Raw genomic sequence first — 57,671 nt, 5'->3', positions numbered from 1 at the left:
GAGCATCACTATGACTGATATTGCGCAGTTGCTTGGCAAAGACGCCGACAGCCTTTTACAGCATCGTTGTATGACCATTCCAGCCGACCATCTCTATCTGCCCGGCCACGACTATGTCGACCGCGTGATGATAGACAACAACCGCCCGCCAGCCGTACTGCGAAACATGCAGACGCTCTACAATACCGGGCGTCTGGGTGGAACCGGGTATCTCTCCATTCTGCCGGTTGACCAGGGCGTAGAGCACTCTGCGGGGGCATCCTTCGCGGCTAATCCGCTCTATTTCGATCCGAAGAACATTGTCGAGCTGGCGATTGAAGCGGGCTGTAACTGTGTAGCGTCGACTTACGGCGTGCTGGCCTCGGTGTCCCGCCGCTATGCGCACCGCATTCCTTTCCTGGTCAAGTTGAACCACAACGAAACCCTGAGCTACCCAACCGAATATGACCAGACGCTGTACGCCAGCGTCGAGCAGGCCTTCAACATGGGCGCTGTGGCGGTAGGGGCGACCATCTATTTTGGCTCTGAGCAGTCTCGTCGTCAGATTGAAGAGATTTCTGCCGCCTTTGAGCGTGCGCATGAGCTGGGCATGGTGACCGTGCTGTGGGCCTATCTGCGAAACAACGCGTTCAAGAAAGACGGTGTGGATTACCACGTTTCCGCTGACTTGACCGGCCAGGCAAACCATCTGGCGGCAACCATTGGTGCGGATATCGTGAAGCAGAAAATGGCCGAGAATAACGGCGGCTATAAGGCGGTGAATTTCGGTTATACCGATGACCGTGTGTACAGCAAACTGACCACCGATAATCCGATCGATCTGGTGCGCTACCAGCTGGCAAACTGCTATATGGGCCGCGCGGGGTTGATTAACTCCGGCGGTGCGGCAGGTGGTGAAACGGATCTGTCAGATGCGGTGCGCACGGCGGTGATCAATAAACGTGCGGGCGGCATGGGGTTGATCCTCGGCCGTAAGGCCTTTAAGAAATCGATGGCCGATGGCGTGAAGTTGATTAATGCGGTTCAGGATGTGTATCTGGATAGCAAAGTGACCATAGCGTAACTTCTGTACTTCTCCCTCTCCCTTTTGGGGAGAGGGTTGGGGTGAGGGGGAACATACGGCTGAGGTGGTCATTCCGTTCACTTTATGTTCCTTGCTACTCTGTCACCACATTACCGGTGAACGTGCCAGGGTGGCTCACCGCCACCACCCTGGCGACCCGGGCTCCCGGCAAGAAAATCGTCGCTACGCGATACCCTCAGCTTATTCCTTTCGGCTTTCGGGTCGGGCGCGATGCAGCGTCCATGCAAGTCGCGCCCTCGCGGCGCATCCATGCGCCTCGCCCCGGCCTACAGGAAACGCTTCGGCGATTTTCAGCCGGACCATGGAGCCGCTAGTAGTCTTTTATTTCAATGGCGTAATGTCATCGCTGAATAAAGACAAACATTACTGGGGATCCCTCTCTGTGGGAGAGGGTTGGAGTGAGGCAATCAGACAGCATCTGATTCAACTTGAAATAACATTTCATTTCATTCAAACACCCGTCCCGATCGACATCACATTTCAGATCCCTTTTGTGAAAACTGTCACTCCCTTCCGTGCATATGCACAAAAAATGGCCGATGCTTAGCGGAATTTGTCTAAGGCAGCGGACGAATTTTGCGCTTAAAGTTAGTTTCGAAACAGCTTTTCAAATTACAAAGTCGCTCTGAACCTCTGTAGTGTTAAGGACTGATAATGAAAATAGAATCTGTAAACGTCACCGTCTTCCAGTACCCGACGCGTCGTGTTTCCGACAGCGCCGGGCATTCGCATCCAGGGCCGGAAAGCATGGCCAAAATGGCGATGCTGACCATCACGGCAGACGATGGCACCAAAGGGTACTCCTTCGCGCCGCCGGAAGTGGTGCGTCCCTTTGTGGTCAACACCTTCTTTCGCAAAGTGCTGGTCGGCCAGGACGCGTTTAACCGCGAACGCATCTGGCAGGATCTGGCGCACTGGCAGCGCGGCAGCGCGCATCAACTGACCGAGCGTGCGCTGGGCTTCGTTGAACAGGCGCTGTGGGATCTCATTGGCCGCAAACTCAACGTGCCGGTCTGGAAATTACTGGGCGGCTACCGCGACAAAGTCCCGGCTTACGGCAGCACCATGTGCGGCGACGATCTGCCCGGCGGGTTGTCGACTCCGGAAGAGTACGCCAGTTTTGCCGAAAAGCTGGTGGCACGCGGGTATAAGGCCATCAAACTGCATACCTGGATGCCGCCGGTGTCCTTCGCCCCAAACCCGAAAATGGATGTCAAAGCCTGTGCCGCCGTCCGTGAAGCTGTCGGCCCGGATATTGACCTGATGATCGATGGCTACCACTGGTACAGCCGTACGGAAGCGCTCTACATCGGTAAAGAGCTGGAAAAACTCAACTTCGCCTGGTTTGAAGAACCAATGGAAGAAGAGAGCATGGCCTCCTACGTGTGGCTGGCGGAAAACCTGTCGATCCCGATTATCGGGCCGGAAAGTCTGGGCGGAAAACACCACAGCCGTGCGGACTGGGTCAAAGCCGGGGCGTGCGACATTCTGCGTGCCGGGGCAAACGGCGTGGGCGGTATCTCCCCAACGCTGAAAGTGGCGCATCTGGCCGAGTCGTTCGGGATGGATTGCGAAGTTCACGGTAACGGCGCGGCAAGCCTGGCGGTGATCGGCGCAATCAAAAACTGCCGCTGGTACGAGCGTGGTCTGTTGCACCCGTTCCTCGACTACGACGAACCGGCGGCGTATCTCAACAGCCTGGTCGACCCGATGGATGAACACGGCATGGTCAGCCTGCCGACCCGCCCGGGACTGGGCGAAGACATTAATTTTGCATATATCGAAGCCAATACCGTCAGCCACGACTGACAGATAAAAACGTACCCTACAGGCGATATATACATGAAACGAACTCCCTTGGCCGGAGCGTGTTTACTCGCGCTCGCGCTGATGATGGGGAGCGGTGCGGCGTACGCAAAAACGCCGCCCGACCAGCTCATCATCGGCATGAATATGAACAACCTGCTGACGCTCGACCCGGCGGCAATGACCGGTAACGAAGTGGTCGGCATTGTGGTTAACCTCTACGATTCCCTGGTAGAGCTTGATCCGAACGAACTCACCAACGTCAGGCCCGCGCTGGCGAAGTCCTGGGATATTGCCCCGGACGGTAAAACCCTGACTTTCCACCTGCGTGATGACGTGAAATTTCACTCCGGCAATCCGCTGACGGCGGAAGATGTGGTCTGGTCGATGCGCCGCCTGCTGCACCTTAACCTTGCCCAGGCATCGGTGTGGAAGTCCTACGGTTTCAGCAAGAAAAACATCGATAAACAGGTTAGCGCCCCGGATGATTACACCGTACAAATCGTCCTGCCTAAAGCCAATGACCCGCAGCTGGTGATCTACTCCCTGGGTGCGCTGGGTAACCTGGGTGTGCTCGACAGCAAAACCGTGCAGCAGCACGCAGCCAACAATGACTGGGGCAACCGCTGGCTCACCACCAACGAAGCAGGCTCGGGCCCGTTTATGCTGGAAACCTGGCAGGCGAAAGATGTGCTGCGGATGCAGCGTAATCCGCACTACTGGCGTGATGAGCCGAAGATGAGCCGCGTGGTATTGCGCCATTTTCAGGAGTCGCAAACTTTGCGCCTGATGATTGAAAAAGGCGACCTCGACATTGCCAACAACATGGCGGTGGCCGACATCAATGCCCTGCGTAAAGACCCACAGCTTACCGTTGAAGCGGTACAGAAAGGCACGGTCTACTACGTGGCCATGAGCATGAAAGAGGCCCATTTCGCCAACGCCAAAGTGCGCGAGGCGGTGCGCTATCTGATTGATTATCAGGGCATCAACAAAGCGCTGATGCCGGGTTACGGCGTGCTGCATCAGCGTCCGATCAAAGCGGGAATGCCGTCCACGCTGCCGGACCCTGGCTACAGGCTGGATATTCCGCGCGCCAAAAAGCTGCTGGCAGAGGCGGGTTACCCGAACGGATTCGATACCACCCTGCGCGTGCTGGCGGATCAACCGTTCCTCAATATTGCCATCGCTGTGCAGTCGACCCTGATGCAGGCGGGGATCAACGCCAAAATTATCACCGGCACCGGCAACCAGATTTACGGTGCCATGCGCGAGCGTAAGTTCGACATGCTGGTGGGGCGTGGCGGCAGTGGCGTAGAGCCGCATCCACACTCCAGCCTGCGGGCGCTGGTCTACAACCCGGACAACAGCGATGAAGCCCGGCTGACTAACTTCCAGGGCTGGCGAACCAGTTTCTACGATAAACCGCTCAACGAGATGATCGATAAAGCTTTGCTGGAGCGCGATCCGCAAAAACAGGTAGCCGATTACCAGCAGATCCAGGTGCGTTACGACGAGCTGATCCCGGCGATGATCCCGCTCTCGCAAATGGTCGATTCCGTGGTGGTGCGCAACGAGGTGAAAAACTTCCAGTCGCATCCGTCGGCCACCACCTTCCTGCGTGAAGTCTACAAAACCGGAGGTGAACAATGAGTGTGGCGATCCTCGCGCCCGGCTCCCGTACCCGGCGCTTCTCAAAACGGCTGACGCAGGTTGTCATTACGCTGTTTGGCCTGCTGTTGCTGACCTTTTTCATCGGCCGTGTGATGCCTGTCGATCCGGTGCTGGCGATAGTCGGCCCGGATGCCGACCACAGCACCTATCAGCAGGTGTATCACCAGCTGGGGTTTGATAAATCATTGCTGACCCAGTTTGGCATTTACCTGAATAACCTGCTGCACGGTGATTTGGGCAATGCGCTGCTGACCGGCAAACCGGTGACGGCAGATATCCTGCGCGTCTTCCCGGCCACGCTGGAGCTGGCGACGATGGCGATTATCGTCGGCGCAGGCCTCGGCATTCCGCTGGGTGTACTGGCGGCGGCGCGTCGCAACAGCATTTCCGATTACGTGGTGCGTATCATCAGCCTGGCAGGTTACTCCACGCCTATTTTCTGGGTGGGGATGATGGGCTTGCTGCTGTTCTACGCCTGGCTTGGCTGGGTGGGCGGTGCAGGGCGTCTGGATCTGGGTCTGGACGGTTTAGTTCCGCGTCGTACCGGGCTGATGACCGTCGATGCATTGCTGGCCGGAAATAGTGCGGTGTTCTGGAACGCCATTAACCACCTGGTGCTGCCGGCTTCGCTGCTCGGTTTTCACTCGCTGGCCTACATCAGCCGTATGACCCGCAGCTTTATGCTGGCGCAGCTGTCGCAGGAGTTCATCATCACCGCGCGGGTAAAAGGCTTAACCGAGCGCCAGGTCATCTGGAACCACGCGTTTCGCAACATCCTCGTACAGCTTCTGACGGTCGTCGCGCTGGCCTACGGCTCGCTGCTGGAAGGGGCGGTGCTGATTGAAACCGTCTTCTCCTGGCCAGGCTTTGGCTCGTATCTCACCGGCAGCCTGCTGCTCGGCGATATGAATGCGGTCATGGGCTGCGTGCTGCTGGTGGGCATTATCTTTGTGATGCTCAACCTGCTCTCAGACATGCTGTATCAACTCTTTGACCCGAGGACGAAATCATGACCGTTTCTCTGGATTCGCCGCTGGGGGCCGGACAATCTGAAAGCCGCCAGCGTATCAAACGTGCTTTCGGGCGCGCCACAGGCTTCATTGGCAAAATGGCGCGTAATCCACTCACCGCCATTGGTGGCGGCATTATTCTGCTGCTGTTGATTGTTGCAGCCTTCGCGCCGGTGATTGCGCCCTATAACCCGCAGGTGCAAGACCTGAACAACGCGCTGGTCGCACCGAATGCGCAGCACTGGTTCGGCACCGATGAGTTTGGCCGCGATATCTTCAGCCGCCTGGTGTACGGCTCGCGCATCACGCTCTATATCGTGCTGCTGGTCTCCGTGACCGTGGGGCCGCTTGGGCTGTTGCTGGGTGTGAGCGCAGGCTATTTTGGCGGCAAGGTGGATGCGGTACTGATGCGCGTCACCGATATTTTTATCTCCTTCCCAAGCCTGGTGCTGGCCCTGGCGTTTGTGGCGGCGCTCGGCCCGGGGCTGGAACACGTCGTTATCGCCATTACGTTGACCGCCTGGCCGCCGATTGCCCGCCTGGCGCGTGCCGAAACGCTTTCTCTGAGGCAGGCCGATTTTATCTCCGCCGTGCGTTTGCAGGGGGCGTCATCTGTCCGTGTACTGTGGCGCCACATTGTGCCGCTGTGCCTGCCGTCGGTAATTATCCGCATCACCATGAACATGGCGGGGATCATCCTGACCGCTGCCGGGCTGGGCTTCCTCGGCCTTGGTGCACAGCCGCCAGAGCCGGAGTGGGGGGCGATGATTTCAAGCGGTCGTACCTACATGATGGAGTGCTGGTGGGTGGTGACCATTCCGGGGCTGGCAATTCTGATCAACAGTCTGGCGTTTAACTTCTTAGGAGATGGCTTACGTGACATCCTCGATCCTCGCAGCGAATAACCCTTTGCTCGACGTGCGCGATCTCCACGTCGATTTTATCAACGGCGGCGCAGTGACTCACGCCGTGCGCGGCGTCTCTTTCCAGCTCGGGCGCGAAAAGCTGGCGATTGTCGGTGAATCCGGCTCCGGGAAATCTACCGTCGGGCGAGCGCTGCTGCGCCTGCATCCGGCGAAAGCGCAAATCAGCGCCACCCGGATGCAGTTTGGCGATGTGGATTTACGTACCGTCAGTGAAGCGCAGATGCGTGCCATTCGAGGTAAGCGTATCTCGATGATCATGCAAGACCCGAAATACTCGCTCAACCCGGTGGTGTGTGTGGGCGACCAGATTGCCGAAGCCTGGCTGACCCATCATCCGGGGCGTAAAGCGGAGGCGAAAGCCAAAGTGCTGGAGATGCTCGACGTGGTGCGAATTCGCCAGCCGGAGCGTGTGTATCACCTCTATCCGCATGAGATTTCCGGCGGGCAGGGGCAGCGCATCATGATTGCGATGATGCTGATAACCGACCCGGAGCTGGTCATTGCCGACGAACCGACCTCGGCGCTGGACGTATCGGTGCGCTTGCAGGTGCTGGGTTTACTGGATGACCTGGTGCAGTCGCGTGGTCTGGGGCTGATTTTTATCAGCCACGATATTAACCTGGTGCGCAGCTTCTGCGACCGGGTGCTGGTGATGTACGCCGGGCGCGTGGTGGAGTCTATTGCGGCGAAAGATTTGCACAACGCGCAGCACCCTTATACGCAGGGCTTAATCAGCGCACTGCCGGAAATCAACCATCGCCGCCCGACGCTGCCGGTCTTGCAGCGTCAGGCCAGCTGGCTCACCGAGTAAGGAGCAGAGATGATCGAGATTAACCACCTCAACCTGGCGTTTGGCGAGGGTGAAAAGCGCAATCAGGTGCTGGATGACGTGAATATCAGCGTGAAAGCGGGCGAAATTTATGGGCTGGTGGGGGAGTCCGGTTCGGGTAAAACCACGGTACTCAAATGCCTGGCCGGGCTGTTTACCCACTGGGACGGCGAGCTGGCGATTGACGGCAAGCCGCTGGAAAAACGTATCAGCCAGGAACGCTGCCGTCGGGTGCAGATGGTGTTTCAGGATCCGTACGGTTCGCTCCATCCGCGTCATACCATCGGCGATATTCTGGAAGAACCGCTGCAAATCCACGGTTTCAAAGAGCGGGACCGGCGCATTCATGCGTTGCTGGATAAAGTCGGGCTGAACCGGGCGTTTCGCGACCGTTATCCGCATCAGCTTTCTGGCGGGCAGCGTCAACGAGTGGCGATTGCCCGGGCGTTAATTCTGGAGCCGCAGGTGCTATTGCTGGACGAACCCACCTCGGCGCTGGATGTGTCGGTACAGGCGGAGATCCTGAATCTGCTGGCGGAATTGCAGCGGGAGTCGAATTTGACCTACCTGATGGTTACGCACGATTTAGGCGTTATCGCGCATTTGTGCCAGAAAGTGGCGGTGATGCAGTACGGTAAAATCCTCGAAAGCCTGACCGTTGACGAACTGGTGGCCGGGCAAGCCAAAACCGACTATACGCGGATGCTGGTGAATGCCAGCCAGCAGTACTCACGTGAGATGGCGCGAGAGGTGGCGGTGTATTAGGTTTGTGCGGTCTTTAGCCGGGTGGCGCTTCGCTTACCCGGCAAAACATCAGCGCAAAAGCACACAGTCCGGCGGCAACCGGCACTGTAGCGCGCCAGGCAAAACCTCGATGCGGAATCGCTCCCCACTCAACGGCTCGCCATCGAGATTAAACGTCATCCCGTGCGGGGCACTGACCTCAAACCACGCTGATCGACCGTCGATAATATTTGGGCTTTCCTGTGGCTGAGTAAGGGTAGTGAACAGAGCAGGCAAAAGCCCGTCTCCGGTGAAAATACGCAGTTCTAACAGACCATCGTTGATCAGCGCCCCTGGGCACAACTGCTGCCCGCCGCCAGCCTGACGCCCGTTGCCGATGCCGATCACCAGCGCATCCCCTTGCCAGTGAAAATCATCTCCGGTGATTTCGCAGCGATCCGGTTTCAGGGTGTCCATCCGCATCAGGCCGTGGATCAGATAAGAGACACCACCAAGCGCCGCTTTCAGCTTTTCCGGCGTTTCACTGGTGATCCGCGTACCAAATCCGCCCGTCGCCATATTGATAAAGCAGGTTTTATCATTCACCAGAGCGATATCCACAGCAGTGGTTTTTCCAAGAATGGCCAGCTGGAGCGCTTTCGCCAAATCCTCCGGGATCCCCGCGCTGGTGGCAAAATCGTTCGCCGTCCCGAGTGGCAAAATGCCCATTGCTGGTCGCTGGGCCGTCTCCAGGTGAATCAGCGCAGCGGCAATCTCGTTAATGGTCCCGTCGCCACCGCCGGATATCACGGTGTCCACGCCAAGCTCGCACGCCTCGGCAATATACCGGGCAGCATCGCCTTTTTCCCACGTGACACGAACGTGAATACAGGCGCCGTCGTTTCGCAGGTTAACAACGGCCTGACGCAGGATATCGTTACCGGCACTCTTGCCGTTCAGAATTAATAAACTGGCTGGATAGGTTGCCATCCGCATTGCTCCCTTTTATTGCTTTATCAAAAGTGTATCTCAGGGAGGAGAAAAGCGGGTAAGAACAGGACGAAAGGGGAAAAATAAGAATAAACAAGCGTGACGCGCCATAATACGCTTCAGATGAAATGTGGATACGCCGTGGTGTTACAATCACAGATAACGTCAACGACATTCCTGGGAAATGATGATCAATAAAATTCTGGTGAGCGCTTGTCTGATGGGCTTTAAGGTCCGTTATAACGGAAGTGCAAAAGCACATTTGAGTGCTCAACTTTCCCGTTGGCAGCAGGAGCAACGGCTGGTTATCCATTGCCCTGAACTGGCTGCGGGGTTGCCTGTTCCTCGTTCCCCGGCGGAGATCATGTTGGCTGATGGCAAAGACGTAATTCACGGGCAAGCCAGAATCATCGAAAATAGCGGGCAGGATGTCACTGAGCAGTATCTACTTGCAGCCTGGCTCGCGCTGCGTACCGCTCAAACGTCAGGTTGTAGCGCTGCGTTGTTAACTGAGGGCAGTCCAACCTGCGGCAGCCAGTTTATATACGATGGATCTTTTAGCGGTGTCCGTAAAGCGGGTATGGGAGTAGCGGCTTCTCTGCTCTCAGATAACGGGATTGCGGTGTTTTCAGAGAATCAGATAGCCGAACTTATTGCCTGGATTGAGGAGAGAGAAGGGCAAAAAATAAGCCCGCGTAAGGGAGATTACGCAGGCTAAGGAGGTGGTTCCTGGTACAGCTAGCATTTATGGGTTATGTTTTTCAGCGCTGTGGATAATACCCGTATTGAACGAAGCGGTATGTGATCCGATTCTAAGAATCATCCCAACCTGAAAAAATACCCATTATTAACTATTTGTTGTGCGGATTACGGGTACTTTCTCCGTCGAAATTACGCATCAGCAGCGCAAACTCCAGATCCACTTCTTCCGGGACAGGCAGCCAGACAACGTGACCGTCACCCGGAGCCACTTCAATCGCTTCGCCTTTCTTGTTTTCCAGATGCTCCAGGCGGAAGTTCATGTTGCCCTGCGGGGTCATCAGCTCCAGGCTGTCGCCTTTGGTGAATTTGTTTTTCACCGCAACCGCTGCCAGCGGGCCTTTACGCTCGCCGGTGAAATCACCGACAAACTGCTGGCGCTCAGAGATCGAATAGCCGTGCTCGTAGTTCTGGTAGTCGTCGTGGGTATGACGACGCAGGAAGCCTTCCGTATAACCGCGGTGCGCCAGGCCTTCCAGCGTTTCCAGCAGGGACGTGTCGAACGGTTTACCGGCTGCGGCATCGTCGATGGCTTTGCGGTATACCTGAGCGGTGCGGGCGCAGTAGTAATAGGACTTGGTACGGCCTTCAATTTTCAGTGAATGCACGCCCATCTGGGTCAGGCGTTCAACGTGAGCGATGGCGCGCAGATCTTTGGAGTTCATGATGTAAGTGCCGTGTTCGTCTTCAAAGGCGGTCATGTACTCGCCCGGACGCTTGGCCTCTTCAATCATAAACACGCTGTCGGTGGGTGCGCCGATACCGAGCGTTGGTTCGACGTTGGTGACCGGGATAGGCTCGTGCTTGTGTACGATATTCCCGATGTCATCCTCTTTGCCTTCCTGGACGTTGTATTCCCAGCGGCAGGCATTGGTGCAGGTGCCCTGGTTCGGGTCACGCTTGTTGATATAGCCAGAGAGCAGGCAGCGGCCAGAGTAAGCCATGCACAGCGCGCCGTGAACGAAAATCTCGATTTCCATATCCGGCACCTGGGTGCGGATCTCTTCAATTTCTTCCAGCGAAAGCTCACGAGACAGAATGACGCGGGTCAGCCCCATCTGTTTCCAGAATTTCACCGTTGCCCAGTTGACGGCGTTAGCCTGCACCGAGAGGTGAATATCCATTTCCGGGAAGTTCTCCCGAACCAGCATGATTAAACCCGGGTCTGACATAATCAGCGCGTCTGGCCCCATATCCACTACCGGCTTAAGGTCACGGATGAACGTTTTCAGCTTGGCGTTGTGCGGCGCGATGTTCACCACCACGTAGAATTTTTTGCCCAGGGCATGTGCTTCATTGATGCCGAGTTGCAGGTTCTCGTGATTGAATTCGTTGTTGCGCACGCGCAGTGAGTAGCGCGGTTGGCCCGCGTAAACGGCGTCGGCACCATAAGCGAAAGCGTAACGCATATTTTGCAGCGTTCCCGCCGGGGAAAGGAGTTCCGGTTTAAACATGTTTGTTCTCGTTCTGATGACAGGTCAGATCCGCGTGCACCTGGTGCAGCGGTAAGGGGAGATCCCCCACATTAAGGGCGGGCATTGTAGCGCTGCGGGGCAGGGAGGTAAAGCGCCGGGTCGTGACACCACTAACCCGGCGAACGCCATCACCGTCAGGTGTGGTCTTTTACGGTCTGGGTCGGGCCATTTGTTTTAACTGATGCAATGCCTTTATCACGTGATTGCTCAGAGGCGTACATCTGGCTGGTACCAATCACCTGATGATTTCCCGCCTTGAGATTGAAATAAAACTTGCCGTTGGTGGCTGTTTTCTTCTCATAACGTTCGTCTGACGGACTATTAGTGCGCACAGAGGCAATGCCGTTTTCAGCGGCACTTTTGGTGGTGTACAACTCACTGGTGAGAATGGTCTCAGCGTTACCTGCTTTAAGAACAAACCTGAACTGACCATCACTGCTTTTGCTTAATTCGAACCAACCAGACATGCGAACTCCTTGAGCGAAAGTGAATTTATCAGTGCCGATGATAAGTAAACGCATCGGTAAGGAGAGTATGGTTGATTATCGAATTGATTCCAGAAATGAAAAACCCGCCGGATGGCGGGTTTGAGCGTGAAATGGTCAGGCAATCCTGCACGCATCCGCTTCCCAGCGATACCCCACACCATACACCGCGCGAATAAATGACTGGTCGGCGTCGAGCGCTTCCAGTTTGCGGCGCAGGTTTTTGATATGGCTGTCGATGGTGCGGTCGGTTACCACGCGGTAATCGTCATACAGATGATTCAGTAATTGTTCGCGGGAGAACACTTTCCCTGGCTCGTGCGAGAGGGTTTTCAGCAGACGGAACTCGGCGGGGGTGAGATCCAAAAGCTTGCTGCGCCAGCTCGCCTGGAAGCGGCTTTCATCGACAATCAGCGGGCTTTCAGCATCCAGCGCCTGCAATTCGCGATGCGGTTTGCAACGGCGGAGAATGGTTTTCACGCGGGCCACCACTTCACGCGGGCTGTAAGGCTTACAGATGTAATCGTCGGCACCGATTTCCAGGCCCAGCAGACGGTCGATCTCTTCGATTTTGGCGGTCACCATCACGATGGGAACGTCAGAGAAACGGCGAATTTCCCGGCACAGCGTCAGACCGTCAGTGCCCGGCAGCATCAGATCCAGCAGGATCAGATCCGGCGGGGTCTGGCGCACATAGGCCAACACCTGATCGCCGTGGCTGATAAGCGATGGGGCGTAACTTGCCGCACGTAAATAGTCGATCAGCAACTGCCCAAGCTTAGGCTCGTCTTCCACAATCAGAATACGTGGTGTGTTTTCGTCAATCGGTAACTCGGTCATACTTCTCTCGATATATCCCGTTCCAGCGGTAACTCTACTGTAATGCTAACCCCGCCAAAAGGCGAATGGGCGGCGCGGATTGTGCCATTATGGGCCTCGACGATGTTGACGCATATCGCCAGCCCCAGCCCGGAACCGCCGCTGGCGCGGTTACGTGAACCTTCGGTACGATAAAAACGCTCAAACAGCCTTTCCAGCTGTGCATCCTGCACGCCGGGTGCGGAATCCGCAAAGGTGAGGGCAAAGCGTCCGTTTCCGTGCTTGCCGGAAATATGCAGTCCGCCACCGCTGTCGGTATAGCGCAGGCTGTTTTCCAGCAGGTTGTTGAACAACTGCATCAGGCGGTCGCGATCGCCAAACACGATGGCGCTGTCCGGCAGTGAGAGGTCAATTTTCAGATTACGGCTGGCAAAACGTTCGCGGAAGGCACCGCTGGCGACTTCCAGCACGTTAATCACGTCGATAGGCGCTTTCTGGTAGGCCAGCGCCCCTTCGTCTGACATCGAAAGCTGATGCAGATCGTCCACCAGCTTAGTCAGTGTGCCGACTTCGGCCTGCAAAGAGGCGACAGATTCCGGGGTAAACTGCCGCACGCCGTCCTGAATGGCTTCCAGCTCACCGCGCAGTACCGCCAGCGGTGTGCGCAGCTCGTGCGAAATATCGGCCATAAAATCACGGCGCATCTGCTGGTTTTTCTCAAGCGTGCTGGCCAGCTGGTTAAAGTCCTGCGCCAGTTTGCCCAGTTCGTCCTGGCTGCGGGTGTCCACGCGGGTTGAAAAATCCCCGGCCGCCAGCTTGTGCGTGCCTTCTACCAGCCGTTTAACCGGCGCAAGCAGCCCGCGTGCCAGCGGGAAGGTGGCCAGCGCGGCAAGCAGCGTCGAAAGCGCGACAATCAGCCAACTGGTCTGGCGTTGCTGCTTGTCGAAGTTGATATCCGTGTTGCGCGTCAGGCGTTCAACCGGGGAGGCGATCACCCAGCCGACCGTTGCGTTATTCACGGTGATGGCGCGCTTTGTGCCATCGGGCGGGACGGGCGCACGCGGGCCCACGAGTACGCGCATATCCTGGTCTATTACCCAGAACTGTGTACGCCAGCCGTGCGGCGGCATCCCGGGGCCGGGACGATCGTCGTCGGTATCGTGCTCAAGCGAGCGGAGGATCTGAAAAACAAAGCGGTCGTTATTACGCAGAAAACGCCAGTTTCCGTGCAGGGCATACTGATCGCCCAGCGCATCACTCAGCCCCTGTAAACGCTGTTCGTTCCCGTGCTTGATGTAGTCAATAAAACCGCGTTCAAAGCTGACCCGCACCGCCCAGTGCATCGTGACCAGCAGGACGATACAGGTGGCAAAAATCGCCACAAACAGCTTTCCGGTGATCCCGGGACGCCAGAATTTCATGATGCACTCCTTTTGCCACGACGGATAACAACGTTCTTACTGGTATCATTCGGTACTCTGGCGAAGATAAACGCGGGCAGGGCAATAATCACCGCCATGCTGAGATAGGTATATAAAAACACCTGATGCGCGACCGGCGTGTCGACGCTGAGATGGTGCTGCCCGTACATGCCGAGCAGCAGACCCGCCACGGTAACGCCCACGCTCATGGAAAGCTGCATGATCATCGACAGCAGGCTGTTGCCGCTGCTGGCCAGTTCGTCCGGCAGGTCTTTCAGCGTCAGAGTGTTCATCGACGAGAAGCGCATTGAGTTGATAATGCCCTGGCAGAACAGAACCAGCGGCAGTGCGTAGTACCAGCCCATCAGCGCCACGCCCATAAACAGCAGGCTGATGATCGCCAGCCCCAGAGTGGCTGTGACCAGCACGCGACGGTAGCCAAAGCGGTTCACTACCTGCACCACAATGCGTTTCATCCCCATGCTGCCAAGCACCATCGGGATCATCATTAAGCCCGCGTGGAACGGCGAAAAACCCATCCCAATCTGGAGAAACACCGGCGTCATAAACGGCAACATGCCGCTGCCGACGCGTCCGGCAAAGCTGCCAAACAGCCCAAGACGGTAGGTAGAATTTTTAAACAGCGACAGGCTGAACAGCGCCTGATCGTTATTCCGGGCATGATACAAATACCACAGCACGGACATCACGCCGAGGGCGACCAGAATGCCCAGCGTCAGGGAAGAAATCCCCAGCCCTTTTTGCCCGTCGAGCGCCAGGGTCAGGGTTGCCATACCGGTGGCCAGCAGGATAAAGCCAATAAAATCAAAGCGCCGGGTCTGCATGGTGTAGTTAGGCATCAGCACCAGCGTGGCGATAGCCCCCACGATACCCACTGGCAGGTTGATCAGGAAAATCCAGTGCCAGGAGGCGTATTCCACCAGTACACCGCCCAGCGCCGGGCCGAGCAGTGGGCCGACCTGTCCGGGCAGGGTGACAAAGGTCATCGCCGCCATGTACTGTTCGCGAGGGACGATTTTCATCACCGTCAGCCGCCCGACGGGCACCATCATCGCCCCGCCAACCCCCTGAAGCACGCGCGCCATTACCAGCTCATTGAGCGTGTTGGCCTGGGCGCAAAACAGCGAGCCCGCGGTAAACAGGATGATGGCGGTGAAAAAGATATTTCGCACCCCCACTTTGTCTGCCAGCCAGCCGCTTGCGGGCAGCATGACGGCAACCGTCAGCACGTAAGCGACGATCACCATATGCATGTGCAGCGGGCTCTCCCCCAGGCTTCTCGCCATAGAGGGGAGGGCGGTATTCACGATGGTCGTATCCAGCGACTGCATAAAGAAGCCGAAGGCGACAATCCATAACTGCCAGCGGACATTTTTGGGGAGTTCTGTCATTTACCCATTTACCGTTTCTCTGTTTTTACGCGAAAAACGCACCCGCAGGCGGTCGAAGAAGAGGTAGACCACAGGGGTGGTGTAGAGCGTCAACAACTGGCTCATCACCAGCCCTCCGACGATCGTTATCCCCAGCGGCTGACGCAGCTCGGAGCCATCACCACCGGAGATCACCAGCGGCAGAGCGCCAAACAGCGCCGCCAGCGTGGTCATCATGATCGGGCGAAAACGCAGCAGGCAGGCCTGGAAAATAGCCTCTTCCGGGCTCAGATTGCCCTGGCGCTGTGCCACCAGCGCAAAGTCGACCATCATAATGGCGTTTTTCTTCACAATGCCTATTAATAGCATGATACCGATTAGTGCGATTAGGCTGAAAGGGGCACCGAACAGTTCCAGCGCCAGCAGCGCACCCACACCCGCCGAAGGCAGGGTAGAGAGGATAGTCAGCGGATGAACGTAACTTTCATACAACACCCCCAGCACGATATAGACCGTGGCGATGGCCGCCAGGATCAGGATCACCTGTGAGTTCATTGTCTCCTGGAATACCTGCGCCGTCCCGGCAAAACTGCCGCGCACGGTGGACGGCACGCCAAGCTGGGTCATGGTGCGGTTAATGGCATCACTCGCCTCAGACAGCGACGACCCGGTTGGCAGGTTAAACGAAATAGTTGAGGCGGCGGAAAGCCCCTGATGGTTAACAGAGAGCGGGGCGTTTGCGGGCTGCCAGCTGGCGAAATAAGAGAGCGGGATCGCCTTACCATCGCTGTTAATCACAAACATTTTGTCCAGCGCGCTGATGTCCTGGGTGTAACGCGGATCCACTTCCATCACCACCTTGTACTGGTTCATCGGCTGGTAAATGGTGGAGATCTCGCGCTGGCCAAAGGCGTTATTCAGCAGGCTGTTGGCGGCTTCTACATTAATGCCCAGCCGTGACATGGTTTCACGATCGTAGGTCAGATCCATTTCTGCACCGTTGTCCTGCTGATCGGAGTTCACGTCGGCCAGCTCTGGCAGCGCCGCCAGCGCTTTGCGGATCTTCGGCTCCCATTCGCGCAGGGCGGCAAGGTCGTCAGACAGCAGGGTGTACTGATAACTGGCGTTAGCCTGACGTCCGCCCACGCGGATATCCTGAACGGCCATCAAAAACAGATTGGCCCCCGGCTCTTTGGCAAGCTTCAGGCGCAGGCGGTCGATAACCTGCTGCGCGGTTTCGTTGCGCACATCCCGGGGCTTGAGGGTAATAAACATCATCCCGCTGTTCACGCGCGAGCCGCCGGTAAACCCGGTGACATTATCCACCGCTTTGTCTTCGCGGATGATTTTCATAAAGTCCTGCAATTTACCGCGCATCGCCTGGAACGAGATGCTCTGGTCGGCCTGAATGCCGCCCATCAGCACCCCGGTATCCTGTTCCGGGAAAAACGTTTTCGGGATAGAAATGTACATCCAGACGTTGAGCACGATGGTACCAATCAGCACCAGCCCGACAATCCGCGTGTGGTTCAGCACCCATCTCAGCGACTTGCCGTAGCTCTCCTGCATGGCCATCAGGAAACGGCCAAAACCTTTACGCCGTGGCTGCGAGTGCGGTTTGCTGCGTTTGAGCATCCAGCCGCACATCATCGGCGTTAACGTCAGCGAGATGGCCAGCGAAATACCAATGGCAACGGAGAGCGTAACGGCAAATTCTCGCAGCAGGCGACCAGGAAGCCCGCCCATCAGCAGCAGCGGCAGGAACACCGCCACCAGAGACAGGCTCATCGAGAGCACCGTGAAGCCCACTTCGCGCGTACCCTGAAGCGCCGCCTGGAGCGGTTTTACGCCAGCTTCCAGATGGCGTGAGATATTCTCCAGCACCACAATGGCGTCATCCACGACGAAGCCTGTGGCAATGGTCAGCGCCATTAGCGAAAGGTTATTCAGGCTAAACCCACACAGATACATGGCGGCAAAGGTGCCGATCAACGACACCGGAACGGCCACGGCCGGGATAAGCGTTGCGCGACCCGAGCGCAGGAACAAAAACACCACCAGAATCACCAGCGCCACGGAGATAATTAGCGTTTGCTCCACCTCTTCGAGCGAGGCGCGGATCGTCGGAGAGCGATCCTGGGCAATCTGCAAATCAATGGCCGCCGGAATGGTTTCCTGCAACTCGGGCAGTCGTGCCCGGATGCTGTTAACCGTCTGGATGATGTTGGCTTCCGGCAGCTTGCGGATCATCAGCAAGATAGCCGGTTTGGCGTTGGTCATCCCGGCGTTACGCACGTCCTGCACTGAATCGGTGACGCTGGCGACATCGCTTAAGCGTACCGCCGCACCGTTGTTGTAGTGAATGATCAACGGCTGGTATTCCGCAGCGGTTTTCAGCTCGTCGTTGGTCTGGATTTGCCAGCGATGGCTCTGGTCATCGATCGCCCCTTGCGGCTTGCGAACGTTCGCATTGCTGATGGCGGTGCGCACGTCATCCAGCGACACGCCCTGGTTGAACAGTGCCTGCGGGTTTAAGCCCACACGCACCGCAGGCAGGGAGCTGCCGCCGACGTCAACGTCACCCACGCCGTCAATCTGGGAGATGGTCTGCGCCAGTTGGGTGGAGGCAAAGTCGTAAAGTTGCCCCTGAGAATAGGTGTCCGAGGTGAGCGTCAGGATCATGATTGGCGCGTCAGACGGGTTGGCTTTACGGTACGTCGGACGACTTGGCATCCCGCTTGGCAACAGGCTTTGTGCGGCGTTGATCGCGGCCTGTACGTCACGTGCGGCGCCGTTAATATCACGATCGAAGCTGAATTCCAGAATGATACGCGTGCTGCCAAGCGAACTGCTGGAGGTCATTTCGTTCACCCCGGCAATGCGCCCCAGCGAGCGTTCCAGCGGTGTGGCCACCGAAGAGGCCATCGTTTCTGGCGAAGCGCCCGGCAGCGATGCGCTGATCATGATCACCGGGAAATCCACCTGCGGCAGCGGAGCCACCGGCAGCAGCCGGAAGCCAAGCACGCCGCACAGGGTGATAGCGAGCGAAATTAATATCGTCGCGACCGGGCGGTAAATGAAGAGGGCGAAAAACTTCACTTACGCCTCCTCTTCACGTTTCGGGAAACGGCTTTTTGCCCAGATAGCCAGCTGGTCAAAGAGCAGGTAAATCACCGGGGTGGTAAACAGCGTCAGTACCTGGCTCACCAGCAGACCACCGACCATGCCAATCCCCAGAGGGCGGCGCAGCTCGGCCCCCACACCGGTACTCAGCATCAGCGGCAGGGCACCCAACAGTGCGGCCAGTGTGGTCATCAGGATTGGGCGAAAACGCAGCAGACACGCCTGGAAGATAGCATCCCGCGGTGACATGCCCTGTTCGCGTTCGGCGGCAAGGGCAAAGTCGATCATCATGATGGCGTTTTTCTTCACGATGCCGATTAGCAGGATAATGCCGATTATCGCAATCACGTCCAGTTCACTGCCTGCCAGCATCAGTGCCAGAAGCGCACCAACGCCTGCGGTTGGCAGGGTAGAGAGGATGGTTATTGGGTGAATAAAGCTTTCGTACAGCACGCCGAGCACGATATACATCGCCACCACGGCAGCGACAATCAGCCAGATGGTATTCCCCAGCGCCGCCTGGAAGGCCAGCGTGCTGCCCTGGAACTGGGTCTGAATGTCTGACGGGAAGCTAAGATCTTTTTCCGCCGCAAGAATGGCCTCTACGGCTTCACCCAGCGAGTAGGCGTCCGGCACGTTGAACGAGATGGTGGTGGACGGGAACTGATCGAGATGGTTAATCGCAAGCGGGGTGTAGCGCTCTTCCACGCTGGCAATGGCGCTTAACGGCACAATCCCGCCATCCTTACTGGTCAGGCGCACCGTATCCAGCGCGGCAAGCCCCGGTGTGTTTTCGGTGTTGTGTTCCAGCACCACGCGATACTGGTTCGCCTGGGTATAAATGGTGGAGATCAGCCGCTGTCCGAACGCGTTGTACAGCGCGTTATCAACATCGGCCATTGTGATGCCAAGACGGCTGGCGCTGTCGCGGTTAACGTTCACATATGCCGCCAGTCCTTTGTCCTGCCAGTCACTGCTGACGTCGGAAATTTGCGGCAGCGCTTTGAGTTTATTCACCAGCTGCGGCACCCAGGTGCTGAGAGCATCGAGAGAAGTGGCCTGTAACGTGAACTGATACTGGGTGCGGCTCACCTGGGTATCGATGGTTAAATCCTGAATTGGTTGCAAATACAACTCGATTCCCGGCACGCGGGCGACGGCAGTTTGCAGGCGCTCAATTACCGTTTGTACGCGGTCATCACGGTCACTCAGCGGTTTGAGATTGATTTGCAGACGCGCGCTGTTCAGCGACGGGTTGGTTCCGTCAACGCCCACGAAGGAGGTCAGGCTTTCAACCGCCGGATCTTTCATTATGAGCTCAGACACCTGCTGCTGGCGCTGCGCCATGCTGGCAAAGGAGACCGACTGCGGAGCCTGAAGCGTGCCCTGAATGATGCCGTTATCCTGAATCGGGAAGAATCCTTTCGGGATGAAAATCCACAGCATCACGCTCAGCGCCAGCGTACCCAACGCCACGCCAAGTGTGGCCCACGGATGATTAAGCACTTTTGCCAGCAGGCGGCCGTAAGCGGCGATGATGCGTTCGAACATCCGCTCCGACGCCCGCGAGAAGCGGTTTTGTTTGCGCAGGGACTCAACGCTCAACATGCGGGCGCACATCATCGGCGTCAGCGTCAGGGACACTATTGCCGAGATCAAAATCGCGACCGCCAGGGTGACGGCAAATTCGCGGAACAACCGGCCGACAATATCCCCCATAAACAGCAGCGGGATCAGTACGGCAATTAATGAGAAGGTAAGGGAGATAATGGTAAAGCCGATTTCTCCCGCCCCTTTCAGCGCGGCGGCGAGTGGTTTTTCGCCTTTTTCGATATAGCGCGAGATGTTTTCGATCACCACGATGGCGTCATCCACCACAAAACCGGTGGCGATGGTGAGTGCCATCAGCGTCAGGTTGTTGATCGAAAAATCAAGGAACACCATCACGGCAAAGGTACCCACCAGCGATAACGGCACGGCGACGGCAGGGATAATGGTGGCCGGCACGTTACGCAGGAACAGGTAGATGATCATGACCACCAGCGCAATGGCCAGCATCAGCTCAAACTGGGTGTCGGAAACGGACGCGCGAATATTGGTTGTGCGGTCGGAAAGCACCTTCACGCTGACGGACTTCGGCAGGCTTTCAATCAGCTGCGGCAGCATCGTGCGGATACTGTCGGCGGTATCAATGATGTTGGCACCAGGCTGGCGCTGTACGTTCATTACAATCGCCTGCTGTTTGTTGGCCCACGCGCCAAGCCAGCTGTTTTCTGCCCCTTGCTCAACGGTTGCCACATCGCCCAGGCGAACGGGCGCACCGTTTTGATACGCCACAATCAGCTGGCGATATTCATCGGCAGACTGCATCTGGTCGTTCGCAGACAGCGTGACGGCACGCGTCGGGCCATCCAGCGAGCCTTTGGCGGAATTGACGTTCGCATTGCTGATCGCCGTGCGAATGGTTTCGCTGGTTAACCCCAGAGAAGCAATGGCCTGGGCGTTCAGCCTCACGCGCACGGCTGGGCGTTGCCCGCCAGCCAGTGTCACCAAACCCACCCCGGACACCTGCGAGATTTTCTGCGCCACGCGGGTTTCCACCATATCTTCCACCTGGGTCATCGGAATGGCAGAGGAGGTGACCGCAAGGGTCATGATTGGCGGATCCGCCGGGTTAACTTTGCTGTAAACCGGTGGGTTAGGCAGGTCGGATGGCAGAAGGTTGGTGGCGGCGTTAATCGCGGCCTGCACTTCCTGCTCGGCAACGTCCAGCGACAGCGTCAGCTGGAACTGGAGGGTCACCACTGACGCGCCGCCCGAACTTTGCGAGGACATCTGTTTTAAGCCAGACATCTGGCCAAACTGCCGCTCCAGCGGTGCGGTAATGGCGGAGGTCACAACGTCCGGGCTGGCGCCAGGATAGAGCGTGATTACCTGAATGGTGGGGTAATCGACTTCTGGCAGCGCCGAAACGGGCAGAAAACGGTAACCGATGATCCCGGCCAGCAGAATGGCCACCATCAGCAGCGTGGTGGCTACGGGGCGCAAAATGAACAGGCGTGACGGCCCACCTGTAGAGCTCGGTGGCATCACCTGCATCAGGAGGTCGCTCCCTGTTTTTTGTGTTCGCGTCTGGCAGGTTGTTCCGTGGCGGTGGTGCTGTCATGCGCTTCAACCACTTCGACTTTGGCGCCTTCGGTCAGGCGGTCAATGCCGTCGGTCACCACGCGGTCGCCTGCGGAAATCCCGGCGCTGATAACCACTGTCTGGCTGTCCTGGATCCCGGTTTTCACCAGATGTTTACTGACCTTGTTTTCACTGTTCAGCACCCAGACAAAGTTGCCTTCATTCCCCATTTGCAGTGCCGCTGCCGGAATGACCACGGCATTTTCTTCGGTGGCTACCAGCATTCGCGCATTCACAAACTGGTTCGGGAACAGAGCGTCGTCCTGGTTGTTAAAGCGGGCTTTAAGCTTGATGGTGCCGGTGGTGGTATCAATCTGGTTATCAAGGCTCAGGAGCGAACCTTCGCTCAGCTTCTGTTTGTTGGTGCGGTCCCAGGCTTCGACGACCAGCCCCTGACCGGCTTTTTGCGCCTGCACAACGGTGGCGATATCGCTTTCCGGCAGGGTAAAGACCAAATCGATGGGATGGGTTTGGGTGATGACCACAATACCGGTAGTGTCGCTGCTGGAGATTTGATTTCCGATGTCGACCTGTTTCAGCCCCACACGGCCATCGATGGGGGCAGTGATGCGGCTCCAGTCGAGCTGTAACTGCGCGCTGGCGACGGAAGCTTCATCAGCTTTTATTGTGCCCTGGGTTTCACTCACCAGCGACTGCTGGGTATCAAGCTCCTGGCGGGACACCAGATTGGTTTTGACCAGCTGTTGATAGCGCGCCAAATCACGTCGGGCGTTGGCGAGCGTGGCTTTATCTTTTGCGAGCTGCCCTTGTGCCTGGGCGAGGGCGACTTTGAACTGGCTTGGGTCGATCTCTGCCAGTAAATCGCCGGCTTTAACCTGCTGGCCTTCCTGGAAATGAATGGCCATCAGTTGACCCTCGACGCGGCTGCGGACCGTTACCGTGTTTGCCGCCGTAATGGTCCCCAGGCCGGAAAGATAACGAGGAACGGCTTTGTTCACTGCCGTCGCGGCCTGCACCGGTGCCAGTGCGCCGCCGCGCATCCCGTGACGGCCACCGCCCACAGGGCGCTGTGGCTGGGAATTTGCTCCAACGGGTGTCGCAGTACCGGAAGATTGACTGTGCCAGTACCAGGCGGCGGCAAGGACCACCACAATGATGCCAGCGGCGATTGCCCAGCGGGATTTATGACTGCCTTTCATCGTTATACGTTCTCATCCTGAAACACTTCGGGGAATGATACTAGTTTAGTCAGGCAAGACGGCAGAAAAATGGAGGAAATGTGGAAGACTGTCTGGAATTGTCTGATTGGGGGTGACTGCAAAGCGGCAATGCGGGGGGGATTTGCTTACCCAGTCTGGAAAAGCCGAACCTGGGTGCTACGTCACATTAATGAATCAGCGTATGAAATAAGTATTTCAATCCTCATACCAGGAATATTTCATTATTCGAGGAATATTCTTAGGTTTTCTGTTATTTGTTAAAAACAGAAGGTAAGAATCCACTTTTGTTATTTAACTGGATTGTAGGAATTTTCCTTTTTTTATTTATTATGAGTAGGAATATTTCCTTTCGTACCAAAAAGTTGCATTCTTATAGCAATTTTTTAACAAGATTTTTGTTTTTGCGTATCTTCTATATTTTATTGATTTAAAATGTTTTTTAGATTTAATGCGTCTGTTTTCAATTTTGATTTGTATCAAAAAGCAAAATTAGTGTTAATCACTTAATAAGTCATAATTGCTGGTCATAAAATCTATCTATTGCAGTTATTGTGGTTTTATATATTTACAATACTGTTTTTTGGCATGGTTCTGGTGAGAATATTCTTAAGTAATATGAGATTTTTCGTATTTCTGTGTGTTGTCGTTAAACATGTTTCGAATAATACTTTTTTGGCGCAGCAAATCTCGCTCGCAATTAAATGGAGCATCCTGGTTTCTTATATGAACAGTACCTGGTTGCGCGTCTTTCTTAGGAGAAGAAAATGAAAAAGTTATTACTGGTGGCCTCTCTGGCTTCTGTATTCGCAGCAGCAAATGCGATGGCTGATGTAACTGCATCTGCAACGGCATCTTGGGATGCAACTGCAACAAAAGATACAACCAGCATGTTGGTTGTTACTCCACTGAACTCTCTGACTTTTCAGTATGCGGAAGGCCTGAATGGGTTTAATACTCAGGATGGTGCTTTTGACGTTACGATTCAGGGACAGGAAAGTGCAACAGACTTTGAGCTGACTGCACAGGTCATCAGCAATACTCTGACCAATGCAAGCGGCGATGCGTCTACTCTGGATGTCGGCGTTGCATGGAATGGTACTGCTCTTTCCAGCTCTGCTGAGACTGTACTGGTGAACTCCTCTTCAACCTCTGGTCTGGAAAGCCTGATGGCTGATGGCGCATATAACGGCGCAGACCGTGTGAGCGATCAGTCTAGCTTCAAGTTCTCTATTGCATCTGCAACCTCTGATGGTTCTACGGCTGTGACTGACTACTCTGCGCTGCCTGATGGCTACTGGACTGGCGATGTTAAAGTTCAGTTCAATGCTACCTGGACTACCCCAGCGTAATGAATAAAAATTCGGGAGATTTATTCTCCCGAATTTCTCAGGAATTGACAGATGAATAAATATTTACCAATTGCCATATTGGTGGGGATCGCTACATCTTTTTCCAGCTGGGCAATTAATGTGGGTGATATCACGTCGATAATGACTTCCGAAGAGAGTTCATTATCGAAAGAAATTATTAACACAACGGATTCAGCACGCTATGTCAGCGTGACGGTAAAACAACTTTCATCGCCGCTACCGGGTGGTGTGGAAATGAATTTGGCAAATCCAGGTGAATTATTATCGACACCTGCAAACCTGATTCTTCCTGGCGATGCGAAAGATGTTTTTCGCTTTTTCTATAAAGGGCCAGAGGACGATAAGGAGCGCTATTATCGCCTGCAATGGATTGATGAACCGGTAAGTGAAAGCGTTGCGACCAAAGCCGGTAAAGCCGCCACCGCAACGGCTTCGGCGGAGATTGGGACTATCCTGGTGGTCGCCCCACGTAAGGAGCGCTTCGATTACAGCCGACAGGGCGATCTTATTACCAACACCGGCAATGTCTCTTTCCGCGTTATTGCCTATGGTGCGTGTAAGGATCCTGCTCTGGATCAGGGTAAAGGTTGCCGTGAACGTTACTACGTCATGCCAGGGACAAAAATAAGACTTCAGAAAAGTGATGTGTCAAACAGCCGTACCCGTATTGGTATTTGGCATGGCAAGCAATTTATTACAGTGAAGTAATGAACAACGCCATTATCGGTACCCATAATAAATGCCGAAGTGTAAGGATGCGTATGTCATTTAAATATCTTGTTGGAGGGAGTGTATTTCTCTCTTTAGCGTTAACACCAGGGTTTGCTCATTCAGCGCCCGTTAAGATCGGTAATTACGTTATTCCCGGTGCTTTTGCTCGTTCGCTTGAGCAGGGAATGACGGTTCCGGTATTTATTCGATATCAAGAAACGGATGAAAAAAGTCAGCAAAAAATAGCTGATGCGGTGATCTCCTTGGTTGACGGTAATATTACCGTGAAGTCGATTATGGTTTCCGATCTGCCCAATAATGCCGTGCTGTCGGATAAAACGCGCGCGATGGTAGAAAAAATAGGTGATGTTAAATTTGTCGACAACACATCGATTGCACTGACGCCTGAAGCCCGCTTACAGCTGAACGTGTCATCGTTTCACCTGGAGATGATTGTCAGCAGGGACGCACTGACCGAGGCGGTAGTGGCACGCAGTACCTTATTAGGCCCTTCCAGCGTCGATCGGCTGTCTAACGTGCTGAATTACAATTTTGGCACCTACTACAACGACTATCAGAATGGCAGCAGTTCACGCAGCTACTTAACGCTGGATAACACGACATCACTTCGTGAGCATCACTTCAACATTAACGGTTCGGTATACGGTATTGGCGAGAGCAATGGCTCCAGCAAGGTCTATCGCGCGATGTACGAGCGCGACTATGAAGGCTATCGTCTGGCATTAGGGATGCTTGATACATGGAACGTGCAATCTATTGCCAGCCTTAATGCCTTAAATGGTGGAAAAATCTACGGTGCCAGCTTTGGCAACAAAGGCAGTACCGTGGTTGAAAATACTTCTCTGTCACTGACCCCGATTACCGTTTTCCTGCCCGCAGCAGGGGAGGTACACGTTTTTCGTGACGGACGCCTGTTGAGCGTTCAGAACTTCAACATGGGTAGCTACGAAATTGACACCAGCCGTTTCCCTTACGGGGTTTATGACGTCACGGTGGATATTGTCGTTAATGGCCGTACTGTGAATACGCGCGTCAGCCGCGTGAACAAAATCTTCGCGCGCCAGCAGGCGGCCGGGCTGGATGAGATCTCATGGCAGGTCTTTGGCGGCTCGCTTGATTACGATCGCGTAAGCTACAAGCGTAATCACTATCGCGATTTAGGCAGTGAACAGACCTGGATTGCCGGTGGTGCGGGCTCTCTGACGCTGGCTATCCTCTCGGGTCTGAGCATGAAGTCCACGGTTTACGGTTTTGACTCCAACGCGGTTAACGAAACCGATCTGACTTTAAACGTGAACGAGTACGTGAGCGTGGCGACGCAAACGCTGGTGGCGAACGATGGCTCCTGGCGTAACGTCAGTAACGTGAACCTTAATGCGCCAGGCGGGTTTGGTTCGATATGGGCGTCACGCGAAGACAGTAAAATCGGCGACCGTTTGCCCGTTCAGGAGCGTGACAACTACTCGATTGGCGGCACGATTAACCTCGGTAACTTTATTCCGCACGGGGGTTCACTGACGGTGAGCCAGACGGAAAACCGCTACTCGGGCAACAAATACCGCAACCTGGATTACAGCACCACACTGTACGCCGGACGTTATGCCACCGTTGGCCTGCGCGCCGGGGTACAGCGGTATTACTACAACAACACCAATGATGACGGTCGCCAGGAGCGTTATGTCAGCCTCGACCTCTCATTGCCACTGGCAACATGGCTGAGTTTTGGGGCATCGCGCGATCGTTACGGCGCAACACAGGGCAATATCAGTGCCCGCAAACAGTTTGAAGATGGACCGATTACCTCGGCTGGGATCTCGGCATCCACGCGCCTGAGCGGCGAACAGAATTACGGCAACAATTACTCCGTTAACGGCAACATGAGCTACGACACCAAATATAACGCCGGGACCGTCTCTGTTACCCGTTCAGGGGATAACTCAACCAACATGAATTTCTCTTCACAGGGATCTGTTGCCTGGGCGGGCGGAGATTTCGGCCTGAGCAAAGAGCGTCAGCGCTCCGGGATCATTGTTAAAACCGGTCTGGCTGGAGATGGCAAGCTGGCGGCAAAAGTTAACAACCGTAATTACGTACTGAGCGGTAAATCGAACTTTATTGCGCTGCCACCGTATGCGCAATACAAGCTGGAAATCATGAACGACCGCAACTCAGAAGACAGCTTCGATATTGTCTCCGGGCGTAAGCAATCGCTGAATCTATATCCGGGCAACGTGGGAGTGGTTGAGCCAGAGGTGAAAAGCATGGTGACCGTATTTGGTCGTGTCCGTTATCCGGATGGTGAACTGGCCACTAATACCGATATCCATAACCACATCGGTAAAACACGTACCGATGCGAAAGGTGAGTTCGCGATCGATATCGATAAGAAGTTTCCCGTCATTACCCTTGTTTCGGCCAATGGCAATATCTGCGAAGCCGATCTGGATCTGGAGAAAGCCCGGGGCGCCGCGTGGGTCGGGGATGTGAAATGTGCACTGCAATCGACAATGGCGCAGAGATAATGCTATGAAAAATTCCAACATCATTCTTCCGTTACTGCTTGTCGGTGCGATGACGCCGTTTGCGGCTAAAGCGCTGAATGCGACATCATCGGGTTCAGTCAGCAATAACTTTCTGTTCATCGAAAACTCCGTGGACGGTGAGTATTTCATTACCCCTGCTGCCCTTGATCCTCGTTTTAGCGGGTCAAATACCTGGGTGAAATACGGTACTTCGCAGGTGAGTCTTGGCTATATGGGGTTTGTCGGCTGGACCGCGCCAGCCAACTACTATCAGGATATGTGGATTGATAATTCACCTATTGATGGGCCGTTTCGTGGGACGCGCTGTTACACCGGTACGCAATGCCCAACGTCAGGTTACATTTCAGGGCAAGGAACCGACAGTAACGGTTTCTACCATGCCCAGGTGGGATCGGTTGCGGGTGTTATCGGTGGGGCTTACGGATTTGCCTCACTGAGTGATTCCGCCTACGAGTATTTCCGTAACATGTCCACCGGGAGCAGCGAAACGTATGTATTCAACCGCTGCTATACGTCGGTTAACTATGATTACGCTTCAGGACAGCGCTGTAAGGATCAGACCACCGGGTTGTGGAACTACGTGAACTATACCTTAACCAAGCGCGGCCATCTGGCGCTTGAATCGACCAGCGCATTTCAGGAACTGTGGATCGCCAGCGACGGTACGCCGAGCATCACTAATGACTCCGGTGCCTGTGAGCTGGGCGTGGTGAGTAACGTGAGCGGCGTTATCTGCAAGATGGTCAGTTATAGCCTTCAGCAGACCGCCAACCTGACCGCATCGCTGACCTTCCGGGCCTATGTCGATTCGGCAGCCCTTGGCTTTACCCCTGCGGCCGCAACGGTACGCTATTCTGGAAATGGCTCTACCTGGTATAACTTCAGTGCTTCGACGGCGTATTACAATGTCTTCTCAACAAGCGGCCAATATGTATACCTCTTTTTGTCGCAGACATTCCTTAAAAACCTTGTCGACTCTGGCAACAGTATTACCAACAGTCAGCCCTTTACGTTTGCGTTTAGTAACGCGTTGACCCCTGAATCAGGTTATTACCAATTTACGCCTTCTTTACAGCTTAATATTGTCCCTAAGGAGTATGGGATAAGTATTGTTTCATCAAATAATACAACCTCGGCAAGCGGCAGTGGCGCCATTGGCGATGAAACACCGATTGAAATGAATTATGTCGTCACTGTTTCTGGCCCGCGTCAGGCAGACAGTATTACTGCTCAGGTTGTTGGGGATAGCACGACAATAAACGATACGCCGTATTGCCTGTTTACATCTGCGCAGGGGGGGATAAGCGTACCAATCCCGGCTTATCTTCAATATAACAACCAGTCCGGTAGCCTGACTCAGGTGAGGAATAGCTGTAACGAAAACCCGATTAGCCTGAATGATGCGCTGTGGCAGCAAACGCCGTGGGATGCAAACAATACTGACGATGGAAGCTACTTCAGCACCAATTTATCGCTGCTGTTCCCGATGGATGATTCTCGTTCAGCCCTGACGGTATCAGGCTCTGACTGGGAAGGCGTGGTCAGCGCCAGCGGAGAAATCCAGGTCACGGCTAACTGGGTGGGAGTCACAAAATGATGACATGGCGTGCGGCAATGACCTGTGCGGGTTTAACATACGCGGCGCTGTTGAGTCTCTCTGCCCACGCCCTGTATCTTGATTCAACGATTTACGACATGGCCGCAGATAAGCCATTTATTAGCAAGCGTATTTTCAATGACAGCAAGAAACAGAATGTGTACAGCATTTCTGCGGTGAAAATTGACAAACCTGGTCCAGGCGGGGAACGGCGCGAATCAATACAGGAAGGAGAGCTGCTTTTTGCCCCGCTTAATTTCTCCCTGGCGCCGGATGCCGGGGAGTATTTCAAAATTTTTTATCGTGGGCCGCAGGACGACAAAGAGCGCTATTACCGGGTGCAGTTCACCGAAATGCCAGTGACGCTGTTCCCGGAGCGCAACACGGGTAAAAAGAGTGAAGCGATACCGGCTATTGCCCTGGACACGATTCTGGTGGTTCGCCCCAGAAAAGTGGATCTGCGTTATACGCTGGATGAGCAGGCCGGCATTCTCAAAAATACCGGGAATACTTTTTTTAAAATCATTGTTCAGAAAGGATGCAACTCAACAGATGATGAAGCAACTATTCGTTATGTACTGCCAGGGGAGACGTACAATAGTCCCGGTCTGAAAAGTCAAAATAAAAAGTTTATTGTTGCTTTGCAGAAATACCTCCCAATTGGTAATGGGTGTTTCAAACGTAGCTCATAAAATAAAAATAAAACTTTCCTATATTGCTAACGTTATATAGTGAATATATTCTGTATGGGGGTTGTTGGTAACGTCAAAGATAAAAATATAAGAGTTTACCTGGATGAAAAAAATCATTAATGATCAGGTTTTATACGATTCAGAGAAGCGAGTGTTGAGTGCGCAAGGCGAAAGAACGGTCCTGTCAGCACCAACCGCAAGGTTACTTGAACTCTTTATCGAAAATAATTATAAGCAATTAAACCGGGAACTGATCATTGAAGAGGTATGGGGTCGGCATGGCATGATCCCGTCTGGGCATAGCCTTAATAAAAGTGTGAGCATGTTGCGCAAAGCGTTTACAGCTTTGGGTATGGACGATCTGATTGTCACCATTCCGCGAGAAGGATTTCTTTTCGAGGCGCAGATCAAAAATGTTAGTGATGAAGTTTTAAACTGTAGTATGGCTACATTATCTACGGTGAATAAATCGATTAAATTTGCGCGCTATCGTAAGTCAGTATTATTGTTTTTATTTAGTTTCATTATTTTTGTTTCCGTCGGCGTTATACTCGTCGCAATGCTAAGAGATCACGACAATATTGTGCATGTTATAAAATCTGGTGTGTGTGATATTTATACTACAGATGATAATTCAACAGAAAAGGTATCCCAGTTTCTGAATTCGCCAAAGTGGCAAGATTTCAATTCCATTTGTAAAGGAAGAAACAAAGTTATCGTATTTTATGATGACAACAGTTTATCAGCAGGTAATAAACTGAAAGAGTATTTCTTCAGTGTATGTAAAATGGATCAGAAGGGGATGGCGAGTGAGTGCGAAAATTATATTTATTAGCTTGATTACAGCATTGGTGGTGATTTTTTTCTTTATGCTGAATCGCACTAAGATCCCCTCAGCTTTAGTCTGTACTGCTAAAAACCACCTCTCCCTCAATACGCAAAAAGATGGGGTGAACATTGCAGGCGAAGTCTTATTAGTATTCAGAATTTCTTCTGCCAGGGAAGGAGTGTTCTCACAAGTGGGAGTGCTGGACGTTAATGGCCAGAACTATTCTGTTAATCGTTCAACAACACTGAAATTTACCGGGCAGGACAGTGATGGCTACTTGCGTACTCAACGCGTTTCGGTGGTAAAGAATGACAATGATGACTTACCTGACGCGATAACAGATTTACTCATGTCAAAACAGAAGGTCTTTTACTACAAGATTATGCATATATCCGATAATGTTTATGGGGTTAGGGATCTTCGCCGCACGCTGATGGTCTGTCGGGCGAAGTGAAGGAGGGACAAATCTGTTATTTTCATTGAAATGATTATCTGAACTGCGTTGCCTTTGTGGTGATTTATTCTGTCTGTTAACAGTGTGAATGACTATGGCAGTGGTTTTATTTTGTCGCGAGCTGAATGTAAGGGCATTAGTTTGTACTGATTCATATTGAGAAAATTCCCTGTATAAACATCAGGAAGACTTTTATCATTGTATCCACAATATGAATTTAACTGAAGGAGAAAACGCTAGCTCTGCTATTTTTCTTTTTATTTATAAGAATAAATGTTGTCTACCTGGCATTGGATGTTTGATGGAAATCGACACGATTGTAAATATTCTTTCTTTACGGGGGAAGGAAGTGCTTTGCAATTAAACTTTTATGGTGATTATTATGAACACGAAAAAGGTCTTCCTGCTCAGTTATGACATTTATCTTTTCTCAGGAATTAGGTCTTTTTTACCTAATCTTGTATTGGTGGATACCGGAACGTTTGTCTCTGACTCAGACATTTCCATTCCGCAATACAATACCTGCCTGTTAATAATTGATAGCAGGATGCCATTTTTTTTAGTTAAAAAATGGCTGCAAAGGAACAGCAGTCAGTTTATCAATGTGAACAGTATTGTTCTGAGGTTGAGTGAAAATAAATGTATTAATCGAGGGTATGAGAACGCTGAGCTTATTAACGCAAAAATACAGTTTACTACGGTCATCAATATGCTGAAGAATATTCTGATGTCCGAAGCCAGGATGGAAACACCATCTAAACTGGGAAGTGTTGATACATTCCGCTTGAGTGATTTTGAAGAAGAAATGCTTAATGCCTCTTTTACCAAGGAAGGGCTGGAAGAATTTTGTAAAGCGAACTCGTTAGCGTCTAAATCGCTTTATCGCTATCGGGATAAAATAACCCATCGTTTAGGTTTTGATAACTTCAACGAAACTATCATCTTTCTGGCCAGAAATGGTTTTCTGGCAGAAAGAATGGTTGGGCACGAAAATACGGCAAGACAAGCAATGAAAGAACGTTTCTATGATAGCAACGAAGCGAGTCGGTTAAATCTGGCGCTGAAGAACGATGAAATTATTCCTTACTATCAGCCTATCGTCGGGAATAAAGGTGAACTACGTGGCGTGGAGGTGCTGGCGCGCTGGCCGTTGGGTCATAATTATGCCATTTCGCAACGGGAATTTATTCCTCTGGCAGAAAGCAGTGGTCAAATCAATGAGCTGACGAGTTATTTAATGAACAAAGTTGCCAGCGATTTAAGTCACGATATTGACTGGCAGGATCAGACTTTTTTTGTTGCGTTCAATGTCAGCCCGTCTAACTTAAGCAACCCCGTTTTCTACTGGGAATGCCTTAACTTTATAGAGCTAACGGAATCGCTGCCGATAAAGCTGATGATTGAGATAACTGAAAACCAGACGCTGGTGGTCACGCCGGCAATAAAAGAGCTGATTCGTTCATTACGTAACCGCGGGGTGCTCTTCGCTCTGGATGACTTTGGTACGGGATATGCCAATTTATGCTATCTGAATGAACTGGATCTGGATGTCATTAAAATCGATAAGACCTTCATCAACGGCATCCATGCAAAAGACCAGTCGATGCCCATGCTGGAGTCAATTATTAATCTGGCTGCCATTCTGGGGCTGCGCACTGTTGCAGAGGGCGTGGAGTATGATTATCAACGTGAATGGCTTATCACCAGTCAGGTCGACTTCTTGCAGGGATACTACTTCATGCCGCCTGTAGCACTGGCTGATTTCCGCAGCTACATACAGCAGTGTGAACCTGCGGCAAAAGAACCCACCTGGGGGAGGAAGAGGGTGAGTTCAGAAAGTAACGAAGAAGAGCGCTTTAGCACAATGTAGATACTGAGGCCCCACAAGGTGACTGAGGGGCTTCAGTTTTTTGTGTTTAGCTGAACATCACCTGCGCCCAGCGCGCCAGACCCGCGGTAACGGAGCCAAAGTCATCGCCACCCGCAATCGGTATTCCCGGCAGTTGTTCCGCCAGCGCTTTCTTGATGAGCGGTGAGCGGGCGCTTCCCCCTGTCAGGTAAATGACATCCGGCTTCTCTTTGCCGTTTTCCAGTGCCAGTTGAACCTGTTCCAGAATGCGCTGTAATGGCTGCATCAGCGCCGTTTCCAGCCCTTGCTGCGTAATGGCAGTGGCAAGGTCATCGCTAATGAACGGCAAGGTCACCGCGTGCTCAGGACTTGCCGAGAGTGCTATTTTACTCTCTTCAGCGGTACGCACTACGCGGTAGCTCAGGCGTTGGCGCCACACTTTATATAACAGGGCGACTTTATCTGCGTCCTGGGCATCACGCACCAGGTCGTTCAGGAAACGCCCGTTAGCAGTGCTGTAGAAATCACTTTGTGCGGGCACATCGTTGATAGCGATAGCGTTCCACCACGGCAGGATCGGCAGGGCGATCCCTTTTTCCGTTTGCCCGCCCATGCCCAGCAGCGGCATCAGGCTTTTGAATGCCAGAGCGATGTCCAGATCGTTACCGCCCACGCGGCAACCACTGTGCCCCAGCAGGCTATTTTCGCGGTCACGACGCGAATGCCACTGTGGCCCCATAAGCAGCAGAGAGCAGTCTGTTGTCCCCCCGCCGATATCCACCACCAGTACCCGTTTTTCTTCCGTCAGGGTGGCTTCGAAATCCAGCCCCGCCGCAACCGGTTCATACTGGAACACCACATCGCGGAAGCCCGCGCGGTGTGCGGCACGTTCAAGAATACCCTGTGCCTGCTGGTTGGCTTCTTCGCCGCCTAATCCCTGGAAGTTAATCGGACGACCAATCACCGCCTGGGTGATGGCATCGTTAACCTGGGTGTGTGCCTGATTGCGGATGTGCAGCATCATGGCGCACACCAGGTCTTCAAACATGGCCACCTGCTGAGGCTTCAGGCCACTCGCGCCCAGGAATGACTTGGGTGATTTGACGAAGTAGACCTCTTCAGGGTCCTCAACGTAGTGACCAAGTGAAGAAAGGCCAAACTGCACGCTGGAAGGCGTAACGTCGATATCTTCTTCGCGGTTAAAACTGACCGCACGGCGCAACAACGCCTGCGATTCTGCGCCAGTGGCCGGAACCTGGTGATGACGGAACAGCCATTCGCTGACCGCTTCACGCGTGGGAGCGCAAAGCATGGACGGCAGCAACGTACTCTCTTTTTCCATTTTCAGGAGCTGTGGTTGCCCGTTTTGCATGATGGCAACTGAACAGTTTGCCGTACCGTAGTCAAATCCAATAAACACGTAGAAATCCCCATGCCAGTGAGAAGGGGCGAGACTTTAGCGAAATGTCCGGCCTGCGACAACAGGAATATGAAAGCAAGGCGAAACAAGCCTGTTCGGTTTATGCTGTGGTGAACCTAAAAGGAGTCGCGATGTACACCCTGAACTGGCAACCCCCTTACGACTGGCAATGGATGTTTGGCTTTCTTGGCGCGCGTGCAGTGACGGGCGTCGAAACCGTAACGGATACCTGGTACGAGCGCAGTTTCGCCTGTGACGGCCATCAGGGCGTGTTTCGCGTCACGCCCGATACCGATACCTGCACCCTGAAGATCACTCTCAGCCCGGGGCTGGTTCCTGTAGCATCGGCCTGCCTGGCACGGATTGAACGTTTGTTCGATCTTACCTGCGAACCACAGCAAGTCCTTGCCACGCTCGGTGAACTGGGCGCAGCCCGGCCAGGGCTTCGCTTGCCGGGTTCGATGGATGCCTGGGAGCAGGGCGTTAGGGCGATTCTGGGGCAACTGGTGAGTGTGGCGATGGCGGCGAAACTGGCGTCGCGTGTGGTGACGCTGTGTGGCGCGCCGGTGAAAGGTTTCCCTGACTACCTCTGCTTTCCCACCCCTGATGCGCTGGCAGCCGCCGACCCGCTGTCGCTGAAGGCGCTAGGGATGCCCATTAAGCGGGCTGAGTCGCTGATTCATCTGGCGCAGTCCGTGGTCGACGGGACATTCCCGCTGACGCCGCCGGATGATATTGACGCAGGAATGAAGGCGTTACAGCAGCGGCCTGGAATTGGCCGCTGGACGGCCAACTATCTTGCGCTTCGGGGATGGCAGGCAAAGGATGTGTTCCTGCCGGATGATTATCTCATCAAGCAGCGTTTTGCCGGGATGACACCGGCGCAAATCCGGCGCTATGCCGAGCGCTGGCAGCCGTGGCGTTCCTATGCGTTACTGCACATCTGGTACACCGACGGCTGGACACCGTTAGTTGATGGCGAAGTAACTGGTGTTCAGCAGTAACTCCAGCGGCTGCGGCTCGGCGATGGTGTCGCCATAGATAAAGTCGATGCCAATGCCGGATAAGGTGTCCATCATGATCGGCTGATTGCTTGGCCCGGCGATGGTTTTCATTCCCAGACGATCCGCGTGGCCCTGGATAATGGTCACCATCATCTCATCCATCAGATTACCGTGAACGTTGGTCACCACTTCCGCATCCAGCATCAGGTAATCGGCCATATTGATGCTCAGCTGGTTAAAGATGTCCATATCGCGCCCGACCTGGCTTAACACCACGCGACAGCCAACGTGACGGAGTTTTTGCAGCCCACCCTGTACGTTTGGATCCGGGTTGTTCAGAACGTCAATGGTGATAATCAGATGCAGCAGACGCCCAGGGAACGGGCCTTGTTCCAGCAGTTCGAGCAGTTCATCGACCAGCGTGACGCTGGCTAAACCCGCCTCTGAAAGCGGCAGGGCGACACCCATTCCTTTGCTGGCAACCTGCGCGGCATAGGTCCGGAAAAACTCACTGAAAATACGTCTGTCGAGGGCGTGCAGCAGTTCAGGTTCGGCCAGCCCGGCACGGAACGCGTGTTCTTCCTGCACTTCGCCCTGGCTGGTCCACAGCCGCAGTGAAATCAGCCAGAAATTACTGCTTTCCGGGATGCGTGGAGAGGCCACGCTGCGGGCAATCATCAGCAGATGATTGTCTTTAATCATATGCCACTGTTCATCGAGCGACATCATGCCGCGCGTAGTGTGAACACGTTCCTGCTGAGGCTCGTAGACCGTGACCACGCCGCGGCCGTTGTTCTTGGAGGCGTAACAGGCGATATCCGCCTGAGACATCACTTCTGCGGCCTGGTAGTTATTTTCGTCAATCAGGGTGATCCCCGCACTGGCGCCGATACGATGCAGGCGGCCTTCCCACATAAAGTGATAGTCGTTGATGGCGTGGATCAGGCGCCCTGCGATATAGCGTGCGCTTTCGATATTGCAGTCGGGCAGCAGCAGACCAAACTCATCGCCACCCAGACGTGCCAGCACATCGCTTGAACGCAGCATGGTCAGCATTAACGATGAAAGCTCGCGCAGCAGGGCATCGCCCGCCGCATGGCCTGCCGTATCGTTGACGGCTTTGAAGCGGTCAAGATCGATAAACACCAGCGCATGACGCTGGCGAGTTTCCTGAACCGTCTGCAACAACCGCTTGAGATGGTTTTCAAAGCTCACGCGGTTCGCCAGGTGGGTGAGGGCATCGTGAGAGGCACTATAACTCAGCTGACGCAGCATTTTACGTGATTCGGTAACATCCTGGATAACCAGTACCGAACCGATATTTTGCCCATCCAGCGTACTGAGTGGCGTGATGCTGTAATGAATATCAAAACTTCCGCCGCTGCGGCAGTTCAGCACCACATCCTGTTCGATATCGGAGCGCGACATATCACCGCTGTGGATGTTTTCCATCAGAGGGCCGTTTTCGCCAAAGGTAATATGTAGAACCTTCAGGATGGGCTGACCAATGGCTTCAACCTGAGGCCAGCCGCTCATCTTCTCGGCGACAGGGTTCATAAAGGTGACGTTCATGTCGACATCGGTACAAAGCACCGCTTCACCGATGGAATCGAGGGTAATGTGCAGGCGCTCTTTTTCCTGGAATAAGGCCTCGTTAAGCTGTTTAACTTCGGTCATATCCATGTTGATGCCCAGCAGACGCTCAACTTCGCCCTGTTTATTCAGCACCCGGTTGGCAAGAGAGCGGATATGGCGCACGCCTTCTTTCACCCGAATGCGGAACTCCAGCTTAAACGGCAGCCTTGCCATCAGTGAATCGCGGATCACCTGTTCAGCGTGAGGGCGATCTTCCGGCAACATCGCTTCATGCCAGATTTGCCAGGTAGGCTTGATGTGCGGCGGGATTTCATACAGTTCGAACATTTTTTTGTCCCAGCTGATGATGTCTGGCTCAAGATCCCATTCCCAGATACCAATACCCCCCGCTTCATTGGCGAGCGTAATACGCTCCATCAGACGCTTATTCACCCATTCCGTCTGTTTCAGGTCGTTAATGTCTTCAATCTGGGCAATAAAATAGAGGGGCGTGCCATCCGCATGGCGCACAACCGAGACGGCGAGCAGCGCCCAGACGACTTCCCCGTGACGGGTGTAGTAGCGTTTTTCCAGCGAATAGGTGTTGATGTCCCCGTTGATCAGCTGTTCCAGCTGTTCGAGGTCGGAGTTTAAATCGTCAGGCCAGGTCAGTTGCTGGAAGGTGAGGGATTGCAACTCGGCCTGGGTATATCCCAAAAAATTACATAGCGCTTTGTTGGCCTGGAGCCACTGACCTTCAATGCCGACTAATGCCATACCGATGGCGGAATATTCCATCGCGTTGCGAAAACGTTCTTCGCTTTCGGTAATGTGCTTGCGTTCAGCCCGAAAGGCATACATCACCATGGTCATGACGTTGGCCGGCAGCAGCATCATCAGGAATGGCAACCACGGCGCGTTGAGCATTGCGCTTGTATTTTGGGTTGTCATCGGCGTGGGATTTTGTGCCATCATCAGCGACACCATCATCACGGTGACCAAAAACACCAGGAACGCTTCCAGACGCGGCAGGCGCACCGCGCTCCACATCAGCAGGACAATGACGCAGGTAAACGGCCACGGAAGCCAGGTAATTGCAATCCAGCTCAGGACCAGCGTAATCGCCATGGTCACAAGTGTTTCCAGCAGCAGACGCGGGTCACGGTGGCGTAGCAGATAGTGCGGCTTAAACAGTAAGCCTAATGGTACCAGTGCCAGTGCGCCGATAGACTCTGATAATACCCAGACCAGAAAGTTACGCAGCGGCTCCGGACCTGGAACAATAAAGTGAACCAGGATCCCGCCAATCAGCGGCGGCACCAGGGCGCTACCGAAGGCCAGACGAACCCAGTCATTGAGATTTTGCAGCGGATTGTACCAGGGTAACAGTTTGCGTAGCAGTAATGCGCCGATACTCGCTTCAATGATGTTAATCACCGTGTAGGCGAGGCTGATCGACTCCCATGAGAAAAGCAGCCAGGAGGCAAAAACATTGCCAAAGGAACAGGCCAGCGCAATACCGGGCCACATTTTCCCTGCGTGACGGTAAAACGCGACCATCATAATTGACGTCGGGAACCATAGTGGCGCCAGGAGCGTTCCAAAACGGGTCAGTTCAAGCGAGAACAACGTAAAGATAAAGGTGACCAGGCCCAGACAGACAAGTCGCAGTAAAGGATGTGGGGTGGTAACCAAAACCCGCTGGTATTGTTTATTCATTACCGCTTTATCCAGGGACGCGAGGCCGTCCGGAAACAGGTCCAGACGAGTGAATTTTTGAATTTCGTTTATGCTAGTACAAACAATTTACAATTCATATGGCGACTGCTCATAATTTGACATCATAGACTTATTAAATAGTTACTCTGCAAAAAATTCATGTTAAACGCCGAAAAAATGGTCATTAAAATTTCGTTAAGGGAATGAAAAGTCACTTTTGATGCTGTCTCGCATAACCTGTGTATTCGACTGGTATCACGCCCGCGAAATCCCTATAATTGCCGCGTTTGACGCTCCGGCGTCGTCCTTCCTTAACATCCAGGTTAATCAGGTCGCTAAATTTATGACTGATAAGTCTCATCAGTGCGTCATTATCGGCATCGCCGGCGCATCGGCTTCAGGTAAAAGTCTTATTGCCAGTACGCTTTATCGCGAACTGCGTGAACAAGTTGGTGATGAGCACATCGGTGTCATTCCCGAAGATAGCTATTATAAAGATCAATCGCATCTCTCGATGGAAGAGCGCGTTAAAACCAACTATGACCATCCGAATGCGATGGATCACAGCCTGCTGTTCCAGCATTTAGAAGCGCTTAAAAGCGGCCAGGCGATTGAACTGCCTGTTTACAGTTACGTTGAGCATACCCGTACTAAAGAAACGGTACGCATTGAACCGAAAAAGGTCATCATCCTTGAGGGCATTCTGTTACTGACAGATGCTCGCCTGCGTGAATCAATGAACTTCTCTATCTTTGTTGATACCCCGCTGGACATCTGCCTGATGCGTCGTATTAAGCGTGACGTTAACGAACGTGGCCGTTCGATGGACTCCGTGATGGCGCAATACCAGAAAACCGTTCGTCCGATGTTCCTGCAATTTATCGAACCGTCCAAGCAATACGCCGATATCATCGTGCCTCGCGGCGGTAAAAACCGTATCGCCATTGATATCTTAAAAGCGAAAATCAGCCAGTTTTTTGAATAAACCGCGCGAATTGTGTACCGTTCAGAGATAACCTGGTTTGCCCTGGAGCCTGACAGGCTTCAGGGATTGATGCACGAAAGGAGAAAGTGCCATGCGTCTTTGTGACCAAGATATAGAAGCCTGGCTGGATGAAGGCCGCCTGTCTATTACTCCGCGTCCGCCAGTGGAACGTATCAACGGTGTGACCGTTGATGTGCGTCTGGGGAATAAATTCCGTACGTTCAGCGGCCATACTGCGCCATTTATCGACCTCAGCGGGCCGAAAGATGAAGTCAGCGCTGCGCTTGACCGCGTAATGAGTGACGAAATTGTGCTTGATGAAGGGGAAGCGTTTTACCTTCATCCTGGCGAACTCGCTCTGGCGGTGACCTTTGAATCTGTCACGCTTCCGGCTGACCTGGTTGGCTGGCTGGATGGCCGTTCTTCTCTGGCGCGTCTGGGGCTGATGGTGCACGTGACCGCGCACCGTATCGATCCGGGCTGGTCTGGCCGCATCGTGCTGGAGTTTTTCAATGCCGGTAAACTGCCGCTGGCGCTGCGTCCTGGGATGATGATTGGGGCCCTGAGCTTCGAGCCGCTGACTGGCCCGGCAGCACGCCCTTACAATCGCCGTCAGGATGCTAAATACCGCGATCAGCAAGGTGCCGTCGCCAGCCGTATCGATAAAGACTGATTGTTAGTCCATTGAGGATGCCATGAGAAGAGTACTGACAACGCTGATGATTTTGCTGGTGGTGCTGGTAGCTGGCCTTTCAGCGTTGGTTCTGCTGGTTAACCCAAATGATTTTCGTGGATACATGGTGCGCCAGGTCGAGGCGCGCAGCGGATATCAACTGAAGCTTGATGGGCCGCTGCGCTGGCACGTCTGGCCGCAGCTCAGCATCCTCTCTGGCCGTATGTCGTTAACCGCTCCTGGGGCGGAAAAGCCGCTGGTGTCGGCAGACAACATGCGTCTTGATGTCGCTCTGATCCCGCTCTTTTCGCATCAGCTCCAGGTCAACCAGGTGATGCTCAAAGGTGCGGTGATCCAGCTTACTCCGCAAACCGAAGCTGTCCGTAAATCCGATGCACCGGTTGCGCCGCGTGAAAATACCCTGCCGGATGCACCGTCTGATGCCGGCTGGTCTTTTGATATTGGCAGCCTGAAAGTGGCCGACAGCGTTCTCGTGTTCCTGCATGAAGACGACGAACAGGTCACCGTGCGCAATATCAGCCTGAAGATGGAGCAGGATGCAAACCATCAGGCCACCATTGAATTTTCCGGGCGTGTCAACCGCGATCAGCGGGATCTGACGTTGTCACTGAACGCGAATGTTAACGCCGCAGATTATCCGCATCAGCTGACGGCGGATATCCAGCAGCTTAACTGGCAGCTGACGGGCGCAGACCTGCCGACGCAGGGGATTACCGGTCAGGGCACGTTACAGGCGGTCTGGCGTGAAGAGCTTAAACAGCTTGAGCTGGATAATCTTAATTTGCAGGCCAATGACAGTAGCCTGAAAGGGCAGGCGAGCGTTTCGCTTGCGGAAAAACCGAAGTGGGTGTTCAACCTGCAATTCGATAAGCTCAATCTGGAAAATCTGCTCGCAGCTCCTTCACCGGATGCCGCCAGCACCGACGCGCCGCAGAACGGTCAAAGCCAGGTGAAGCAGCCGCGTCCTGTGATTTCCTCGAATCTTGACCAGCCTGATTATAATGGGCTGCGTGGCTTTACTGCTGATGTCTTGCTCAAGGCTAACAGTGTGCGCTGGCGCGGTATCGACTTCACTGACGTCAGCAGCCAGATGTTCAACCATAATGGCCTGCTGGTTATCTCTGAACTCAGCGGTAAAATGGGCGCAGGGCACCTGTCGTTACCTGGCACTCTGGATGTGCGTAACGATAACCCGACGGCAGAATTCCAGCCGCGCCTCGAAAACGTTGAGATTGGCACCATCCTTAAAGCTTTCAATTATCCGATCTCATTGACCGGGCAGATGACGCTGGCGGGGGATTTCTCCGGTAACAGGATTGATGCTGATGCTTTCCGCCGTGAGTGGCAGGGGCAGGCGCATCTTGATCTGAAAGACACCCGCATGGAAGGACTCAACTTCCAGCAACTGGTGCAGCAGGCGGTTGAACGCAGCAGCGATGTGAAGGCAAAAGAGAACTACGACAGCGCAACGCGTCTTGACGCCTTTACCACGGATCTGACCCTGGACAACGGGCAGCTTTCGCTGGATAGCATGGAAGGGACATCGTCTTTACTGTCATTGACCGGAGCCGGTACGCTCGATCTGGTGAAAGAGACGGCGGATACGCGATTTAAAGTGCGTGTGTTGTCCGGCTGGGAAGGCGAGAGCAAGCTGATTGACTTCCTGAAAGAAACGCCGATCCCGCTGAATGTGTACGGCAAATGGCAGGCGCTCAATTACAGCCTCCAGGTGGATCAAGTTCTGCGTAAGCATTTGCAGGATGAAGCGAAGCGTCGACTTAACGACTGGGCGGATCGGAATAAGGATTCGCAAAGCGGGAAGGACGTGAAGAAGCTGTTAGATAAGCTTTGATTTCTGTAGCGCCGGGTGGCGGCTTCGCCTTACCCGGCCTACAAAAGACAGACAGTGTAAGCCGGGTAAGCGAAGCGCCACCCGGCTTTTTTAAACCTCAAAATCCAGCTCATCCTCGCTGCGCAGCGGTATCAGCTGCACTTTCTGCACGCGATGGCTTTCAACCTGGAGCGTTTTAATCAGGTAATCACCCACCTGCACCTCTTCTCCTGGTTGCGGAATACGTTGCAGATACTCCATCAGCAGGCCCGCGATAGTGTGGTATTCGCGCTTCTCATCAAGTGGCAACGGCACATACTGCACCAGGTCTTCCAGCGGCATATGCCCGTTGGCCGTCCAGGAGCCGTCCGGGTTTTTCTGGATATCATGGCGAGCGTCAATCTCATCAACCTCGTTCGGCAAATTACCGGCAATAGTTTCCATCACGTCACTGAGGGTGACCAGCCCTTCAACCGAACCGAACTCATCCACCACAAAGGCAAAGTGGGTGCGGGCATTACGGAACTGTTCCAGCGCAGACAGCAACTGCAACGTCTCCGGGAACACCAGCGGTTGACGCACCAGCGCGCGTAAATCGAGTGCATCTCCCCGTAACTGCTGCTGGAGAAGATCAATAACGTGCACCACCCCCAGTAAGTCTTCTTCATCTTCACCGCCGGTGACCACCACGCGGGTGTGCTGGTTTTTGTCCAGCAGGGCACGGACCTGGGCCTCCGGTGCCGTCAGGTCGATATGCTCGATATCATGGCGAGAGGTCATAATACTGCTGACCGAGCGCTGATTGAGGTTGAGCACGCGCTCAATCATCAGCCGCTCCTGAGGATTAAAAATCGGGTTATCGTTGTGATCGGCAAGCAAAGAGGCGGACTCCGCATCAAGCTCGGCATCCTCTTTCTGCCCGCTGAGCAGGCGCATGACCGTATCGGCGGTTCGCTGGCGCAGGCTTTGATTCGCGGACAAGAAGCGGCGACGGTTGAAAATAGCCAGCTGGTTAAGCGACTCAATGATCACCGAGAAGCCAATTGCGGCGTACAGGTATCCTTTCGGAATATGGAACCCAAAACCATCGGCCACCAGGCTAAAGCCAATCATCAGCAGGAAGCTGAGACACAGGATCACAATTGTCGGATGGCTGTTCACAAACCGTGTGAGCGCTTTGCTGGCCATCACCATCAGGGTGATAGCAATAATCACCGCTGCCATCATCACGGCCAGATGGTCCACCATGCCCACGGCGGTGATCACGGAGTCCAGTGAGAAGACCGCATCCAGCACCACGATTTGCGCCACCACAGGCCAGAATCGTGCTCCCCGGCGTTGGGTCGGGTTTTCGCTGTCTTTGCCTTCGAGCCGTTCGTTGAGTTCGACCGTTGCCTTAAACAGCAGGAACAGCCCGCCGAACAGCATAATCAGATCGCGGGCGCTGAAACTCAGGCCATGAAAAGTGACCAGAGGTTTTGTGAGCGTCACCAGCCAGGAGATAGAGGCCAGCAGCAGCAGTCGCATCACCATCGCCAGCAATAAGCCCGTGACGCGCGCGCGGTCGCGCTGTGAAGGGGGCAGTTTTTCGGCGAGGATGGCGATAAAGACCAGATTATCAATCCCGAGCACTAATTCGAGGACCACCAGCGTGACCAGTCCGGCCCAGATTGATGGATCGGCAATCCATTCCATAGTAATAGCAATACCTTCTGTTATATGACCAATGTCACACTTCGATCATGGATAAAGCTGGACGAAATTGCAATGACGACCTGAGATTTATCTCAATAACCGATTGAGTGTTGCGCCGGAAAATAGCCTTATTATTTTCATGTTAAATATCGTTTTATCTGATAATGAATAAAAATAAGAAATATCGCAGGGAGTGGTTTTTAATTTAATTATGTCAATATAAAGAAAATCCTAAAAGGTGAAAAATTTGCTCTTAATATTATTCTTAAAAAGCCATTTCCGGGCGGTTGTTACCTTGCCTGCTATTACGTTAGCTGCAACAATTCCTCCAGTATCAAATTTCTTGTTGCTATTACCATGCTTACGGAATGGTGAGGGATTCATTATCAAAGCGGCCTTAATTGCGCCTGATATATTTTCATCTCAACCGAATCAAAGAGGGTGTTTATCCATAACATATTGTTTAGACAGTGCATTGGTAACTGAAAGCCAAGGGCGGTAGCGTGCCTGAAAGCGTGTGAATCGGCCCCCGATTATTCTGTCAATAGCCAATGGATGAATAAGCTTTTTTTAGGACTGATGCCAGTTATATTTCTATTTCATTAACTGCATTCTGAATGTCGTTTCAATCCGCGCTTATTTAAATTGCACAGGATAATTACTCTGCCAAAGTGATAAATAATCAATGATGAAATCCAAAATGAAATTGATGCCATTATTGGTGTCTGTGACCTTGATGAGTGGTTGTACGGTTTTTCCCGGCAGCAATATGTCAACCATGGGAAAGGATGTGATCAAACAGCAGGATGCTGATTTCGACCTCGACCGGATGGTGAATGTTTATCCACTGACGCCGCGTCTGGTGGAACAATTACGTCCACGGCCAAACGTGGCCCAGCCAAATACATCCCTGGACCAGGAAATTGCCGCCTACCAGTACCGTGTCGGGCCGGGGGATGTGATTAACGTGACCGTCTGGGATCACCCGGAACTGACTACGCCAGCGGGCCAGTACCGCAGTTCCAGCGATACCGGGAACTGGGTTCAGCCGGACGGGACCATGTTCTATCCCTACATCGGTAAAGTCCACGTAGTGGGGAAAACGCTCGCCGAAATTCGTAGTGATATTACCGGCCGCTTAGCGCAGTACATCGCTGACCCGCAGGTGGACGTTAATATCGCCGCATTCCGCTCGCAAAAGGCTTATGTCTCCGGGCAGGTGAATAAATCAGGTCAGCAGGCCATCAGCAACGTGCCGCTGACGGTGCTGGACGCCATCAACGCCGCAGGCGGCCTGACCGATGCGGCAGACTGGCGCAATGTGGTGCTGACCCACAACGGCCAGGAGCAGCGCATTTCCCTTCAGGCGCTGATGCAAAACGGCGACCTGAGCCAGAACCGTCTGCTCTATCCGGGTGACATTCTGTACGTTCCACGCAATGACGATCTGAAAGTGTTCGTGATGGGCGAAGTGAAAAAACAGAGCACGCTCAAAATGGACTTCAGCGGCATGACCCTGACCGAAGCACTGGGGAATGCAGAAGGCATCGATCTCACCTCGTCCAACGCCAGCGGTATTTTCGTCATCCGTCCGCTGAAAGGCGAGGGCAGTGCGAAAGGGAAGATTGCCAACATTTACCAGCTGGATATGTCCGACGCGACCTCCCTGGTGATGGCAACCGAATTCCGCCTCCAGCCGTACGATGTGGTGTATGTCACAACCGCACCGGTTGCCCGCTGGAACCGCCTGATCAACCAGTTGCTGCCAACCATCAGTGGCGTTCGCTACATGACGGATACGGCGCGCGACATCCATACCTGGTAATCCGCGATGTTTAACAAAATTCTGGTGGTGTGCGTGGGGAACATTTGCCGTTCCCCAACGGGCGAGCGGCTGTTGAAGAACTATCAACCCGCTCTCACGGTCGACTCCGCGGGGCTTGGGGCGCTGGTGGGTAAAGGCGCCGACGAGCGTGCTGCGAACGTGGCGTTGGATCATAACCTCTCTTTAGACGGGCACTGCGCCCGTCAGGTCTCCGGGCGCATGTGCCGCGAATATGACCTGATCCTGACGATGGAAAAACGCCACATTCATGCCCTGTGTGAAATCGCACCTGAAATGCGGGGCAAAGTGATGCTCTTTGGTCACTGGGACAATGAACGCGAAATTCCCGATCCGTATCGCAAGAGCCGAGAGGCATTTGAGGCGGTTTATACCTTACTTGACCAGTCTGCCCGTCAGTGGGCGCAGGCACTGAAAGCTCAGCAGGGATAACAATGACAGAAAAAACAAAACCTTCTGCCGCCCCGATATCGGGCAGTGATGAAATCGATATTGGTCGTCTGGTTGGCACGATTATAGAGGCGAAATGGTGGGTTCTGGGGATAACTGCCGTGTTTGCGGCGGCAGCCGTTGTTTATACCCTTTTCGCCACGCCAATCTACAGCGCCGATGCGCTGGTGCAGATTGAACAAAATACCGGTAACTCGCTGGTGCAGGATATTGGATCTGCGCTGGCGAACAAGCCTCCGGCATCCGATGCCGAAATTCAGCTGATCCAGTCGCGTATGGTGCTGGGCAAAACGGTTGACGATCTCAATCTGGATATTGCCGTCACCAAAAACACCTTCCCTGTCTTCGGCGCGGGATGGGACAGGCTGATGGGGCGCCAGAACGATACGGTAAAAGTGACCACTTTTACCCTGCCGAAAGGCGGTGCCGATCAAACCTTCACGCTGACAGTGCTTGGGCCAAAGCAGTACCAGCTTACCAGCGATGGTGGTTTTAGCGCGCGCGGTGAAGTGGGGCAGATGCTGAGCAAAAACGGCGTCAGTATGATGGTCAGCGCCATTCAGGCCGCTGAAGGCAGTGAGTTTACCGTCTCGAAATTCTCCATGCTGGGGATGATCAACAATCTGCAAAACAACCTTAGCGTCACCGAAAACGGTAAAGACACCGGGGTGTTGAGCCTCAGTTTTACCGGTGAAGACAAGGATCAGATCCGCGACATCCTGAACAGCATCACCCGCAACTATCTGGAACAGAACGTTGCGCGTAAATCGGAAGAGGCGGCTAAAAGCCTGGCCTTCCTGGCAAAACAGCTGCCGGAAGTGCGCCAGCGTCTGGATGTCGCCGAAGAGAAGCTCAACAGCTATCGCCAGAAGAAAGACTCAGTGGACCTGCCGCTGGAAGCGAAATCGGTCCTGGATTCGATGGTGAACATCGATGCCCAGCTGAACGAGCTGACCTTCAAAGAAGCGGAGATCTCTAAGCTCTACACCAAACGCCACCCGGCGTACCGCACCTTGTTGGAAAAACGCCAGGCGCTGGAAGATGAAAAAGCCAATCTCAACAAGCGTGTGACCGCCATGCCGGAAACCCAGCAGGAGATTGTCCGTCTGACTCGCGATGTGGAGTCTGGCCAGCAGGTTTACATGCAACTGCTGAACAAGCAGCAGGAGCTGAAAATTACCGAAGCCAGTACCGTTGGCGATGTGCGTATTGTTGACTCCGCCATTACCCAGCCCGGTGTGCTGAAGCCGAAAAAAGCACTGATCATTCTGGGCAGCATTATTCTCGGCCTGATGCTTTCCGTAATGGGTGTGCTGCTGCGCTCGCTGTTTAACCGCGGTATCGAAAGCCCGCAGGTGCTGGAAGAGAATGGCATCAGCGTTTACGCCAGTATTCCGCTGTCGGAATGGCAGAAATCGCGCGATAGCGTGAAAACGGTTAAAGGCGTTAAGCGCTATAAGCAGAGCCAGCTGCTGGCGGTGGGCAACCCCACTGACCTTGCCATCGAGGCGGTTCGTAGCCTGCGCACCAGCCTGCACTTCGCCATGATGCAGGCCAAAAATAACGTGCTGATGATGACCGGCGTTAGCCCGTCTATCGGTAAGACGTTTGTCTGCGCCAACCTGGCGGCTGTGGTGAGCCAGACCAATAAACGCGTTCTGCTGATCGACTGCGACATGCGTAAAGGCTACACCCACGAACTGCTGGGCACCAATAACGTCAATGGTCTGTCGGAGATCCTGCTCGGTAAAGGGGAGATTGAACAGTGTGCCAAACCGACCTCAATCCCGAATTTCCATCTTGTGCCGCGTGGCCAGGTTCCGCCAAATCCGTCTGAGCTGCTGATGAGTGAACGTTTCAGCCAGCTGGTGGAGTGGGCGAGCAAACACTACGACCTGGTGTTGATCGATACCCCACCGATTCTGGCCGTTACCGATGCTGCCGTTGTGGGTCGCCATGCGGGCACCACGCTGATGGTGGCGCGCTATGCGGTGAATACCCTGAAAGAAGTGGAAACCAGTCTGGCCCGCTTCGAGCAGAACGGTATCGATGTGAAAGGGGTGATCCTGAACTCCATCTTCCGTCGCGCCAGCGGTTATCAGGATTACGGTTACTACGAGTACGAATATAAGTCTGACAGTAAATAAAGCCCCTCACCCAGACGGTGCGGGATATAACGACATGTTGCCTTTCACCCTCTCCCCAAAGGGAGAGGGCTGGGGTGAGGGGAATACCATGACCACACAACGCCCTTTGATTTCTATTTATATGCCGACATGGAATCGTCAGCAGTTGGCGATCCGCGCAATTAAGTCGGTCCTGCGTCAGGACTACGACAACTGGGAACTGCTCATCGTTGATGACTGCTCCTCTTCATACGAACAACTGCAAAAATTCGTGACTGACCTTAATGACCCGCGGGTTATGTACACGCATAACGCCATCAACTCCGGGGCGTGTGCGGTACGTAACCAGGCGATATTGCAGGCGCAAGGGCAGTATCTAACCGGGATTGATGACGATGACGAATGGACCCCCAACCGTCTTTCGACCTTCCTGTCACACCAACATCAGTTGGTTACTCATGCGTTTCTGTATGCCAATGATTATGTCTGCCAGGGTGAAGTCTATTCGCAGCCAGCGAGTCTGCCGCTTTATCCGAAGTCGCCTTACTCCCGTCGCCTGTTTTACAAGCGCAATATCATTGGTAATCAGGTCTTCTCCTGGTCCTGGCGCTTTAAAGAAAACTTGTTCGATACCGAACTTAAGGCGGCGCAGGACTACGATATTTTCCTGCGCATGGTGGTGGAGTATGGCGAACCCTGGAAAGTGGAGGAAGCCACGCAAATCCTGCATATCAATCATGGGGAGATGCAAATCACCTCGTCGCCGAAAAAATTTTCCGGCTACTTCCACTTTTACCGCAAGCACAAAGACAAGTTCGATCGTGCAAGCCGTAAGTATCAGCTCTTTACCCTCTATCAGATCCGCAATAAGCGCATGAACTGGCGCACGCTGCTGACGCTCTTTTCTGTACGCAATACCAAGCGTCTGGCTGATGGACTTCGGGGGAAATAATGTTTCTGGAAGATTGCCGCGCGAACAGCTGGAGCCTGCGCCCTTGCTGCATGGTTCTGGCCTATCGCATCGCACATTTTTGCTCGGTCTGGCGCAAAAAAAACGTGCTGAACAATATCTGGGCAGCGCCGGTTCTGGTGCTGTACCGCATCATTACCGAATGTTTTTTTGGCTACGAAATTCAGGCAGCCGCCACCATTGGCCGCCGCTTCACCATCCATCACGGCTATGCCGTGGTGATCAATAAGTTCGTGGTCGCGGGTGATGACTTCACCATTCGCCACGCGGTGACCATCGGGAACCGTGGGCCAGCAAGCCTTGCGTGCCCTGTCATCGGTAATAACGTCGAGCTGGGCGCCAATGTGGTGATCATCGGCGACATTACCGTGGGTAACAACGTAACCATTGGTGCAGGCAGCGTGGTGCTGGACAGCATTCCTGATAACGCGCTGGTGGTGGGCGAGAAAGCCCGCGTGAAGGTGATCAAATGAACATTCTGCAATTTAACGTTCGTCTGGCCGAGGGCGGGGCGGCAGGCGTGGCGCTGGATCTTCACCAGCGCGCGCTGCAAAAAGGATTACAGTCGCGTTTCATCTACGGCTATGGCAAAGGCGGGAAAAAAAGCGTCAGCCACGATGACTATCCGCAGGTGGTGAAACAGACCCCGCGCGTGACTTCTATCGCCAACATTGCGCTTTTCCGTCTGTTTAACCGCGATCTGTTCGGCAATCTGAACAGCCTGTACCGCACGGTAACGCGCTCGGCCGGGCCCGTGGTGCTGCATTTCCATGTGCTGCACAGCTACTGGCTGAACCTGGAAGAGGTGGTGGCCTTTTGCGAAAAAGTGAAAGCGCATAAACCGGACACCACCTTTGTCTGGACGCTGCATGACCACTGGAGCGTAACCGGGCGCTGTGCCTTTACTGACGGTTGCGAAGGCTGGAAAACGCAATGCCAGAAGTGCCCAACGCTGACCAACTATCCACCGGTAAAAGTGGACCGGGCGCACCAGTTGGTGGCCGGAAAACGCCAGCTGTTTCGCGAGATGCTCGCGCTCGGCTGCACGTTTATCTCCCCCAGTCAGCATGTGGCCGATGCCTTTAACAGCCTGTACGGGGCAGGGCGCTGCAAAATCATCAATAATGGGATCGATGTGGCAACCGAAGCGATCCTGGCTGAGCTGAAACCGGTGGCGCACACCACCGGCAAACCGAAAATTGCCGTGGTGGCTCACGATCTGCGTTACGACGGCAAAACCAATCAACAGCTGGTGCGCGACATGATGGCGCTCGGCGACAAGATAGAGCTGCATACGTTCGGCAAGTTTTCCCCGTTTGAAGGGGCGAACGTGGTGAATCACGGGTTCGAAACCGACAAACGTAAACTGATGAGCGCGCTGAACGGCATGGATGCGCTGGTCTTTAGCTCCCGCGTGGATAACTACCCGTTAATCCTGTGTGAAGCGCTGTCAATTGGCGTGCCGGTGATTGCCACCCACAGCGACGCAGCGCGCGAAGTGCTGGAAAAATCTGGCGGCAAAACGTTCAGTGAAAATGAGGTGCTGCCGCTGGTGCAACTGCCAAAGCCCGCCGTCGCCCAGGCCGTTTTTGGCACTGACCTGGAATCGTTCCGCAACCGCAGCCGAAAGGCGTACAGTGGCCAACAGATGCTGGAGGAATATGTCTCGTTCTATCAGAATCTGTAGTTATCTGCTGCTGCCGCTGATTTACCTGCTGGTCAACGTCAAGATTGCCCAGCTCGGCGAAAGCTTCCCCATCACTATTGTGACGTTCCTGCCGGTCTTACTGCTGCTGTATGTCGAAAAAATCAGCCTGAAAAAGCTGATGATTGCCCTCGGCGTTGGATTTGGTCTGACGGCATTTAACTACATCTTTGGTCAGTCGCTGGATGCCAGCAAATACGTCACCTCGACCATGCTGTTTGTTTATATCGTCATTATTATTGGCATGGTCTGGAGTATTCGCTTTAAAACTATTTCACCGCACAATTATCGGAAAATCCTTAGGTTCTTTTATATTGCCGTTACGTTAATTGTCATGCTGGCTGCGCTGGAAATGGCGCAAATTATTTTGACCGGTGGCAGTAGCCTGATGGAGATAATTTCGAAATATCTCATTTACAGTAACAGCTATGTACTGAACTTCATTAAGTTTGGCGGCAAGCGCACCACCGCGCTCTATTTTGAACCGGCATTTTTTGCTCTGGCGTTAATCTCAATTTGGCTCAGCATCAAACAGTTTGGTATCAAAACCCCTAAGACCGATGCTATGATTCTTGCAGGGATTGTTCTGTCAGGCTCTTTCTCTGGGGTGATGACGTTTATATTGTTCTACCTGCTGGAGTGGGCGTTTCAGTACCTGAATAAGGATGCGATAAAGAAAAAACTGCCGCTGGCGATTATCTCCCTGACGGTGTTTTTAGTTGGCGTGATATTTGCTTTTCCGTACATCTCAGAGCGTCTGGGAGATTTGGGAACGGAAGGTTCGTCGTCTTATTATCGCATCATTGGGCCACTGGTGATGGTGGGATATTCATTAACCCACATTGATGGCGTAGTCAGATTTGGCTCACTTTACGAATATGTTGCATCATTCGGAATCTTTAACGGTGCAGATGTCGGTAAAACCATAGACAATGGTCTGTATCTGTTAATTATTTATTTTTCGTGGTTCGCCGTATTGTTGACACTGTGGTACCTGTTTAAAGTTTTCAAAATGATGATTAACGCGTTTGGGGATAACCAGAACTTTCGCGTACAACTTTATCTTTTTACGCCAGTGTCGTTGTTCTTTACGGGGTCAATATTTAGCCCGGAATATGCTTTCTTAATTGTCTGTCCGTTTATTCTGCGCAAGGCGCTCAATATTACGCGTGTATGACGAAATGAGGTGATTTATGTTTCTTAGTGTGGTTACTGTCGCCTTTCGCAATTATGAAGGCGTGGTAAAAACATGGCGCTCGCTGCGCAACCTGGCACGCGATCCAAGCCTCACATTTGAATGGATTGTCGTGGATGGCGGCTCGAATGACGGTACGGCTGAGTTTCTGGAAAAACTCAACGGGGAGTTCAACTTACGTTACATCAGCGAGAAAGATAAAGGCATCTACGACGCCATGAACAAGGGCATCGATATGGCCCAGGGGCGCTATGCCATCTTTCTGAATTCCGGTGATGTGTTCCATGAAGATGTTGCACTCTTTGCCCGTCAGCTGGCGCGCCAGAAAGAGGACGCCATGTATATCGGTGATGCGCTTCTGGATTTCGGTGATGACCATAAAGTTCTGCGTAGTGCGAAACCCGGCTGGTATATCTACCACAGTTTACCGGCCAGCCATCAGGCTATTTTCTTCCCCACCGCAGGGCTGAAAAAACAGCCGTATGATTTGCAGTATAAAGTGTCATCAGATTATGCACTGGCAGCAAGTTTGTATAAGTCGGGTTACCCGTTTCGCCGAATTAAAGGCACGGTGTCTGAATTTTCGATGGGGGGGGTGTCAACCTCGAATAATCTGGAATTGTGCCAGGATGCAAAAAACGTGCAGCGCAATATATTGCGAATGCCGGGGCCACTGGCGGAATTGTCCTATTTATTGCGTCTGAAAACGACGGGTAAAACGAAAGCCTTATATAACAAAGCCTGAATATAAGGAAGCGTAATGCAGGAACTCAAGGGATTCTCCGTGCCGAAAGGTTTTCGGGGCGGGAACGGTATTAAGGTGCAGTTATGGTGGGCAGTGCAGGCCACGTTATTTGCCTGGTCACCGCAAATACTGTATCGCTGGCGCGCATTTTTATTACGCTTGTTCGGTGCAAAAATCGGAAAAAACGTAGTCATTCGCCCGTCAGTCAAAATTACGTATCCGTGGAAATTAACGCTCGGTGATTACGCCTGGGTGGGGGATGACGCGGTGTTATATAGCCTGGGTGATATCACCATTGGGGCAAATTCAGTGGTATCTCAGAAGTGTTATTTGTGTACCGGTAGTCACGATTTTATGAGTCAGCATTTTGATATTACCGCTTCGCCAATAGTGATTGGCGAAAAATGCTGGCTGGCGACAGATGTTTTTGTCGCTCCGGGTGTTTCTGTTGGCGATGGCACCGTTATTGGCGCTCGCAGCAGCGTTTTTAAATCGCTTCCGGCAAATAAGGTTTGCCGGGGCAATCCCGCAGTGGTGATACGCGAACGCGTAGAAACTGAAAAACTTTGATAAGTACAGAGGAAATAAATATGTCTAAAGTCGCTCTCATCACCGGCGTTACCGGACAGGATGGTTCTTACCTGGCAGAATTGCTGCTGGAGAAAGGTTATGAAGTACACGGTATTAAACGTCGTGCCTCTTCGTTCAACACCGAGCGTGTGGACCATATCTATCAGGATCCTCATGCGACAAACCCGAAATTCCACCTGCACTACGGCGACCTGACGGATACCTCCAACCTGACCCGTATTCTGCAAGAAGTACAGCCGGATGAAGTCTACAACCTGGGTGCGATGAGCCACGTGGCCGTGTCGTTTGAATCCCCGGAATATACCGCCGACGTGGATGCCATGGGTACGCTGCGCCTGCTGGAGGCGATCCGCTTCCTCGGTCTTGAGAAGAAAACCCGTTTCTACCAGGCGTCTACCTCTGAGCTGTACGGCCTGGTGCAGGAAATCCCGCAGAAAGAAACCACTCCGTTCTACCCACGCTCGCCGTATGCGGTAGCCAAACTGTACGCCTACTGGATCACCGTAAACTACCGTGAATCCTACGGCATGTATGCGTGTAACGGCATTCTGTTCAACCACGAATCCCCGCGCCGTGGTGAAACCTTCGTGACCCGTAAAATTACCCGTGCAATCGCCAACATTGCACAGGGTCTGGAGTCTTGCCTGCACCTGGGCAACATGGATTCCCTGCGTGACTGGGGCCATGCCAAAGACTACGTGAAAATGCAGTGGATGATGCTGCAACAGGACAAACCAGAAGACTTCGTGATTGCGACCGGTGTGCAGTATTCCGTGCGTCGTTTCGTGGAAATGGCCGCGGCACAGCTGGGCATTAAACTGCGCTTTGAAGGCACCGGCGTTGACGAGAAAGGTATTGTTGTTTCCGTAACTGGTCATGATGCACCGGGCGTGAAACCGGGTGACGTAATTGTTCAGGTTGACCCGCGTTACTTCCGTCCTGCTGAGGTGGAAACCCTGCTGGGCGACCCAACCAAAGCGCACGAAGTGCTGGGCTGGAAACCAGAGACCACCCTTCAGGAGATGGTGTCTGAAATGGTAGCCAAAGATCTTGAAGCGGCGAAGAAACACTCACTGCTGAAGTCCCACGGCTACGAGGTTGCCATCGCGCTGGAGTCCTGAGAATGACCAAACAACGTATTTTTGTCGCCGGTCATCGCGGCATGGTGGGTTCCGCCATTGTCCGCCAGCTGGAACAACGTGGTGACGTTGAGGTGATTGTCCGTACGCGTGACGAGCTGAATTTGCTCGACAGCAAAGCCGTGCAGGATTTCTTTGCAGATTCGCGTATCGATCAGGTGTATCTGGCGGCGGCAAAGGTGGGCGGTATTGTCGCTAACAACACTTACCCGGCTGATTTCATCTACGAGAACATGATGATTGAGAGCAACATTATTCACGCCGCGCATCTGCACAACGTGAATAAGCTGCTGTTCCTCGGTTCATCCTGTATCTACCCGAAAATGGCGAAACAGCCGATGGCGGAAAGCGAGCTGCTGCAAGGCACGCTCGAAGCAACCAACGAGCCTTACGCCATTGCCAAAATTGCCGGGATCAAACTGTGCGAGTCCTATAACCGCCAGTACGACCGCGATTATCGCTCGGTCATGCCGACCAACCTGTATGGGCCGAACGATAATTTCCACCCGAGCAATTCGCACGTGATCCCGGCGCTGCTGCGCCGCTTTCACGAAGCAACGGCTGAAAACGCACCGGATGTGGTGGTGTGGGGCAGCGGTACGCCAATGCGTGAGTTTCTGCACGTGGACGACATGGCGGCAGCCAGTATTCACGTGATGGAACTGGATCGCGAAGTGTGGCAGGAAAACACGCAACCGATGCTCTCACACATTAACGTGGGGACCGGCGTGGATTGCACTATTCGCGAGCTGGCGCAAACCCTGGCGAAGGTGGTGGGCTACAAAGGCCGCGTGGTGTTCGATGCCACTAAACCTGACGGCACGCCACGTAAGTTACTGGATGTCACGCGCCTGCATCAGCTGGGCTGGTATCACGAGGTGTCACTTGAGCAGGGGCTTGCCAGCACCTATCTGTGGTTCCTGGAAAACCAGCACCGCTTCCGGGGGTAAACATGTTTTTAAATCAGGAAGACTTTGCCACGGTAGTCCGTTCCACTCCGCTTATCTCAATCGATTTGATTGTGGAGAACGAGCGCGGCGAGTTCTTGCTGGGGAAACGAACCAACCGCCCTGCACAAGGGTACTGGTTCGTACCCGGTGGACGTGTACAGAAGGATGAGACGCTCGCGGATGCTTTCGCGCGTCTTACCCTGGCGGAACTCGGGCTGCGCTTGCCGCAGTCCGCAGGCCAGTTTTACGGGGTCTGGCAGCACTTCTACGACGATAACTTTTCCGGGGCTGATTTCACCACGCACTACGTGGTGCTCGGTTTTCGCCTGAGGGTGAATCAGGCAGACCTGCGTTTGCCTGATGCGCAGCATGACGATTACCGCTGGCAGACGCCAGAGGCGTTACTGGCAAGCGACAATGTGCATGACAACAGTCGGGCCTATTTCCTCGCAGAACCTCAGGCCGGGGTACCGGGCATATGAAAATCCTCGTATACGGAATCAACTACTCGCCGGAACTTACCGGCATCGGGAAATACACCGGCGAAATGGTTGAGTGGATGGCGAAGCAGGGACATGACGTGCGGGTCATTACCGCGCCACCTTACTACCCGGAATGGCAGGTGGGCGCGCGCTACTCGGGCTGGCGCTATCGCCGTGAACAGGGCGCTGCAACCGTCTGGCGTTGCCCGTTGTATGTGCCAACACAGCCGTCAACGCTGAAACGTTTAATTCATCTCGGCAGTTTTGCCCTGAGCAGCTTTTTCCCGCTGATGGCGCAGCGTCGCTGGAAACCTGAACTGATTATCGGCGTGGTGCCCACGCTGTTTTGCACACCAGGAATGCGCCTGCTGGGCAAGCTTTCAGGTGCGCGAACTTTGCTGCACATCCAGGACTACGAAGTGGACGCCATGCTGGGACTGGGGATGGCCGGGAAAAGCAAGGGTGGCAAGGTGGCAAAACTGGCCAGCGCGTTTGAACGTAGTGGCCTGCACAACGTGGATTACGTCTCGACCATCTCGCGCTCGATGATGAATAAAGCGCAGGAGAAAGGCGTCGCAGCGGAAAAAGTGATCTTTTTCCCGAACTGGTCAGAAGTGGCGCGTTTTCGCGATGTATCTGAACACGATGCCCTGGCGCTGCGTGAACAACTCGGTTTGCCTGAAGATCAAAAAATCATTCTTTACTCGGGCAACATCGGTGAAAAACAGGGGCTTGAAAGCGTGGTTGAGGCGGCCGAACAGCTTAGCAACCATGCCCTGACGTTTGTGATTGTCGGGCAGGGGGGCGGTAAAGCGCGCCTGGAAAAAATGGTCAGCGAACGTGGCCTGACAAACGTGAAATTTTACCCGCTTCAGCCGTACGAGGCGTTGCCGGCGCTGCTGAAGATGGGGGACTGCCATCTGGTGGTACAAAAACGCGGTGCAGCAGATGCTGTGCTGCCATCAAAACTGACCAACATTCTGGCGGTAGGCGGTAATGCGGTGATCACTGCCGAGGCTGATACCGAGCTGGGTCAGCTGTGCGACAGCTACCCGGGAATTGCGGTTTGTGTTGAGCCAGAGTCCGTTGAGGCGCTGGTTACCGGGATCGAACAGGCGCTCGCGCTGCCCAAAGAGAACATCGTGGCACGTGAATATGCCGGGCGGACGCTCGAAAAAGAGAACGTCCTTAGCCAATTTATTGCAGATATACGGGGATAAATGATGAGTCAAACCAAACTTTTTCCGGTCGTGATGGCTGGTGGCTCTGGTAGCCGGTTGTGGCCGCTGTCCCGCGTGCTCTATCCAAAACAGTTCCTCTGCCTGAAAGGGGATCTCACCATGCTGCAAACGACGGTGTCCCGTCTGAACGGCGTGGAGTGCGAAAGCCCGGTGGTGATTTGTAATGAACAACACCGCTTTATCGTGGCCGAGCAGCTGCGTCAGCTCAACAAGCTGACTGAAAACATCATTCTGGAGCCGGCGGGACGTAATACGGCACCTGCCATTGCGCTGGCAGCGCTGGCGGCAAAACGCAGCTGCCCGGACTGTGATCCGATGATGCTGGTGCTGGCCGCTGACCATGTTATCCAGCAGGAAGACAGC

48 protein-coding genes (1 of these 48 running past the window's edge) are annotated in these 57,671 nt (G+C 53.7%); 34 read left to right on the top strand and 14 right to left on the bottom strand.

Annotation, left to right across the window (positions count from 1 at the left end):
• Positions 1-10 precede the first annotated feature (10 nt).
• Positions 11-1,063, top strand: a complete 1,053-nt coding sequence (fbaB, locus tag F3J30_RS04620) for a class I fructose-bisphosphate aldolase (protein ID WP_014070977.1) — start codon at positions 11-13, stop codon at positions 1,061-1,063.
• 110 nt (positions 1,064-1,173) lie between these two features.
• Here fbaB and F3J30_RS04615 read toward each other — a convergent pair whose 3' ends face one another.
• The gene (locus F3J30_RS04615; protein WP_166716227.1) at positions 1,174-1,335 is read right to left on the bottom strand and encodes a hypothetical protein; all 162 of its coding nucleotides are present in this window, start codon (positions 1,333-1,335) and stop codon (positions 1,174-1,176) included.
• Between the two features lie 403 nt (positions 1,336-1,738).
• On the opposite strand from F3J30_RS04615, the gene F3J30_RS04610 reads away from it, so the two are divergent.
• From F3J30_RS04610 to F3J30_RS04585, 6 genes are read left to right on the top strand one after another with little or no spacing between them, the layout of a single operon-like run.
• Entirely contained in the window at positions 1,739-2,893 is a 1,155-nt protein-coding gene (locus tag F3J30_RS04610) for a mandelate racemase family protein (RefSeq protein ID WP_166716225.1), read from the top strand.
• A 33-nt stretch (positions 2,894-2,926) separates the two neighbouring features.
• On the top strand, positions 2,927-4,543 hold the full coding sequence (locus tag F3J30_RS04605; RefSeq protein ID WP_166716223.1) for an ABC transporter substrate-binding protein: 1,617 nt from the start codon (positions 2,927-2,929) through the stop codon (positions 4,541-4,543).
• Complete coding sequence (locus F3J30_RS04600; protein ID WP_166716220.1) at positions 4,540-5,577, top strand: ABC transporter permease; 1,038 nt, start codon at positions 4,540-4,542, stop codon at positions 5,575-5,577. Before F3J30_RS04605 ends, F3J30_RS04600 begins: the two co-directional genes overlap by 4 nt.
• Positions 5,574-6,479, top strand: a complete 906-nt coding sequence (locus F3J30_RS04595; RefSeq protein ID WP_166716218.1) for an ABC transporter permease — start codon at positions 5,574-5,576, stop codon at positions 6,477-6,479. The genes F3J30_RS04600 and F3J30_RS04595 overlap by 4 nt, the downstream gene beginning before the upstream one ends.
• Positions 6,451-7,311, top strand: a complete 861-nt coding sequence (locus tag F3J30_RS04590; RefSeq protein WP_166716216.1) for an ABC transporter ATP-binding protein — start codon at positions 6,451-6,453, stop codon at positions 7,309-7,311. Before F3J30_RS04595 ends, F3J30_RS04590 begins: the two co-directional genes overlap by 29 nt.
• Positions 7,312-7,320: 9 nt before the next feature.
• Entirely contained in the window at positions 7,321-8,094 is a 774-nt protein-coding gene (locus F3J30_RS04585; protein WP_166716214.1) for an ABC transporter ATP-binding protein, read from the top strand.
• Between the two features lie 48 nt (positions 8,095-8,142).
• Here F3J30_RS04585 and yegS read toward each other — a convergent pair whose 3' ends face one another.
• Positions 8,143-9,042 (bottom strand): lipid kinase YegS, encoded by a 900-nt coding sequence (gene yegS, locus F3J30_RS04580; protein ID WP_166716212.1) that lies wholly within the window; start codon positions 9,040-9,042, stop codon positions 8,143-8,145.
• A 187-nt stretch (positions 9,043-9,229) separates the two neighbouring features.
• Between yegS and F3J30_RS04575 the strand changes: the two genes are divergently transcribed.
• Positions 9,230-9,760, top strand: a complete 531-nt coding sequence (locus F3J30_RS04575; RefSeq protein ID WP_166716694.1) for a DUF523 domain-containing protein — start codon at positions 9,230-9,232, stop codon at positions 9,758-9,760.
• 133 nt (positions 9,761-9,893) lie between these two features.
• Here the strand turns inward: F3J30_RS04575 and yegQ are convergent, their stop codons facing one another.
• From yegQ to F3J30_RS22600, 9 genes are all read right to left on the bottom strand, one after another.
• Positions 9,894-11,255 carry a tRNA 5-hydroxyuridine modification protein YegQ gene (gene yegQ / locus F3J30_RS04570; protein ID WP_014070966.1) on the bottom strand — a complete coding sequence of 454 codons (1,362 nt, stop codon included), beginning with the start codon at positions 11,253-11,255 and terminating at the stop codon, positions 9,894-9,896.
• Between the two features lie 155 nt (positions 11,256-11,410).
• On the bottom strand, positions 11,411-11,743 hold the full coding sequence (locus F3J30_RS04565; RefSeq protein WP_014070965.1) for a YegP family protein: 333 nt from the start codon (positions 11,741-11,743) through the stop codon (positions 11,411-11,413).
• Between the two features lie 135 nt (positions 11,744-11,878).
• Positions 11,879-12,601 carry a two-component system response regulator BaeR gene (gene baeR / locus F3J30_RS04560; RefSeq protein WP_014070964.1) on the bottom strand — a complete coding sequence of 241 codons (723 nt, stop codon included), beginning with the start codon at positions 12,599-12,601 and terminating at the stop codon, positions 11,879-11,881.
• Positions 12,598-14,001 carry a two-component system sensor histidine kinase BaeS gene (gene baeS, locus F3J30_RS04555; protein ID WP_166716210.1) on the bottom strand — a complete coding sequence of 468 codons (1,404 nt, stop codon included), beginning with the start codon at positions 13,999-14,001 and terminating at the stop codon, positions 12,598-12,600. The genes baeR and baeS overlap by 4 nt, the downstream gene beginning before the upstream one ends.
• Entirely contained in the window at positions 13,998-15,413 is a 1,416-nt protein-coding gene (locus F3J30_RS04550) for an MFS transporter (RefSeq protein WP_166716207.1), read from the bottom strand. Before F3J30_RS04550 ends, baeS begins: the two co-directional genes overlap by 4 nt.
• Complete coding sequence (gene mdtC, locus F3J30_RS04545; protein ID WP_166716205.1) at positions 15,414-18,491, bottom strand: multidrug efflux RND transporter permease subunit MdtC; 3,078 nt, start codon at positions 18,489-18,491, stop codon at positions 15,414-15,416.
• On the bottom strand, positions 18,492-21,614 hold the full coding sequence (locus tag F3J30_RS04540) for an MdtB/MuxB family multidrug efflux RND transporter permease subunit (RefSeq protein WP_166716203.1): 3,123 nt from the start codon (positions 21,612-21,614) through the stop codon (positions 18,492-18,494). It lies immediately after the preceding gene.
• Positions 21,614-22,861, bottom strand: coding sequence for an MdtA/MuxA family multidrug efflux RND transporter periplasmic adaptor subunit (locus F3J30_RS04535; protein WP_166716201.1), 1,248 nt, complete (start codon positions 22,859-22,861; stop codon positions 21,614-21,616). The genes F3J30_RS04540 and F3J30_RS04535 overlap by 1 nt, the downstream gene beginning before the upstream one ends.
• Before the next feature lie 772 nt (positions 22,862-23,633).
• Entirely contained in the window at positions 23,634-23,771 is a 138-nt protein-coding gene (locus tag F3J30_RS22600; RefSeq protein WP_247650514.1) for a hypothetical protein, read from the bottom strand.
• On the opposite strand from F3J30_RS22600, the gene F3J30_RS04530 reads away from it, so the two are divergent.
• The 8 genes from F3J30_RS04530 to F3J30_RS04495 all read left to right on the top strand — a co-directional run bounded on the left by F3J30_RS04530 (position 23,704) and on the right by F3J30_RS04495 (position 32,969).
• On the top strand, positions 23,704-24,231 hold the full coding sequence (locus F3J30_RS04530) for a common pilus major fimbrillin subunit EcpA (RefSeq protein WP_247650507.1): 528 nt from the start codon (positions 23,704-23,706) through the stop codon (positions 24,229-24,231). The two genes, F3J30_RS22600 and F3J30_RS04530, sit on opposite strands and share 68 nt — an antisense overlap.
• Positions 24,232-24,282: 51 nt before the next feature.
• A complete protein-coding gene (locus tag F3J30_RS04525) occupies positions 24,283-24,960 on the top strand; it encodes a hypothetical protein (RefSeq protein WP_166716196.1) in 678 nt (225 codons plus the stop codon).
• A 53-nt stretch (positions 24,961-25,013) separates the two neighbouring features.
• Positions 25,014-27,506, top strand: coding sequence for a TcfC E-set like domain-containing protein (locus F3J30_RS04520; RefSeq protein ID WP_166716193.1), 2,493 nt, complete (start codon positions 25,014-25,016; stop codon positions 27,504-27,506).
• Positions 27,507-27,510: 4 nt separating this feature from the next.
• On the top strand, positions 27,511-29,124 hold the full coding sequence (locus F3J30_RS04515) for a hypothetical protein (protein WP_014070955.1): 1,614 nt from the start codon (positions 27,511-27,513) through the stop codon (positions 29,122-29,124).
• A gap of 17 nt (positions 29,125-29,141) precedes the next feature.
• On the top strand, positions 29,142-29,816 hold the full coding sequence (locus F3J30_RS04510; protein ID WP_166716693.1) for a molecular chaperone: 675 nt from the start codon (positions 29,142-29,144) through the stop codon (positions 29,814-29,816).
• Positions 29,817-29,919: 103 nt separating this feature from the next.
• The gene (locus F3J30_RS04505; protein ID WP_166716190.1) at positions 29,920-30,651 is read left to right on the top strand and encodes a winged helix-turn-helix domain-containing protein; all 732 of its coding nucleotides are present in this window, start codon (positions 29,920-29,922) and stop codon (positions 30,649-30,651) included.
• Positions 30,626-31,099, top strand: coding sequence for a hypothetical protein (locus F3J30_RS04500; protein ID WP_166716188.1), 474 nt, complete (start codon positions 30,626-30,628; stop codon positions 31,097-31,099). The genes F3J30_RS04505 and F3J30_RS04500 overlap by 26 nt, the downstream gene beginning before the upstream one ends.
• A 382-nt stretch (positions 31,100-31,481) precedes the next feature.
• A complete protein-coding gene (locus F3J30_RS04495; RefSeq protein WP_247650494.1) occupies positions 31,482-32,969 on the top strand; it encodes an EAL domain-containing protein in 1,488 nt (495 codons plus the stop codon).
• 46 nt (positions 32,970-33,015) lie between these two features.
• On the opposite strand, the gene yegD is transcribed toward F3J30_RS04495, so the two are convergent.
• Entirely contained in the window at positions 33,016-34,368 is a 1,353-nt protein-coding gene (yegD, locus tag F3J30_RS04490) for a molecular chaperone (RefSeq protein WP_166716184.1), read from the bottom strand.
• A gap of 131 nt (positions 34,369-34,499) precedes the next feature.
• Between yegD and alkA the strand changes: the two genes are divergently transcribed.
• The gene (gene alkA, locus F3J30_RS04485; protein ID WP_166716182.1) at positions 34,500-35,372 is read left to right on the top strand and encodes a DNA-3-methyladenine glycosylase 2; all 873 of its coding nucleotides are present in this window, start codon (positions 34,500-34,502) and stop codon (positions 35,370-35,372) included.
• Here alkA and F3J30_RS04480 read toward each other — a convergent pair.
• Positions 35,337-38,666, bottom strand: a complete 3,330-nt coding sequence (locus F3J30_RS04480; protein WP_166716179.1) for a diguanylate cyclase — start codon at positions 38,664-38,666, stop codon at positions 35,337-35,339. The two genes, alkA and F3J30_RS04480, sit on opposite strands and share 36 nt — an antisense overlap.
• A 343-nt stretch (positions 38,667-39,009) precedes the next feature.
• Between F3J30_RS04480 and udk the strand changes: the two genes are divergently transcribed.
• The 3 genes from udk (at position 39,010) to asmA (ending at position 42,197) form a co-directional block, all read left to right on the top strand.
• Complete coding sequence (udk, locus tag F3J30_RS04475) at positions 39,010-39,651, top strand: uridine kinase (protein ID WP_041162252.1); 642 nt, start codon at positions 39,010-39,012, stop codon at positions 39,649-39,651.
• Between the two features lie 91 nt (positions 39,652-39,742).
• The gene (gene dcd, locus F3J30_RS04470) at positions 39,743-40,324 is read left to right on the top strand and encodes a dCTP deaminase (protein WP_014070946.1); all 582 of its coding nucleotides are present in this window, start codon (positions 39,743-39,745) and stop codon (positions 40,322-40,324) included.
• Positions 40,325-40,346: 22 nt separating this feature from the next.
• Positions 40,347-42,197: an outer membrane assembly protein AsmA gene (gene asmA / locus F3J30_RS04465; protein ID WP_166716177.1), complete on the top strand. Its 1,851-nt coding sequence runs from the start codon at positions 40,347-40,349 to the stop codon at positions 42,195-42,197.
• A gap of 90 nt (positions 42,198-42,287) precedes the next feature.
• Here the strand turns inward: asmA and F3J30_RS04460 are convergent, their stop codons facing one another.
• Positions 42,288-43,871, bottom strand: a complete 1,584-nt coding sequence (locus F3J30_RS04460) for a TerC family protein (protein WP_014070944.1) — start codon at positions 43,869-43,871, stop codon at positions 42,288-42,290.
• 685 nt (positions 43,872-44,556) lie between these two features.
• Here F3J30_RS04460 and F3J30_RS04455 point away from each other — a divergent pair.
• The 14 genes from F3J30_RS04455 to cpsB all read left to right on the top strand — a co-directional run.
• Positions 44,557-45,696 carry a polysaccharide export protein gene (locus F3J30_RS04455; RefSeq protein ID WP_014070943.1) on the top strand — a complete coding sequence of 380 codons (1,140 nt, stop codon included), beginning with the start codon at positions 44,557-44,559 and terminating at the stop codon, positions 45,694-45,696.
• Positions 45,697-45,702: 6 nt separating this feature from the next.
• Positions 45,703-46,146 (top strand): low molecular weight protein-tyrosine-phosphatase Wzb, encoded by a 444-nt coding sequence (gene wzb / locus F3J30_RS04450; protein ID WP_166716174.1) that lies wholly within the window; start codon positions 45,703-45,705, stop codon positions 46,144-46,146.
• Between the two features lie 2 nt (positions 46,147-46,148).
• On the top strand, positions 46,149-48,311 hold the full coding sequence (gene wzc / locus F3J30_RS04445; RefSeq protein WP_166716171.1) for a tyrosine-protein kinase Wzc: 2,163 nt from the start codon (positions 46,149-46,151) through the stop codon (positions 48,309-48,311).
• Between the two features lie 88 nt (positions 48,312-48,399).
• Positions 48,400-49,242 carry a colanic acid biosynthesis glycosyltransferase WcaA gene (gene wcaA / locus F3J30_RS04440; protein WP_014070940.1) on the top strand — a complete coding sequence of 281 codons (843 nt, stop codon included), beginning with the start codon at positions 48,400-48,402 and terminating at the stop codon, positions 49,240-49,242.
• A complete protein-coding gene (gene wcaB, locus F3J30_RS04435; RefSeq protein ID WP_014070939.1) occupies positions 49,242-49,733 on the top strand; it encodes a colanic acid biosynthesis acetyltransferase WcaB in 492 nt (163 codons plus the stop codon). Before wcaA ends, wcaB begins: the two co-directional genes overlap by 1 nt.
• Positions 49,730-50,947, top strand: a complete 1,218-nt coding sequence (gene wcaC, locus F3J30_RS04430) for a colanic acid biosynthesis glycosyltransferase WcaC (protein WP_166716169.1) — start codon at positions 49,730-49,732, stop codon at positions 50,945-50,947. Before wcaB ends, wcaC begins: the two co-directional genes overlap by 4 nt.
• Positions 50,922-52,142: a colanic acid polymerase WcaD gene (wcaD, locus tag F3J30_RS04425; protein WP_014070937.1), complete on the top strand. Its 1,221-nt coding sequence runs from the start codon at positions 50,922-50,924 to the stop codon at positions 52,140-52,142. The genes wcaC and wcaD overlap by 26 nt, the downstream gene beginning before the upstream one ends.
• Positions 52,143-52,158: 16 nt before the next feature.
• Entirely contained in the window at positions 52,159-52,905 is a 747-nt protein-coding gene (gene wcaE, locus F3J30_RS04420; RefSeq protein ID WP_166716166.1) for a colanic acid biosynthesis glycosyltransferase WcaE, read from the top strand.
• Between the two features lie 15 nt (positions 52,906-52,920).
• A complete protein-coding gene (wcaF, locus tag F3J30_RS04415) occupies positions 52,921-53,475 on the top strand; it encodes a colanic acid biosynthesis acetyltransferase WcaF (RefSeq protein ID WP_014070935.1) in 555 nt (184 codons plus the stop codon).
• A 20-nt stretch (positions 53,476-53,495) separates the two neighbouring features.
• Positions 53,496-54,617, top strand: coding sequence for a GDP-mannose 4,6-dehydratase (gmd, locus tag F3J30_RS04410; protein WP_014070934.1), 1,122 nt, complete (start codon positions 53,496-53,498; stop codon positions 54,615-54,617).
• Between the two features lie 2 nt (positions 54,618-54,619).
• The gene (locus F3J30_RS04405) at positions 54,620-55,585 is read left to right on the top strand and encodes a GDP-L-fucose synthase (protein WP_166716162.1); all 966 of its coding nucleotides are present in this window, start codon (positions 54,620-54,622) and stop codon (positions 55,583-55,585) included.
• A 2-nt stretch (positions 55,586-55,587) separates the two neighbouring features.
• Positions 55,588-56,067 (top strand): GDP-mannose mannosyl hydrolase, encoded by a 480-nt coding sequence (locus tag F3J30_RS04400; protein WP_166716160.1) that lies wholly within the window; start codon positions 55,588-55,590, stop codon positions 56,065-56,067.
• A complete protein-coding gene (wcaI, locus tag F3J30_RS04395) occupies positions 56,064-57,287 on the top strand; it encodes a colanic acid biosynthesis fucosyltransferase WcaI (RefSeq protein WP_166716157.1) in 1,224 nt (407 codons plus the stop codon). Before F3J30_RS04400 ends, wcaI begins: the two co-directional genes overlap by 4 nt.
• Positions 57,288-57,290: 3 nt before the next feature.
• On the top strand, positions 57,291-57,671 hold the beginning of the coding sequence (gene cpsB, locus F3J30_RS04390) for a mannose-1-phosphate guanyltransferase (RefSeq protein WP_014070930.1). The gene runs 1,056 nt beyond the window's last position; the window shows 381 of its 1,437 coding nt (coding positions 1-381); its start codon is at positions 57,291-57,293; its stop codon lies off the right edge, out of view.

Origin of the sequence: Enterobacter sp. Tr-810, assembly GCF_011752765.1 — a bacterium.
GTDB classification, from domain to species: domain Bacteria; phylum Pseudomonadota; class Gammaproteobacteria; order Enterobacterales; family Enterobacteriaceae; genus Enterobacter; species Enterobacter soli.
Note: the sequence above shows the minus strand (reverse complement) of the source record. Positions and strands in the feature narration are given on the sequence as shown.

Coding starts and splice junctions, on each gene's coding strand:
- F3J30_RS04520 (WP_166716193.1), top strand. CDS start 25,014: ATGTCATTTAAATATCTTGTTGGAGGGAGTGTATTTCTCTCTTTAGCG.
- wcaA (WP_014070940.1), top strand. CDS start 48,400: ATGACCACACAACGCCCTTTGATTTCTATTTATATGCCGACATGGAAT.
- F3J30_RS22600 (WP_247650514.1), bottom strand. CDS start 23,771: ATGCTGGTTGTATCTTTTGTTGCAGTTGCATCCCAAGATGCCGTTGCA.
- F3J30_RS04605 (WP_166716223.1), top strand. CDS start 2,927: ATGAAACGAACTCCCTTGGCCGGAGCGTGTTTACTCGCGCTCGCGCTG.
- F3J30_RS04400 (WP_166716160.1), top strand. CDS start 55,588: ATGTTTTTAAATCAGGAAGACTTTGCCACGGTAGTCCGTTCCACTCCG.
- F3J30_RS04505 (WP_166716190.1), top strand. CDS start 29,920: ATGAAAAAAATCATTAATGATCAGGTTTTATACGATTCAGAGAAGCGA.
- F3J30_RS04510 (WP_166716693.1), top strand. CDS start 29,142: ATGACCTGTGCGGGTTTAACATACGCGGCGCTGTTGAGTCTCTCTGCC.
- alkA (WP_166716182.1), top strand. CDS start 34,500: ATGTACACCCTGAACTGGCAACCCCCTTACGACTGGCAATGGATGTTT.
- F3J30_RS04550 (WP_166716207.1), bottom strand. CDS start 15,413: ATGACAGAACTCCCCAAAAATGTCCGCTGGCAGTTATGGATTGTCGCC.
- wcaI (WP_166716157.1), top strand. CDS start 56,064: ATGAAAATCCTCGTATACGGAATCAACTACTCGCCGGAACTTACCGGC.
- F3J30_RS04495 (WP_247650494.1), top strand. CDS start 31,482: ATGAACACGAAAAAGGTCTTCCTGCTCAGTTATGACATTTATCTTTTC.
- F3J30_RS04525 (WP_166716196.1), top strand. CDS start 24,283: ATGAATAAATATTTACCAATTGCCATATTGGTGGGGATCGCTACATCT.
- wcaD (WP_014070937.1), top strand. CDS start 50,922: ATGTCTCGTTCTATCAGAATCTGTAGTTATCTGCTGCTGCCGCTGATT.
- wcaC (WP_166716169.1), top strand. CDS start 49,730: ATGAACATTCTGCAATTTAACGTTCGTCTGGCCGAGGGCGGGGCGGCA.
- wzc (WP_166716171.1), top strand. CDS start 46,149: ATGACAGAAAAAACAAAACCTTCTGCCGCCCCGATATCGGGCAGTGAT.
- F3J30_RS04460 (WP_014070944.1), bottom strand. CDS start 43,871: ATGGAATGGATTGCCGATCCATCAATCTGGGCCGGACTGGTCACGCTG.
- baeR (WP_014070964.1), bottom strand. CDS start 12,601: ATGACCGAGTTACCGATTGACGAAAACACACCACGTATTCTGATTGTG.
- wcaB (WP_014070939.1), top strand. CDS start 49,242: ATGTTTCTGGAAGATTGCCGCGCGAACAGCTGGAGCCTGCGCCCTTGC.
- F3J30_RS04575 (WP_166716694.1), top strand. CDS start 9,230: ATGATCAATAAAATTCTGGTGAGCGCTTGTCTGATGGGCTTTAAGGTC.
- F3J30_RS04535 (WP_166716201.1), bottom strand. CDS start 22,861: ATGAAAGGCAGTCATAAATCCCGCTGGGCAATCGCCGCTGGCATCATT.
- baeS (WP_166716210.1), bottom strand. CDS start 14,001: ATGAAATTCTGGCGTCCCGGGATCACCGGAAAGCTGTTTGTGGCGATT.
- wcaE (WP_166716166.1), top strand. CDS start 52,159: ATGTTTCTTAGTGTGGTTACTGTCGCCTTTCGCAATTATGAAGGCGTG.
- dcd (WP_014070946.1), top strand. CDS start 39,743: ATGCGTCTTTGTGACCAAGATATAGAAGCCTGGCTGGATGAAGGCCGC.
- wzb (WP_166716174.1), top strand. CDS start 45,703: ATGTTTAACAAAATTCTGGTGGTGTGCGTGGGGAACATTTGCCGTTCC.
- wcaF (WP_014070935.1), top strand. CDS start 52,921: ATGCAGGAACTCAAGGGATTCTCCGTGCCGAAAGGTTTTCGGGGCGGG.
- F3J30_RS04600 (WP_166716220.1), top strand. CDS start 4,540: ATGAGTGTGGCGATCCTCGCGCCCGGCTCCCGTACCCGGCGCTTCTCA.
- F3J30_RS04405 (WP_166716162.1), top strand. CDS start 54,620: ATGACCAAACAACGTATTTTTGTCGCCGGTCATCGCGGCATGGTGGGT.
- F3J30_RS04515 (WP_014070955.1), top strand. CDS start 27,511: ATGAAAAATTCCAACATCATTCTTCCGTTACTGCTTGTCGGTGCGATG.
- fbaB (WP_014070977.1), top strand. CDS start 11: ATGACTGATATTGCGCAGTTGCTTGGCAAAGACGCCGACAGCCTTTTA.
- F3J30_RS04610 (WP_166716225.1), top strand. CDS start 1,739: ATGAAAATAGAATCTGTAAACGTCACCGTCTTCCAGTACCCGACGCGT.
- gmd (WP_014070934.1), top strand. CDS start 53,496: ATGTCTAAAGTCGCTCTCATCACCGGCGTTACCGGACAGGATGGTTCT.
- F3J30_RS04530 (WP_247650507.1), top strand. CDS start 23,704: ATGGCTGATGTAACTGCATCTGCAACGGCATCTTGGGATGCAACTGCA.
- yegS (WP_166716212.1), bottom strand. CDS start 9,042: ATGGCAACCTATCCAGCCAGTTTATTAATTCTGAACGGCAAGAGTGCC.
- yegQ (WP_014070966.1), bottom strand. CDS start 11,255: ATGTTTAAACCGGAACTCCTTTCCCCGGCGGGAACGCTGCAAAATATG.
- F3J30_RS04455 (WP_014070943.1), top strand. CDS start 44,557: ATGATGAAATCCAAAATGAAATTGATGCCATTATTGGTGTCTGTGACC.
- F3J30_RS04615 (WP_166716227.1), bottom strand. CDS start 1,335: ATGGATGCGCCGCGAGGGCGCGACTTGCATGGACGCTGCATCGCGCCC.
- F3J30_RS04480 (WP_166716179.1), bottom strand. CDS start 38,666: ATGAATAAACAATACCAGCGGGTTTTGGTTACCACCCCACATCCTTTA.
- udk (WP_041162252.1), top strand. CDS start 39,010: ATGACTGATAAGTCTCATCAGTGCGTCATTATCGGCATCGCCGGCGCA.
- F3J30_RS04540 (WP_166716203.1), bottom strand. CDS start 21,614: ATGCAGGTGATGCCACCGAGCTCTACAGGTGGGCCGTCACGCCTGTTC.
- F3J30_RS04565 (WP_014070965.1), bottom strand. CDS start 11,743: ATGTCTGGTTGGTTCGAATTAAGCAAAAGCAGTGATGGTCAGTTCAGG.
- asmA (WP_166716177.1), top strand. CDS start 40,347: ATGAGAAGAGTACTGACAACGCTGATGATTTTGCTGGTGGTGCTGGTA.
- F3J30_RS04595 (WP_166716218.1), top strand. CDS start 5,574: ATGACCGTTTCTCTGGATTCGCCGCTGGGGGCCGGACAATCTGAAAGC.
- F3J30_RS04585 (WP_166716214.1), top strand. CDS start 7,321: ATGATCGAGATTAACCACCTCAACCTGGCGTTTGGCGAGGGTGAAAAG.